The organism is Anaerobacillus alkalidiazotrophicus (assembly GCF_001866055.1).
In genome coordinates, this window is the sequence record NZ_MLQS01000030.1 from 576,714 (window position 1) to 634,384 (window position 57,671).

Consider the following 57,671-nt stretch of genomic DNA (forward strand, 5'->3'; position numbering starts at 1 on the left):
TTCTCATGTATGGATTCAAAATGCAGCATTTGTATGGGTTATTCCAATTATATTAACTGTTATTGCAGCATTTTTCGGTATGGATAACTTACCTGGAACAAAAGCCTCTATTAAAGAGCAAGCAGTTATTTTCAAAAATAAACATACGTGGATTATGACGTGGCTGTACACTATGTGTTTCGGTTCATTTATAGGGTATGCAGCAGCGTTTCCACTACTAATTAGAACAGAATTTCCAGAAGTAAATGCTCTGCAATTTGCTTTCTTAGGACCTTTAGTTGGTGCGTTGATAAGACCATTAGGGGGATGGATTTCAGATAAGTTCGGTGGTGCAATCGTAACATTTTGGGATATTATTGTTATGATTGCCGCAACAGGTGGAGTCATTTATTATTACAACCAAGGAAACTTTACAGGGTTTTTAATTATGTTCCTCGTTTTATTCGTAACTACTGGTATTGCTAACGGGTCTACGTTTAGAATGATACCATATATTTTCAACAATCAAAAAGAAGCGGCAGCTGTGATTGGTTTTACCTCAGCTATTGGAGCATACGGTGCATTTTTAATTCCAAAAATCTTCGGTTGGTCGATTGATACAACAGGAATGGCAAATACTGCCCTATATATTTTCATTGCTTATTATGTTATAAGTTTAGTTATTACTTGGTTTTATTACTCTCGTAAAAATGCAGAAGTGAAGTGTTAGATAAATAGAAAGTAGCTCTTCCGATAATTTTTCGGAAGAGTTACATAATAAAATTTATATCCTTTTGATGGGGGATGATGTTCATGAATAGTAAAGAATTATTTCAACTTAAAAATCCACGTACAAAAACGTTACATTTAACGTGGATTGCGTTTTTTATCTCATTTTTTGCCTGGTTTAATATGGCACCTTTGGCTGGGACGATGGTTGAGTCAGTAGGGTGGTTAACAACTGACCACATGGCAGCTCTTGCAATCTTAAACGTTGCATTAACTATTCCAGCTCGAATTGTTATTGGAATGTTACTAGATAAATACGGCCCTAGAAGAGTTTTTTCAATATTACTTATTGTGATGGCAATACCTACTTTTATGTTTGCCTTTGGTAACAATTGGATGCAATTGTTTATATCCCGGTTATTATTAAGTTCTATTGGAGCAAGTTTCGTAGTTGGGATTCGTATGGTTTCAGAATGGTTTCCACCGAAAAGTGTAGGGTTTGCCGAAGGTTTTTATGCTGGTTGGGGTAACTTTGGTTCAGCAGCTGCAGCAATTATTCTTCCATGGGTAGCAATAACCATGTTTGGTGGCGATGATGGTTGGCGTTATGCGATTGCCTTTAGTGGTATAGCGTGTCTTGTATACGGAGTTATTTATTGGTTTGTAGTTAGTGATACACCAGAAGGAAAAGTATATCAAAAGCCGAGAAAAACAGCAGCAATGGAAGTAAGCTCATACGGAGATATGATTCAATTAATGATTTGGACAATTCCATTAGTTGGAGCATTAGGGTTACTTTCATGGCGGTTGAAAAATTTAGAGTTTATTTCAGAGCAAGCATTAACAATTATTTATGTTATTTTGATTATCGTATGTATATATCAAATCGTTCAAATCTTAATAGTGAATTTACCAATCTTAAAGGCTGGTGTGCCTGAAGATGATAAATATAAATTTAAAAATGTCGCAGCGCTAAATACAACATATTTCGCAAATTTTGGAGCGGAGCTTGCGATTGTCTCAATGCTTCCGTTATTCTTTTTAACGACATTTGGTTTAACAGCTACAGCTGCAGGGTTAATTGCATCTTCGTTTGCTTTTGTAAACTTATTTGCTAGACCTTTCGGTGGTTGGTTATCAGATAAGATGACAAGTAGAAAAACAGTTATGTTAATATATATGTTTGGAATTGGACTTGGCTTAGTTGGAATGGGGATGATTAACTCTGAATGGCCTTTGGTATTAGCTGTCGCTATAACAGTATTAACGTCAATGTTCATTCAAGGAGCTGAAGGGGCAACATTTGCTGTTATCCCATTAATTAAAAAGCGTATTACAGGACAGATTTCTGGTATGGCTGGTGCATATGGGAATGTTGGAGCTGTTGTTTACTTAACAATTTTTACTTTAGTAACTCCTCAAACCTTCTTTTTTATCTTAGCTGGTGGAGCCTTTGTTAGTTTCTTATTTTGTCTTATTTTCTTAGATGAGCCTAAAGGGGCACACGGAGAAGAATACCAATTATCGAGTGTGGACTTAGAACAACAATCAAGTTTAAAACAGTCAAAAGGAGCCTAACTAGGTTCCTTTTAATCTATCCAAAAAGTTATTTAATATGGAATAGTAGTCACATAAAATCTGTATTACGAAATTCATCTCAGTACATAAAGAAATCTTTCTAAAAAAACAAGTTTTAATCATTAGAGTAACGTTGAGCAATTATATTACTATAAAAAAATACTGTTTATTAGAGGAGCAATTTCATATTTTTACATTTTAAATTAGGTCAAATCGGTTTTACATATCACTTACTTCATGTTACAATTTTTTAGTATTATGTTTGTACACAAAATAGTCACAATACAATGACACTATACATATGCGATTTATACTTTTAATAATATGAATATAGTGTTAAGATAATAAAAAATGTCCTGAAGTCTTCAGGATATTTATTATTAACTACAATGTTTATTAATCCTATATGAAAAGAGGTTTTCTTAATGAAAAAGAAAGAGCTGGCAATGAAGCGTTTCTTTAATGAGCTGTCAAAAGAAAACCAAGAATTGTTATTATCAATAGGCTTGGAGATCAGTGCAAGCAGTGGAACGTTTTTATTCTATGAAGGGGATTTTCCTGAGAATGTTTATTTAATTCGATCAGGGAAAGTCCGTTTAAGTAAAATGACTGCAGATGGAAAAGAGTTTAGCGTTCATTTAAAGCAAAAGGATGAATTAGTTGGAGAAGTAGGACTATTTAATGATATGTCGATTAGTGTTACTGCTGAAGTAATTGAAGACTCTGTTCTAGTAAAATTTGAAAGATCCTCTTTAGAAGAGATATTTCGGAAAAATGGAGAAATTGCCGTTGCTTTTATGAAATGGTTTGCAAGACACACTCAATCGACACAGGCAAAATTCCGCGATTTAATTCTGTGTGGGAAAACAGGTGCGTTTTATTCGACATTAATTCGATTTAGTAATTCATACGGCGTTAAAACAGAAGAAGGAATTCTTATTAACGTCCAATTAACAAATCAGGATATTGCTAATTATATTGGCACGACAAGAGAGAGTATTAATCGAATGATTAATGATCTGAAAAAGGATAACGTTATCAATGTAGATAAAGGTTATATCTTAGTTAAAGACATCGAATTCCTAAAAAATTACTTACATTGTGGTGACTGCCCTGTAGAAATATGTACGATTTAGAAACGACATGGAACTTTTTTCATGTCGTTTCATTCTTTGTATATACATAAATAAATTTCATCATTCACTATCCTAATATCCTTTATTTAGTTAAGTTGAGTTGCTCATAATTACATATAGATTTAAGGCTCGTATTAGTACCTTTTTAATTCACTTAAATAATTTAAAATTCGCCTGTAGCAATGATCTTCAATTGATCACCAGTATATGTTTGTTCACCGTTTCGCGTTATTAGTTTACATTGAGTTATATAGAAATCATCATTTGTATTCTCAGCTTTTGTTGACTCTACTAAGATGCCTTCCCCAAGAAGCAATTGATTATCATACACTTGAACCTTTTGCCCTTCCATAGAAACATGCTTAGCCCCCTCTAAAAACTGTACCCATGCGCTCCAACCGTGATATATATATGCTTCATTTCCATTATCCAAATAGCCCATCAATGCTTGATGGTCGTCGACTTTTGCTTGAATCTTTTCTACAAGTATTTTTATTATTTTGTGAAGGTGTTTATATTGTTCAAATGATAATTCTTTTGAAAATTGAAGTTTTAGTTGGTTAATAGAAGTATCATTAATAATAGTAGCCGTATAATTAGTCGTTTGTTCGTCTAAAACATATACTCCTTCATTGTATTTGAATTGAAGTCCTCGTAATGTTTCAAAAATTGGTTGAAACCCTTTATATGTTAATATTACTTCGAGCATTTTGCCAACCCCTATTAAATAATAATTTACCTAGATCATAGCAAGAAAGTTCTATATGTACAGTGTAAAATATCACAAATGCTATTCCCTTATATAATCATGAACTTCATTCATTCATTATTCTTGTTACGAAGATATTATATATAGTTTGTTGAATCTTCCTTGACTAGATATAAATTTATCCCACTCTTAAGGGGCAAGTAAGACCCCCACCTCAAAACTTAAGAAAATCGAGAAGTTTAGGTGGGGTATAAACTGCCCCTAAAGGTCCGGTAAGTTGAACTAACAATCCAGTGGGGGATGAAGGAAAACCACCACTGATTGGAGTTCAGCTTTATGGGCTCTTTTTTGGTAATTATCGAATTAATAATCATTAGTGATAATAATCACTTTGCCTAAATTATTTTTTAAGTAAAATAAATGTATTAAATGAGAAATGAGGGATCAATATGAATTGGTTTATACCAAGGGAGCATGGAGCTTGGGCGATGTTAATTGTTCCTTTTTTATTAGGGATGCTAGCAAGTAACCCGTTGTGGCTTCATCTGCCCTTTTTTATAGGAGTAGTAGCTTTTTATTTTGCATCAAGTCCATTTTTAACAATGATTAGAAAGCCAAATTTAAAGAAAGAAATTATTCCTTCACTTATTATTTATTTAAGTATAGGATCATTATTTACGTTTCCCATTCTATTTATTATCCCTGAAATAATTATTATAGGGTTCCTTATTATTCCGTTCTTTCTAATCAATGTTATCTTTGCAAAACTGAAAAAGGAACGTTTATTTGTTAATGATTTTTGTGCTATTATAGCCCTGTCATTTTTAGTAGTTATTTCTTATTACATTGGCAACCGTACCATTGATCTTAGAGCGCTTATCTTAATGGTTATAAATGTTCTCTTCTTTACAGCAAGTGTATTCCATGTAAAAACATTAATTCGGGAAAAAGGTAATCAAATATTTTTATGGAAGTCTAATATGTTTCATGGTTTTACTGTTGTTTGTTTTTTAGTTTTAGCAATGCCTGTGATTTCAGTCGTCTTTTTTGTTAGTTCATTAAAGGCCTGGTTTATGCCAAAGAATAAACGTTATAAGCCGGTTCAAATTGGTTTAATTGAAATTACGAATAGTGTCATTTTTTTGGTTATAGTAGGGATATTTTTCTAATGAAACAAGTAGTTTCCTTAATAATTCACTTATTTAAATCCATATTAATAAAAGAAAGTGATTATTATTAGGGGTGATTTATATATGGGACAAAGTCGTCAATTTACTCATGGTCAAAAAGCACCGAATAATGGTATATATGTGGAAATTGGTGAAACTGGGGATATGGTACAAAACCCCCAAAAAGTAAAGTTAAAAGCAGGAGATCATTTTCCTGAAACAAGTAATCAAAATCGCAAATGGACATATAAAAGTAAATTTAAGTAACAGCTACGGCTGTTACTTATTTAAATTTAAAAAATTTTATCAAAACTAAATAATGTACATATACACTAGCATAAACTAATAAAAACGGTTCGCGGAGGGATCTTAATGGACGAAAAAAAGCAAGAACTAGAAGCTTTGTTGGCACAGTCAGAAACAAACTTAACTAATTATGGAAAAGTGAGGATTGAAGAATTGAAAAAGGAGTTATTTGAAATTGAGGATTATGAGTAAAATAGGCATTGTCCTATTCAAACTAAAGTATCCTTTGCATACATTATAAAAGGAATGAAATTTGCGAGGGATTTATAATGACTATAAAAGAGAGATTTTTTCTAATTGGCGAAGAGTGGAATGTTATTCATTTTCCGAAAAAACCAAATGGATTTGCAATTTTCATCATCGGTGATATAAACCATTTTGTAAATTCTAAAACTAGTTCATGGCATCAAAGACCTGCCCATTTTCAGTTTATTGAAAACTTAAAAAATGCTGGATATACAGTCATTTACTCTAATTTGTATGGGAGACATTGGGGGAGTGCTGAAGCCTGTCATTTTTTACACCGCATTTATGATGAAGTAACGAAAAAAGAAATTTTAAATAAAAAAGTCCACATTATTGCTGAAGGGATGGGGGCATTGGTAGCTGCTCAGTTAATCCCAACAAAAGAATCATCATTTCGCTCTATAGTCATGATTAACCCATGTCTTAACTTATCGCACTACTTTCAAACAGAAAAACGGAATAAATTCTTTTATAAACGTTTTCTAAAGGAGTTAAAGAAGGCTTATTCTATAGAGACTACGGAGTTGGAAAAGAAAATTTCTTCCATGGATATTAATATGTATAAGGCTATGCCAGTCCCGTTAAAAATTCTCCATTGTATGAATTCTACTCCTTATATGTTAGAAAACCATGTAAGACCATATGAGAAATTGTGTAATAACGGAAATGAAAGTGTAGAAGTTGCAATTTTTCTTAAAAATAAGCCACTTGAACAGTTAGCAAAGCCAACTATTGAATTTTTTAAGAAAAATGAATGTAATCTATAATTATAAAGTGTCAGCATACCAAACTAACTAGAATAATTACTTCTATATTCTAAGAAGATTCCTTTCATGGTTTAGCTGGCACTTTTGTTATGGAATAATACTTTTTTATTTTCAAATTAAGGGTAATTTAATGAATTTCATCATTTATTATACGTGCCATTAGATATAAATTTTGTGAAGCTAGGTTTTAATAAAGTGGAAATTCACTCATTGACATAATAATTACTGTTTTTTCATATATATAGTAAATAAATAAAACGGGGGAATTATTATATGAAAAAAATAGTAGTGACTGGCGCTCTTGGTTTTATAGGCTTTTCATTATGCCTCCGATTGTTAGACAGAGGGTTTAAAGTAGTCGGTATTGACGGAATGATTAATAGCCAATTAAAAGAGTTTTATGAAGAAAAACTTCTTTGGATTGGTAGGAATTCTCAGTTTCATTTTATAAATAAAAGGATTGAAGATGCTGATATAAAAGCGGTTCTTAAAGGTGTAGATACAGTTTATCACATGGCCGCGGCTACAAGTAAAGAGAGAAGTTGGGATGAACTTCCAAAAACTATTCAAGATAATGTTGGTGTTACAGAAAAAATAATTTCTGCTTGTGAGCAAAATACGAAAGTAATTTACACGTCTTCTACGCAAGTTTACGGTGAGAGAACAGGAACGATTACCGAAAATACCCCCTTGAACCCCATTACTCCATATAGTTTAACAAAGATGGCAGCGGAAGCTTTAATTAAAAGCAAATGCAACCAATTCGGTGTACCTTATGTTATTTTTCGACTTCCAACAGTTTATGGTCCTTGGCAAAGAGATGATATGGCCTATTGTAAATTAATAGTAAAGAAACTTATGTCAGATAAAAATACTTCTGCCAATTCAGATCGAGTAACCGAAGATGTTTTGTATATTGAGGATATTCTTGATACACTAATTGAAGCTGGAATAAAAGCCGAATGTAAAAATGAAGTGTTTAATTTATCAACTGGAAAAGTAAACGAATGGTTTCGAGGTTTAGCCTTAATTAGTAATAAAACAATTTCAGAACCTAGTGATAAACGATTATTAGTTAGTATAAGTAATGAAAAAGTTGTATCGCAACTGGGGTTTAAGGTTGTAACAAATCTTGAAACGGGATTAAAAGCACAAAAAGAACACATAAAAAAATACAAGCACTTATATTTAAGACAGTAGGAGAGAGGCAATGGGTCCAAAACAAATCATTATTGGATTACTAGTGTTTATTATTATTACAGTTGTAACTTTTTTTCTATTAAATCTGATTCTTCAATTACCTGAAGGTGTTAGCGTTATAATTGCTATTGTTGTCGGATTATTGGCTGAAGTGTTATATCGAAAGAAAGCTAGGTCTAGAACCTAGCTTTCTTTAATAAATGAATTCTCATAAAACTTTATGTTAGGGTATTTATCTTGAGCAGTTCTCATTTGATAGTCGTTTTCAAATAGTACGACTAGCCGATCATCACGATCTTTCGCAAGATTTCGTTGTGTGCGAATAAATGCATCTAAATCCTTTTTATCTCCTGAAACCCAGCGAGCGTAAGAGAAAGGTAATCGTTCGAGGCGAATATCTACTTTATACTCTGCTTTTAAACGATGTTCTAATACTTCAAATTGAAGGACACCAACAACACCTACAATTTGTTGTTCAACAACCTTTTGGTAAGTTTGAAAAAGTTGGATTGCTCCTTCTTCAGTTAATTGACGCAGTCCTTTTTCATAAGACTTATGCTTAAGCGCATCTTTTACAGAGATAACACAAAAGTGCTCTGGTGAGAAGTGTGGCATTTCTTCAAATTCAAAAGAACCATTTTCAACTAAAGTATCCCCAATTCGAAATGTTCCTGGATCAAATAATCCAATGATATCTCCTGCATATGCTTCTTCAACTGCGTTACGGCTTTGGGCTAAAAATTGGGTCGGTTGTGCTAGTCGTAAAGGTTTGCCAATTCTTACGTGATTAACATTCATACCTTTCTTATAGATCCCTGAAGTAATCCGTAAAAAAGCAATTCGATCACGATGGGCCGGATTCATATTTGCTTGAATCTTAAAAATGAAACCGGAAAAATTTTGATCTAATGGATTAACGATTCCTTCTGTACTTTTCCTAGCTGTAGGTGAAGGGGCCATTTTTAGAAAATGGTCGAGGAACGTTTGAACTCCAAAATTAGAGATAGCACTACCAAAAAAGATAGGAGTGAGTTTTCCGGTATTAATAAGTTCTATCTCAAATTGATCTCCAGCAACGTCTAATAGTTCCATTTCCTCCCGAAACTGATTTACTAAACTTTCATCGTTAATCACTTCATCAATAAGAGGGTCATCACAACCAGTAACCTCAATGATAGTAATTTTGCTAGGTTCATTATGATTGTATAGCTCTAATCGTTTTTGATGTCGATCATAAACGGCTCTAAAATCTTGCCCCATTCCAATTGGCCAATTCATTGGATAAGATCGTATGCCTAATACGTCTTCTAATTCTTCCATTAATTCAAATGGGTCTTTTCCTTGACGGTCTAGTTTGTTAATAAATGTAAAAATAGGTATTCCTCGCATACTACAAACTTTAAATAATTTAATTGTTTGTGCTTCGACACCTTTGGCAACATCGATCAACATTGTAGCAGAGTCAGCCGCAGTTAATGTTCGATATGTGTCTTCACTAAAATCTTCGTGTCCTGGAGTATCAAGTATATTTACATGAAAATCTTTATACTGAAATTCCATCACTGAACTAGTAACAGAAATACCTCTTTGTTTTTCGATTTCCATCCAATCACTCATGGCATGTTTAGAGTTTTTTCTTCCTTTAACTGTACCTGCTTCACGAATTGCACCACCAAAATAAAGTAACTTTTCTGTAAGTGTAGTTTTTCCAGCGTCAGGATGCGAGATAATAGCAAAGGTTTTTCTTGATTGTACCTCTTGTTCATAGGAAAGTTTCATAAATTTGAGCCTCTTTCTTTATTACATGTAATATTGGTGAATTTCATCATGCCATTAATCTAACCAAATTACTATATTTAGTTGAGAACGCATTAATACAACTAAATACGGTATCTTGGTGGCGTTAAATTTGTTTTATGAAATTCATTAAAGTCAACTAACTATTAAATAAAATGTTCAATTTTATATTACTTTTACATTTCAAATTCTAGTTTACCATTGATTGATTTTACCATATTTAATATAGTGAAAAAAGGGAGTATTATTTTCGAATGTATTATTAGGTAAAATAATTCTAGAAAGCGATTTATTAAAACCTCTATAAGGAGAGTGCTTAATACTTATGTCTTTTTTTCGAATTAGTCTGATCGTAACATTACTATTAATTTCAATAGGGTGTTCTACTTCTATTGAAACTAATATGTCAACCAAGGTGGGGCTACTGCTACCAAGTAATATTGACGATCAGGGCTGGAATAGTAAAGGTTATAAAGGCTTATTAAATATTCATTCCAAAATGAATGTTGATGTATTTTACAAGGAAGAAATTAATTCAATGGAAAAAGTTAACGATGCAATTTTAGAATATGAAAAACTAGGAGTAAACCTAGTCTTTGGTCATGGAAAGATGTATGCTATGAAGTTTTTAGAATTGAAAGATCAGTATCCACATATGCATTTTATTGCTTTTAATGGCGATGTGTCAGGAGAAAATATTACTAGTCTTCATTTTGAAGGTTATGCAATGGGCTTTTTTGCGGGGATACTTGCAAGTGAAATGTCTGAGACAAATGTAATTGGGGTAATTGCCGCTTACCCTTGGCAGCCAGAAGTAGAAGGATTTGTAGAAGGTTCTCAATATCAAAATCCAGATGTAGATGTCATAGTAAACTACGTTTCTAGTTGGGGAAATATTGATAAGGCAATTGAGCTATACAATGAAATGAAATTAGAAGGTGTTGATGTATTTTACCCAGCAGGTGACGGTTATCATATACCAGTTATTGAAGAAGTTAGAAAACACGGTTTATATGTTATTGGGTACGTTGGAGACCAATCCGATTTAGGACAGTCTACTGTACTAACAAGTACAATCCAACATGTTGATCAGCTTTATGAATTAGTTGCAGAAGAATTTTTTAATGGGAAACTAAGTACAGGGAATCGTTATTTTGATTTTGCTGAAGGAGTCATTTCTTTAGGAGCGTTCAGTCCGGAAGTGCCAGAAGATATTCAAGTGATGATTAGTGACGAGGTTCAACGATATATCGATACTGGAAAACTTCCAAATGAAAAATAGTACGACGAATAAATTTTAAGTATCAAATTTTAAACATGTAAGGTTATCTAGCTCCAAAGCCAATGGTTCATACCCACGGCACTGAAGCTTTCTTATCAGAAAAAGGGCGTTTCTCCTCCTAATATCGCCCTTTGGACATGCTCGTTATGGGATACGTGCACATAGGATAGTAAAGACCTAGATGAAAGACCGGGGTCTTAATTATTACAAGTAAAGGAGGTTCAATTATGTATCCCGGTATGCATTATGCCCATTATCCTGGACAATATATGATGACGAGAGATTACGGGCATGGAAAACATCATCATCCACATCCCCCACGCCCACCACATCCCCCACAACCCGGATATTCACCAGTTTTACCATTTTTAGCTGGTTTGGCGGGTGGTGGGTTATTATTTAGTGCTTTTTCTGGACCAGGAAAGGCATATGGCCCACAACCATACGGTCCACCGCCGCCATACAGCCCGTACCCATCTGGCCCACAACCGTACGGTCCACCACCGCCATACAGCCCGTACCCATCTGGCCCACAACCGTACGGTCCACCACCGCCATACAGCCCGTACCCATCTGGCCCACAACCGTACGGTCCACCACCGCCATACAGCCCGTACCCATCTGGTCCACAACCATACGGTCCTCCGCAATATGAACAACAGCCATATCGCTAAAGCAATCATTGGGTAAGAGTTTGTTCGCATTTTTCGTCATAATTAGGATGACTATTTATAGTCATCCTAATATTATTACAAGGAAAGTATAAAATTTCTAACTTAGAAACTGTCTAGCTTCAGCGCCCTATCGACTAGAAAGCTTCCTTCGTCTCGTCTACGATAAGTCAAGAACGAAAGTCTAACGACTTTCGACTCTCCTATATCTCACTCGACTCAGTCCAGCTTATTACGTCGATGAGCTGCGGCGCTTGCGCTTTTCTTACATGCATCAAAAAATTTTGAAAGTTAATGAATTTTATAATACAGTTTTCACGTGACTGAAATACTATATCTAGTTGGATTTGCGTACTCATCTAGATATAGTTTTATGCCACTAGATTATGCTCAATTTGGAAGAAAAAAGAGCAGTAGTTTACCTTTTAACTTATTATTTTATTTTTTGGGACTACCAAAGCTTTTGAATAGATCGACTAATGGTCCCATTTTTTTTAGGGAAGGTCCTAGTTTATTAACCAATCCCATAAATTGATCAAATTGCTCTACCATTTGGACAAAATCTATTTCTTGTGTTGGAGAATTTTCACTATTGTGTTTATTGCTTTTATTACCCTCCGTTTGGGTAGGCATACTTTCTTTACTTGCTTCAGTACGTGTCGTTTGTGTATTTGCTTCTTCATCTATTGGAGGGTGTGCTGTTGGTCCAAACATTAGTTCATCAAAAAAATTTCTTGCTTGTGGAGTTTCTTGTTGTTTGTTATCTTCCAATTTTCAATCCCCCTTTAAAAAGAATTATACAATATAAACGTATGTCAACTTACATAAGAGAGTGTGGGAAGAGAGCGCCCGATTGTATAATGATTGCTAGACAAAGTCAATAAGATGAATTAAAATTATGATCAGGTCATAATATTAACTAGTATAGGATATAAAATGACACAATTATGAAAAAAAGTAAATGTGACTTATAATATAGAAATATATAAAAGGAGGACAAAGGAATGCTCAATGTTGGAATTCTAGGTATGGGATCGTACGTACCAGAAAATGTAATAACCAATGTAGATATGGAAAAGAAAATAGACACTTCAGATGAATGGATTAAAACTAGAACTGGTATTGAAGAACGCCGATTTGCTTCAGAGCATCATGATACTTCACATATGTCATATTTGGCTGCCAAAGATGCTTTAGAAATGGCGAATATCTTACCTGAAGAACTTGATCTAATTGTTGTAGCAACAGTTACTCCGGACCGACCATTTCCTTCAGTATCAGCTGTTATTCAAGATCAACTAGGTGCGAAAAAAGCTGCAGCTATGGATATAAGTGCGGCATGTTCCGGTTTTATGTACGGTATGATTACAGCAAAGCAATTTATTCAGTCTGGTGATTATAAGTATGTATTAGTTGTTGGCGCAGAAAAATTATCTAAGCTGATCAATTGGGATGACAGAAATACTGCGGTACTATTTGGTGATGGAGCTGGAGCGGCTGTTTTAGGCCCGGTTTCTAAAGATAAAGGAATATTAGCTTTTGAATTAGGAGCTGATGGTGGTGGGTGCGAGCACATTACTCAAGAAGGCCCACACTTGACTATGAATGGACGTGAAGTGTTTAAGTTTGCGGTACGTCAGATGGGTGAATCCGCATTAAGTGTAATTGAAAAAGCTGGTCTGACAAAGGAAGATGTTGACTATCTAGTTCCCCATCAGGCGAATATCCGAATTATGGAAGCGTCGCGACAAAGACTCGATTTACCTGAAGAGAAAATGGCAAAATCAGTCCATAAATATGGGAATACTTCAGCGGCTTCTATCCCTATGACCTTAGTTGATGAGCTGAAAAATGGAAAGATTAAAGATGGTGACATTGTAGTATTAGTAGGATTTGGTGCTGGATTAACCTGGGGCTCTGTAGTACTACGTTGGGGTCGTTAACCTAGATGAAGTCACAAATTTTTTAGAATGTCATTATATAAAAGGAGAGAAAAGATAATGAAGCAAAATCGTGTTGTAGTTACAGGAGTAGGGGCGGTTACTCCTTTAGGTAATAACGTTGAATCTACGTGGGAGAATTTAACAGCTGGAAAATCAGGGGTAGGATTGCTTACGAGAGTAGATGCATCTCAGTTTCCTACAGTTGTTGCTGCTGAATTAAAGGATTTCGATCCAGGTAATTTCATGGATAAAAAAGAGGCAAGAAGAATGGATCGCTTCACTCAATATGCAGTAGCAAGTAGTTTGATGGCTGTTGAAGATGCAAAGCTTGAAATTACTTCTGAAAATGCTGATCGAATTGGTGTATGGATTGGTTCTGGTATCGGTGGAATGGAGACATATGAACAACAGTTTAAAATTTTCTTAGAAAAAGGACATCGCCGTGTAAGTCCGTTCTTTGTACCAATGCTGATTCCTGATATGGCTTCAGGACAAGTTTCCATAACGCTTGGGGCAAAAGGGATTAATTCTTGTACAGTAACTGCTTGTGCTTCCGGTGCTAACTCCATAGGTGATGCATTTAAGGTTATTGAGCGCGGAGATGCTGATGTTATGATTACTGGTGGATGTGAAGCGCCAATTACGAGTATGTCAATGGCAGGTTTTAGTGCAGCAAAAGCACTATCTACTAATCCTGATCCAAAAACTGCTAGTCGTCCATTTGATTTAAATCGTGATGGATTTGTTATGGGTGAAGGTGCAGGAATTCTAGTCCTTGAATCGTTGGAACATGCACAAAAACGTGGTGCAAAAATTTATGCAGAAATCGTAGGTTACGGTGCAACTGGCGATGCATACCATATCACAGCACCTGCTCCTGAAGGTGAGGGAGGAGTTCGTGCTATGCGTATGGCATTAAAAGATGCAGGGCTCAATCCAGAAGAAATTGATTATATGAATGCTCATGGGACAAGTACTCATTATAATGATAAGTATGAAACGTTAGCAATTAAGCAAGTTTTCGGAGATTATTCCAAACAATTAGCTGTCAGTTCGACAAAATCAATGACAGGACACCTATTAGGTGCAGCTGGAGCTGTAGAAGCTATTTTCTCAATAAAGGCGATTGTTGATGGAGTAATCCCACCAACAATTAATTACGAAACACCAGATCCTGAGTGTGACTTGGATTATGTACCAAATGAAGCAAGAAAACATGAAGTGAACGTAGTTCTTAGTAACTCATTAGGATTCGGTGGACATAATGCAACGTTAATATTTAAGAAATTCAACGTTTAGATAACGAAAACTATTTAACTATAGAGTGTGAAAAGGATATTTTGCGAGAAGTTAGAAAAGGAACTACAGCCAACATGGCCGAGTTCCTTTTTTATCCCACACTTAAGGGGCAAGTAAGACCCCCACCTCAAAACTTAAGAAAATCGAGAAGTTTAGGTGGGGGATAAACTGCCCCTAAAGGTCCGATATAGAATAACTTTCATCAGTGAAGCTGATGATTAGTTATTCTTATGCCCGTGGTATAAGTTGAACTAACAATCAGTGGGGGATGAAGGAAAACCCCCACTATTGAAGTTCAGCTTTATATAATCCAGAATTTATAAATTTCTAACTTGGAAACTGTCTAGCTCCAGTGTTTGTCGCCGATAGGCGGGCACCTTGCGCTTTTTTAATCGTAAGCAAATTCCTGATCAAGCTCTAAAAATTCTTTAATAACTTGTTTATTTTTTTCGATATCTACTTCTAGTACCGCGCCAGCATGGTTATATCTAGCATCAACAAATGATCCTTTAACTGGAATTGTTATTGTTTCCACCTTTTCAATTGGCTTTAAGAAAAAATTTGTACCATAATCTAAAATTTGTTTGTTTTGGATATTAGTTTGAATATAAGGTTCAATGGAACCTAGTAATTTCGGAAGTCTAGTTATTCCCGAGAATGTTAGGAGTTCATCCTTTAATATAGTTAGGACTTCTTGTTGCCGTCGAACACGTCCAAAATCATTTTCGTGATCACTACGAAAACGTACATAGTTTAAAGCTTGTTGCCCATCTAAACGCTGTAGCCCTGGTTGAAAATCGATATGGTCTCGCCCTTTAGAATAATACATTCTTCTTTTGATGTCTATTTCAATCCCATCAGGTGAGATAATATCTACTACTCTTTGGAAACCATCGAAATCAATCATAGCGTAGTAATGGATGTCAATATCAAAATTGTCTTTTATTGTTTTACGTAGTAACTCCGGCCCACCTAAAAAGAAAGCGGTATTAATTTTATTGTTTCGATATCCTGGAATGGTGACATACGTATCCCGCATTATTGAAATTAACTTTATTTTCCCTTGTCTCGGTTGGTATTGAGCTACCATAATTGTGTCTGATCTTGCAGCGCCATCTTCTTCCTTATCCACTCCTAATAAAAGGACACGTATTAATTCTTTAAACTCATCTTTGCTGGCATTAAATTCGATTGCTTCAAATTCATGTTGATTATTATTACCTTCTATTAATTTAAGAGATTGTTTTCGTGCATGTTCAAATTGGTAAGTCGAATAGACTACAGTAGAGATTGCTAATATAATCAGTATAGAAAGTGTTATGTAAATAGGTTTCTTTTTGCTTTTTTTAGGCTTGTTTCTTGTTGGGCTTCCTTTTCTGGTCAACCTTAATCAACTCCTTTAAGCATACCAATTAGTATAGCAAAAAAGCACTGTTTTTAGTACTAAATCCCCAAATTTATTGGATTTATTCTAATTAATGAACGACATACATATATAATTTACCCCACTAAGATTTTATAACTAGTTACATTCATTCGATCGTAACTAGATATAGAATTATGCATCTCGGATTAGGTAATTATGAAATTTACTCAGCTAATAAAAAAATCCATTAACTAGAGTTAACAGATTTGCTTAAAGTAAGTTAAATTGTACAAATTTCAACTGGACATCTTTCGCAACGTAGATATTTCTTTAAATAGTCGATATTTTTGATTAGGATGTTATCATCTAAAATTGAGATGATATTTTCTTTTTTTAAATCTTGTAACATTCTGTTAGCAGTTTCTCTAGATGTACCTATGAAATTTGCAATTTCTTGGTTTGTGAGCTTTAGCGGTATTAAAATATCATTATGGTATTTTACACCATATGAATTGCTAAAACGAATAAGGATAGAATAAAGCGCTCCTAATTTACCGTAAAGAAGTAAATCGGAAAATTTTGCTTGTGTTGATTGCGTATTTCTAGCAAAAAGCTTAATGAAAGCTACGGCAATGTCACCATTTTGTAGAAATAACGCTTCCAAATTTTCTCTTGTAAATTTATAGAGGGTAGAGTCTTCAATGATTTCTGCTGTCATACTAACTAACATATCATTAAATAAACTAAATTCACCAATAATGTCGTTATCTTGCTTCAAGTGAAGGAAAAACTTTTTATGATCGATCGTCATTTTACTTAGCCGCACTTTCCCGGAACGGATTAAGTAAATATTAGTAGCTTCTTCTCCTTCGTAAAACAATGTAGTACCTTCTCTAGCGTGAATTTTTACTCCATGCTGTAACAAAATATCTTGGTTTTCTTTTGATAGTTGACTAAAGAAAGGTGTAATTTTTACGACTTTGTTCATTCCTATCACTCCATATATACTCTCGTTATATTTTGTCACAAATAAAGAATATCATAAAAACAGTGGAATTTGAATGGATTTTGATAGAATACATTCATCATTAAACCAAAAGAATTGATTCATATTTTGCCACATTCGATAAAAACTCGTAAAATAGGTATGGACTTATGATAATGAGGAGATTAGCAATGAAATTACTTATAGCTGAAAAGCCTGATCAAGCAAAAGCATTAGTATCACAATTTAAAACGAAAAAACAAGATGGTTATTTAATTATCGAGCCAAATAAATGGTTTCCTAACGGTGGATATTGCACTTGGGCCGTTGGTCACTTATTACAGCTTTCGGCTCCAGAAAATTATTTTCCAAGTTGGAAAAAATGGACATTATTAAATTTACCTATGATTCCTGATAAATTTCAGTATGAGGTCGTAAGGTCAAAAAATAAGCAATATCAAATCATTAAAAAATTGTTACAAAAAAAAGAGGTAACAGAAATTATTCATGGTGGAGATGCGGGGCGAGAAGGAGAATTAATTATTCGTAGTATTATACAAATGATCGGGATTCATAAACCAATGAAACGTTTATGGATTTCTTCGTTAACTCAAAAAGCAGTTCTAGAAGGTTTTGATAGTTTATTAACAGAAGAAAAAACAAGAAATTTGTATTATGAAGCATATACTCGTGCATGTGCCGATTGGCTAGTAGGAATGAATGCCTCAAGAGTATTTTCTATCTTATTAAAGGAAAAAGGTATTAGTGATGTTTTTTCAGCAGGAAGAGTTCAAACGCCTACGTTAGCTTTAATTGTAAAAAGAGAGAAGGAAATTGAAGGTTTTGAATCTAAGCCATTTTGGGAAGTAATTGCTACTTTTACAATGGATGGAAAGCATTATGAAGGAAAATGGTATAAAGAGAATCAATCAAGAATTGAAGAAGAAGAAATGGCCCAAAAAATAGCGCTGTTCTGTGAAGGAAAAACGGCAGAAATAGTCCATGCTGAAAAAGAACGAAAAAAGTTTGAGCCTCCTTTATTATTTAATTTATCAGCACTTCAGGCTACCGCTAATAACATATATAAATTTCCCCCAAAAAAGACATTAGATGTATTACAAAAGCTTTATCAAAAAGGAATTGTATCTTATCCAAGATCAGATTCAAATTATGTTACAAAAGGGGAAGCGGAAACGTTTCCATATATATTAGAAAAGCTAAGTGATTTTAAAGAATATTCATCGCTCTTCCCGGTTCCGAAAAAGTCGATTGCTAATAATAAACGCTTCGTAAACGAAAAAAAGGTAACAGATCACTATGCGATTATTCCTACTGAACAAGTAAAAGATCCTACTAAATTACCAACAGACGAAGCAAAAATTTATGATTTAGTCATACGTCGTCTTATTGCAGCCCATTACGATTCGTCACAATTTGACTATACAACAATTATTACCTTGGTAGACAAACGGGCACAGTTTATTTCAAAAGGAAAGCAGCAAATAAATGAAGGTTGGAGAAAAGTTTTATATAAGCAACAAGATGATACGGATGTCATTTTACCTATTTTAGAGGAGGGAGAGACTGGTTTTGTTAAGAGTGTTCATGTAAAGGCTGGAAAAACACAACCACCTAAGCGGTATACCGAAGGACAGTTAATTACGTTGATGAAAACAGCAGGGAAATTTATAGATAATGAAGAATTAGAAAAAGTTTTAAACAAAACAGAGGGGTTAGGTACAGAAGCAACTCGGGCTGGTATCATTACTATGTTAAAAGACAGGCAATATATAGAGGTAGTCAAAAATCAAGTGTTTGCAACAAAAAAAGCACGAATTCTTATTGATGCAATTGGTGGTGCTATTTTAGCTTCTCCTGAAATGACCGCAAAATGGGAGCAGCGTTTAGGGGAAATAGGTCAAGGAGCGGCTTCTCCAGTTACTTTTATGGAACAAACGAAAAAGTTAACAGCCAAAATTGTTGAAGACGCTACACAAAATTCAGTGAAATGGAATTTTCAAGGACTTGAATATGAAGTGAAAAAAAACTCTAAATCAAAGTTTACTCTCGGAAAAGTAATCGGGAAGTGTAAGCTTTGTGATGGAGATTTAGTTGATAAGGGAAATTTTTATGGTTGCGGAAATTATAAACAAACTTCTTGTAAATTTATTTTATCCAAAACAATTTTAGGAAAGAAACTATCTGAAACAACTGTCAAAAATTTATTAACAAAAGGTGAAACAGGAGTATTAAAAGGTTTTAAAAAAGGAGACAAAACATTTAATGCTACTCTCATTTGGGATGATAAGGAAAACAAAATTAGCTTTAAATTTTAGTTCAAGTGGTGACTAAAAATGATACGTGTGCAACTCCTATTAAAAAGTAGCACCTTTCAAAATCAAACATAACTATAAGTAGTAGGATATGTAGGAGGTGTCTAGACTTTGAGTGTTGTGCAAACTAATGAACTATTAAAGGAATTTGTAAGAAAGAGAAAAGAAACACCAACAAAGCTATATTTTCAATTGCAACGAGAACTTTTGTGTGATCCTGTAGCTGATCATTTCGAAGAGTACCATTCTATTCAGTTGCATAAATACTTTTTAGACAATGGAATGTTCTTTCCTGATGCTAAAATATTAGAAGAAATTAATGGGTTTGAAAAAAAGAAAATATGGAAGTTACTTCAAATTCATTATGAACGCTTAAAAAGTGATTGGCAGGGAGAAGAAGCTACAATTTATCTTTTTCCGGTTGAAAAGAGAAATGAAATAATAATGAAAGACTTGAATGGGAAAACAGGAATTAGTTTCCACAATGTTATAGTTTTATTTTTATCCAAAAATCTTTCAGTAGAACAAATAGATGCGCTTCTTACTCATGAATATAACCATGTATGCCGCCTTTCGTCGTTAAACAAAGACTTTGATCAGTTAACATTACTCGATTCGATGGTTATTGAAGGTATGGCGGAAGTAGCGGTAGAAAAGACAGTGGGAAAAAGTGCATTAGCACCTTGGGTATCTTTATATAATAAAAAAGAACTATATCCATATTGGCAAAGAGTAAAAAACTTATTAAACGTAAAAGGTAAACAAAATCATGACCCTATTTTATTAGGCGGTCAAACATCACGTAAATACCCTAAATGGTTTGGTTATTGTATTGGCTATGAAATTGTAAAAGCTTATTTGGCGAGAAACAAAGGAATACGAATGAGTGAATTATTAAAAAAGGATTCTAAAGAGATTTTATCTACATCAGAATTTGATCATACATTTCAGTAAGAGGAGTCTAGAATTCTTTTTAGACTTCTTTTTTAATACAAGTTTTTATGGAAATACCTTATTTTTAACAGGATTTTTCTAACTTTAGAAGAAGTACTAATATAGTAGTAAAAATATTAGTCAGAAGGGAGGATTCCCGTGGGAAAGTTTCAACAAAAGTTTCTATGGTGGGACAAGTTATGATTATTCGTTTCTTCATATTACTTGTTGGCTTTGGACTTGCTGTAATAGGTGGTATAAGCATGATTGCGTATTTAAACTTATTAACAGCTGGGTATTCCTTCGTATATTATCTGAAGTTCATTGGGATGAGAGTAGAACTACATCTCTTTATCATTGGTTTAGTCATGATTATCATTAGTATTTATGGGCCTTCTTCTAGGCGTAATTAAAGAAAATAGTGAAAAATTTCCTTGCATTTCCCTTCACCATGGAATAAATTTCCTAATGAATGCCTATACTGTTGGTACGAACATTCAAAGAGTAAGGGGGCTTTCTGATGGTCCACATTCGGGATGTATGGATCAATTGGTTTGAAGGAGAAGAAAATGGTTACAATATCTGCGAGTTTTTTGAGTGGAGGAAAGAAGATAAGATTGAGCTATTAGATTCTGTTATTGTAATAAAAGTAACAAGCAACATTTTCGACTACATAGAAAACAACTTGGCAGAATTACCTGAACAGTTATTAGATGATGTTTATCAACAGAGTTATCAAAGGAAAAACAATCAACGATTACAACTAGATTATTGTTTCATTGTAACAGATGGAAGAAAAGTCTTGGCAGTCGATACGTTAGGTTATAAAACTCCGATAAGAAAAAGTAGGTTAATGCCTAGACAAGAAGAAACCGTACTCGAATTAGCCATGAATGAACATGTAAATGATTACTACGTTGAGTATATTGATTTACCAAAGGAGCATCATATTTTATCACCTGATCCTAGGTTGATGAGTGGGTTGATCCGGAAAGAACGTCAATTAAAACAGCTGTTATTTATGGCGCTAGATCAGCTATATTCAACTTGTAATGTTTCGGAAGTCCGTTATTGGCTCACAGAGTGGTCACCAAATAACTATGAAAGTATTCAACAAATGTGTTTTGAAGAAGCGTGGGAGAAACTCTTTAATGAGGTGAAGATGGGCTGGACAAGCCAGCATTATCACCTATGTGAAAGAATGATAAAAGGACACTCCTTTTTTGAAAAATTATGGGAGCTTCAACATGCTGAAAGTGTAAAATAACAGGAGCAAAGAGCTCCTGTTATTTTTTGCTTTATAAAGGCTAGTATAGAGGAAAATTATTACCTTTTTCTACCTAAACCCATGGCTCTTTTTGCTTTCGCCAATGTTTTAGAGGCGACTTTATTAGCTTTTTCAGCTCCCAAATCTAAATAATGATCAAGTTCTTCGGAATTAATGATTTCATGGTAACGGTCATGGATAGGCTTTAATGTCTCAATAACAGCTTCACCTAACGCTTGTTTAAATTCACCGTAGCCTTTCCCTTTAAACTCATTTTCTAATTCTTCAATGGACTTGCCTGAACAAAGAGAAAAGATACTGAGTAGATTTGAAATAGCTGGTTTATTTTCTTTGTCGTAGTTAACAATTCCATCAGAATCGGTTACAGCACTTTTGATTTTTTTCATGATCGTTTTTTCATCATCTAACATTGAAATATAACTTTTCGGATTTGGATTTGACTTACTCATTTTCTTAGTTGGATCAGTTAATGACATAATTCTTGCGCCTACCTTTGGAATGCGTACTTCTGGAATTGTAAAGATGTCATTGTACTTTTTATTAAAGCGTTCTGCTAGATCGCGTGTTAATTCTAAATGTTGCTTTTGATCCTCTCCCACTGGCACGATGTCTGTATTATAAAGTAAAATGTCAGCTGCCATTAATGGTGGATACGTTAAAAGTGCACTAGATACAGCTTCTTTTCCATCAGATTTATCTTTAAACTGTGTCATTCGCTCTAATTCACCAATGTAGGAGACACACTGCATAATCCAACCTAATTGGGTGTGGGCACTTACTTCTGATTGGATAAATAAAGTTGATTTGGTTGGGTCAATTCCAGCTGCAATATAGAGAGCTGCCAAGCTTCTGATATTTTTGCGAAGTTGAAGTGGATCTTGTGGAACTGTGATGGCATGCTCATCAACTATACAAAAATAACAGTGATTATCATTTTGAAGTTCTACAAAATGTTTCATTGCTCCTAAATAATTTCCAAGTGTTAAAGTTCCACTTGGCTGAATGCCTGAAAAAATCGTTTTCATCGTCTTACTTCCCTTCTTTAAATAAAAATGACAATAAAAAAAGCCCATTCATCCCGAAAAGATAGGGACGAATGGACCGCGGTACCACCCTAATTATTCTAACTTAGTTAGAATCACTTAAAACCGTACAGCTGTTGAAGCGATACGAAGTCCTTGATAACGTTAAGGACAAAACGCCGAGGCCTACTTACAAACATTATTGGTTCGGTTCGGTTGCTCAAAAGCCCATTCTATATTGCGTTACTATCTGTTTCCCACCATCACAGACTCTCTAAGAGTTTAACAATATATACTATTCTTCATCATCGCAAAGTATATAAATTCCAAATAATCACAATCGCGTTAGGGAATTTAAGTATTTTTATAATTCCCATGTTTTTGAAAAACTTACTCCTTGTAATTAGAAAAGCCAAGTTTTTCTAATTATATAAAACAAAATATAAAAAAGCAATCTTGTGTTATGACTGAAAGAATGATTACGTAATGGTTCAGTGATATGTGCATATATATGTACTATGTCGATGGCCTGGTCAACTAAAATTATTAAGGTGGTGTAAAAGATGATTTTTAAAAAGAATTTAATATATTTAGCAATTTTTTCTTTTATTTTTCTTTTTTTAGCTTTTAGCTATGAACGTTCGGATTCAGTATTAAAAAGGTTGGATCTAGAAACGATCACCTCTAAACAACAAGGTGTTTACAAAGGAAATATTGCCGAGGATTTTCAGCTTTTAAATAGTGTCGGTGAAAAGGTATCTCTATCAGACTTTCGAGGGAAAAAAGTGATTATTAATTTTTTTGCGACTTGGTGTTCTCCTTGTCAAGAAGAAATGCCAACGCTTGTACAATTAGATAAGAAAATTGACGATGAAAAGTTAGTTCTTTTGGGAATAAATGTTACGAAAGAAGAAAGGAATGTAGACGACGTTCGAAGGTTCCTTAATCATTTTGAAGTAAAATATGAAGTTTTGTTTGATGGAGACGGTAAAGTTATGAAGGATTACCAGTTAATCGGAATACCCACTACGATATTTATAGATGAAAATGGAAAAATTGTAGAGCGATTAAATGGGATTGTGACAATGGAGATGTTATTAGATCACCCGTTTTTACAGGGGTTATTAAACAAGAATAATCAATGATTTAGTGATATGAAGAACGAGGCTACTCTAGCAGCCTCGTTTTCTATTAGTTTATGAAAATTAGAAAACTTGATACGAAATAGAAAAATATAAGTACAGCCGAAGGTAACCAATAAACAGTTTGATTCTTTTGCACTTTTGAACGAAGTAATGAATATAATATTATGACACTTAATAAAAACGTAGCTATTGCAGTAATACTGTGTACGGATGATGCTGCTGATAAAATTGAAGCTGGACGATAGAAAACATCAGATCCTATTAAAATTAAAATGTTAAATAAGTTACTACCTAAAATGGAGCCAATCGCTAGATTATAGTTCCGTAATTGGATGGCAATTAACACTGCTACTGCTTCTGGTAATGAAGTTGAAGCTGCAATTAAGAAACTACCAACAAAACTTGAACCTAGTCCTGTAACAATGGCAATTCTATCGCCGGTTATTGATAAAAGTGAACCTGAAATTAAGATAACAAACGCTGCAATAATAAACCCTATGATTGCTTTTTTTAATGAAATTGCTGACGTTTGAGAAACGCCATCCTTGTCTTCGTCTTCATCTTCAAAGTTGGTTACTTTTTTAGAAATGAGATACATTCCACTGGCATAAATGATGATAAGAATAATCGTATCGAAACCAATGCCTAAAATTGAGTAAGGTAGTTTTAAAGTTAAAGCAAGAAAGATAAGACAAGATAGAAGCATGCCAACACTGATGGTATAAACATGGCTATGTGAAGCACTTTTGAAAATTTGGTTTTTACGATAGTACAGATCGAAAGCCGCAATAATTAAAAGGTTAAACATGTTGCTACCTAAAACACTACCGACAGCGAGGTCAGTGTTTTTTAAACCTACAATTGCGGTCAAGGTCGTTGTCACTTCAGGCAAAGAAGTAGCTCCTGCTAAAAAGATTGTTCCGACTAACATTCCTCCTAATGAAGTTCTTTCACTTAAAACGTCTGCATAAGTGGAAAGTTTGATTGCTGATAATACTGTAAATATTGCTGCAATGAAAAAGAGTAAAAATACCATGAGTTGTCGCCTCCTGAAATTTCGAAAAAGAAAAAGACCCTTTTATGAAAATGCTTTAGGAATCTAAAGCATTTTCATAAAAAGGTCTTGCGTACTTTGTCGAAAACACAAAGCTTAATGAACCGAGTGATATAATCACTGAAATGACGATTCATTAACCAGTTGGTCGCTACTCCCCTTTTTGGGCTTATTCTTTTGTTGGAATAAATGTACCACGGAAAATGAAAATCGTCAATCGCTATATATCATTATCATTTATACAAAATAATAAAGGAGAAGAACTTTCTATACGTAAGTTTTTCTCCTTTTTCAATGTTATACAATTGTTAGCTGTTAGGTCAAAAGTGTTTTGTGATCCTGGGACACAAAGTGCATTTAGAATAAATCGCACTTGATCAGGGAATTGGGCTTTCAAACCTATAGGTAATGAACAATATCAATTGTTCATTACAAAGATGCAATTTGATTATCTTGTTGATATAGTTCATTGTCAATTTGTTCATCTAATTTTATAATTAACAATCGCGCCTTTTCATCATCAACTTTTCGATAATGGTGGTTCCCATTTGGTTCCTCATCCATTTCATCAGCTAAAGCAACAACTTTTTGAAGAGGATCTAAACTAAGCTGTCCATCTGGTAAGTAAGAGTCAGTGTGTAATAAAATAGCTAAAGCGATTTTTTTTGCCTTTGCTGGATGTTCACCTAACCTAATTAATAACTTATGAGCACGTTCTGCACCTTTTATAGCATGAATGTCATTTTTCTTGTATAACTCATAATCCCATTTACCATCTCGGTACCATGTATAGTGTCCTATGTCATGCAGAAAAGCTGCTTTAGTCGCTAAATCAGAATTTACATTATATTGTTTTGAGAGGGTAAATGCATGATAAGCAGCCGCAATGGCGTGTGCCATACCAGATCTTTTAATATACTTCTGTGTAATACGATGGTCAAAAATAGTCAGCAATGTAATGTCTCTCATCATGATCTCCTCCTTAAATTTTCTTACACCAAAAATATAAATTTTTACTATTATACATATGTTGGATGATGAATGCAAGTGACAAAATAAGAGGTATTTTGAAATTGGAAAGAAGTTAAGGGGGCACTTTGATAATAAACGGGAAAAATGATAATGAAAGTGGTTGTAGCTTGTCATTAAATGTCACTATTTTACGATGAACTTGTTGGTATTCATTACGAACAATTGTATAATCCTAATATATAAGGAACTTTAAAGCTGAGAAAATGGGGAGGGATTAGGTTGTATGTTACAGTAAAAGAACTGGCTGATTATTTGCACTTATCACCAGACTACGTTTTTCAGCAAATAAAAGTTGGAAATATTAGGGCAGTGCATGATGGGGAGCAATATCTAGTGAATAAAGAGCATTTTAAGAAAACTCTAGAAAATATTGAAAAACAAATCAGATTATGGAAAGAAGAACAATTACAAGAATTACCTACTGACATTGATGTAAAAGACGAAGATTAATAGAAAAGGAATTGAGGTATGTAAATATGGGGAAGAATTTACTGAAGATATTTACAATATTATTTTTCGTATCGTTGTTAGGAACTGGAAGTTTTACTTATGCAACTGTAGAAAAAACAGTCGTAGAGCATGCAAATAAATTAACTGAATTACGTCAAAAGGAAATTCCAGAACCGATGTCAAGGTTTCTTTTCCAATCAGGATATCACTTTGAATATCCAGATGCTGTCCGTGGTATTTATGTTACTGGCCATTCAGCTGGTGGTGCAAGGTTTGAAACATTAATTGACTTAATTGATAATACAGACCTTAATGCAATGGTTATAGACATTAAGGATGATCATGGTTATTTAACGTATACTCCCGATTCAAATTCACCGTATTTAAACATCAGTCAACGCTATATTAAAGATACAGAGAAACTAATGAAGCGTCTCGAAGAACACGAAATTTACCCTATTGCCCGCATAGTTGTTTTTAAAGACACAGTCTTAGCAGAGAAGCGCCCTGATCTATCATTTGTACAAAATGGAAAGGTGTGGAAAAACGGAAGAGGTGAAGCATTCGTCAATCCATTTCTAAAAGAGGTTTGGGATTATAATGTTGCTATTGCTGAGAAAGCAGCTCAACTTGGATTTAAAGAGATTCAATTTGATTACGTAAGGTTTCCAGAAGGCTTTGAACGAAGAGATGAAATGTTAACGTATGATGTAGGAGAATATAATGATGGTGATCGAGATAATGTCCAAAAGCGGGTTGATGCTGTAACTGATTTTGTCGCTTATGCACGAGAGAAACTGCAGCCATATGGTGTAGATGTTTCGGTTGACATTTTTGGATATTCAGCAACAATTACTGAGGCACCAGGAATTGGTCAAAATTTTTCAAGGATCTCACAAAATGTTGATGTTATTTCATCAATGATTTATCCTAGTCACTGGACTTCGTATTTTGGCATCTCAAAACCTGATTTGCATCCGTATGAACTAGTTACAGAATATGCCAAAGTAGAAAATCATGTTCTTGGGAAGTTGGAAAATCCCCCTGTTTCAAGGCCGTGGATCCAAGACTTTACAGCTTCCTACTTAGGTGCTGGTAACTACCGGGTTTACGGAAAAGAGGAAGTAGAAGCACAAATCCGGGCTCTATATGAAAATGGGATCAATGAGTTTTTGTTATGGAATGCTGGTAATCGCTACACACCAAATGTAAATTATAAAATGGATTAAAAGGTAAACGAAATTAAAGGGTGGTAGTTGGCTATAAAAGCAATTACGATCCTTTTTTATCCCACACTTAAGGGGCAAGTAAGACCCCCACCTCAAAACGTAAGAAAATCGAGAAGTTTAGGTGGGGGATAAACTGCCCCTAAAGGTCCGATATAGAATAACTTTCATCAGTGAAGCTGATGATTAGTTATTCTTATGCCCGTGGTATAAGTTGAACTAACAATCAGTGGGGGATGAAGGAAAACCCCCACTGATTGAAGTTCAGCTTTATATCTCTTGAGTAACATTTAACATATTAAAACAAAATTAGTCATTTTTTACTAAGTACAAATCAATAAACTTAGTTTAACAATTATTAAAAAAAGCATATACTAATAAGTGAAGACATGTTATTAAAAAGTATAAGCTACTTGGAGGTAACCATGAATTGGTATGAAAAGCTGAATCAATATTTCCCTATTGAAGAGATGAAATCAAAAGAGCATATAGAGCTGTTATTAAAAGAAAAGGGAGATATTTATCACAAAGATGAAGGTCCTAATCATGTTATGATGTATGTAGAAATGGATGACTTTATCTTTATTGATTATTTGTTTGTATCAAAAAATGCTAGAGGCCAAGGATTAGGAAAAAAATTATTAGATAATTTAAAAGCAAAACAAAAACCAATAATACTTGAAGTAGAACCTGTTACCTATGAAGACACAGACACAAAGAAGCGTTTTAATTTCTATGAAAGAGAAGGCTTTCATCATGCTAAATCCATTGGTTATCGTCGTAGATCCTTAGCAACGAAAGAAATAACGGATTTGGAGATCCTTTATTGGTCGCCAGAAAATGACGACGAAGAAACCATTTATGAGAAGATGAAAGAAACGTACGAAACTATTCACACGTACAAAGATAAACAATTGTACGGTGAAGCTTATCAAAAAGTTGATGAAGTTCTTTCCTTCGATGAGGAACATTCTTAATTTAATTTGTCTTTGCTCTCTATGATTAATATTAAAATAAGGGAAGGTGCTTATTATGAAAGGGAGAGAGAAGAAACGAAAAAAGAAAAGAGAAATTTGGAAAGATTTATTAAAAAAGAAATTTCCCGGTTGGCAACCGCTTCCAGGGAGAAAACCACTTTCTCAATCTAAGACAACAGCATAAGAAAAAGATGGTGTCCTATGATTTGTATAGGGGCACCTTTTTCTTGAAAAAAATCTAAAGGCGAAAAGTATTTAGATTAGCGGTCTACATGCTACATTACATGAGTAATTCATATTTGAAATTAATGACAGATTTTAGAGTGATAGGTTAACACTATGTACAAGTTGTATAAATTTTGTTTATTTTTTTTGTTAGAAGGGTATTCAAATTAGAATAATTATTGTATAATTTGATTATCAACTAACAGTGTGTTTTTACTTTTAATTGAGAATTAGAAGAAAAGATATAGATAAATAGAAGGGAGAATTGAATAATGGTTACACTATTTACATCCCCAAGTTGTACATCTTGTAGAAAAGCGAAGGCTTGGTTAGAGGAGCATAATATTGAATTTGTTGAGAGGAATATCTTTGCTGAACCTTTAACGATTGATGAGGTAAAAGAAGTAGTTCGCATGACTGAAGACGGTACAGATGAAATTATTTCAACTCGTTCAAAGGTGTTTCAAGAATTAAATGTTGAAGTAGAGTCATTATCATTACAACAACTTTTTAAGATTGTAAGTGAAAATCCAGGTTTATTGCGTCGTCCGATACTAATCGATGAAAAACGATTACAAGTAGGATATAATGAAGCAGAAATAAGAAGGTTTTTACCACGTAAAGTTCGTACATTCTTCTTACAAGAAGCTCAAAGAGCAGTTAACGAGTAGAATATATATAAAAGCAAAATGGCAGACGATTAGTCTGCCATTTTCGTTTAAACCGACGTATTGAACATTGTATTAAATTGTTTCTAATTTTAAATTACTTTTTTATCCATTCAATATTGCTTTTCATTCGTTTTGATAGCCAACCGATACACATGATTAAAATTATGATTAATGTTTGCATAAGGGATGCGAAGGTGGGGTGGCTATTAAACAATGGAGCTAACATTGGCTCATGAGCGATCATCTTTGTAGCGGTAAATGCTAGGATGCCAGCTCCGAAATAAATAATAATTGGAAAACGTTGCATCGCAAATAAAATAATCCGACTACCCCAAATGATAATTGGTACTGATACTAATAAACCAATGATTACTAATGCTTTATTCCCGTGAGCAGCCCCTGCTACAGCTATTACATTGTCAAACCCCATAACAATATCAGCTACAATAATTGTTTTGATAGCAGCGAATACCGTTGATTTGCCTTGGATATCACGATCATCATTTGTATCAATTAATAAATGATAAGAAATATAAAGTAATAAAGCTCCTCCAATTGCCATAAGCATTGGTATTTTTAACAGGTAAACGGCAACTAGAGTAAGTGTTATTCTCGCAATGATTGCAAACATAATTCCTAGTACAATAGCTTTATGTCTAATTTTTTCGGGTAAATTACGGCAGGCAAGAGCAACAACGATAGCGTTGTCTCCACCTAAAACAATATCAATACCAATAATCGTTAATAATGGAATAATAAAATCCATTTGTAGGCTCATGGACACACCTCTAATCTCTTAAATGAATAAAGAACAAGTATAACACTTATAAATTGAGTAAATAAATGTTAAAATAAAAGGACAACTTATTAACTAAACATATCACTTTATACTTGATTTCATTCCTTTTTTTTAAGGAAGCAAAAAAAAAGTTTGAAAATAGCTGTTAAGATTCAGTGTCTACACTTTAGGTTGCTTGGATCATTATGGCGCGAAGACTTTTCTTATTCTAAAGAAATAATGTAATTTTTGCATCGCATATAATTTCCATTCTGAATTGATTTATCATAGAATAGAAGTATAATATATGAAAAGGAATTGCTTCATTTGTACTAATATAAAATGTGTTGAAAATAAGATGAGAATAGAGCCGGAAGGTTGTATAAGTATACTTGTTTTTGGAACATCCTTTTAAAAGGAAAGTAATTGGGATAGGGTTAAGCTGTGCGCTCTCTAGGGGAAAAGCATGTCCCTTCCGTCATTTAAATTTGCAAGAAGGGAGAGTAGAATTATGGAGATAGAAAGACTGAATGAGTCAACAATCAAGTTTTTTATCACGTATAAGGACATAGAAAATCGCGGCTTTGATCGAGAGGAAATTTGGTATAATCGTGAACGAGGCGAGGAACTATTTTTCGAAATGATTAATGAAGCTAATGACCAGGGAAATTTTGAGTTAGAAGGTCCTTTGTGGATCCAAGTTCAAGCTCTTGATAGGGGTTTAGAAATTATCGTTACTAGAGGCCAAATAACTGACGGTAACGTGAGATTAGAAATACCTGTTTCTAATGACCAAACTAACTTACCTGTAGATGAAAATATTGAAGATATGCTTGATGAGAATTTTGTAAACAATAAAGATCTTCAAGAAGATGAGGAGCCAGAATTATTAGATCTTGTTATTGGCTTTGATGATTTTGAAGACATAATTTCATTAAGTCATCATATAGAAGTAAGAGGGTTTAATAATGCTCTTTATCACTTTGAAAATAAATATTATTTGTTTGTTATGTTTACTGATGAATTTCCAGAAGATGAGCAAGACGATATACTAAGTCAAATTTTAGAGTTTGGCTATGAGTCAGAAATTACGATTCACCGTATCCAAGAGTATGGCAAGGAAATCATAGCAGACGAATCATTACAAGAGTTACGTAAAAAGTTTGATAAAAAATAGAACTGACTTTTAAAGAAAGGGTCAGGCACTTCCTCTAAAGAAAATGTGAACACAATGATAATGAAATTTCATTATTTTCACTAAAATTTAGGAAGCGTCCCCTTTTTTTCTTTTTTATTAAAAATAAGGGACTACGTTTTCTAATGAGTGAATTGAGAATACGGCCAGCTCCAATGCTTGCTAGTTTGGCCACGGTATCTTTTTAGAAGACTAAAGTGAGTTTAGGAAAGTATTCTATTGATTCTCGCTCATGACAAATCCGCTTGTGCTTTTTTTGTTACCTTCATAGTAATAAATGTATTTTTAATATTTATAAGGAAGGTAAAGATTATGAAAAAGAAACTTCAAATACTATTGTTTTTATTAATTATTGGGATCGTTCTATACTTAACGAAAGATTACTGGGAAGGTTGGATAGTTGGGGGAGTAAGTATACTTTTTTCACTATCTGCATTCTTTATTGCAATTGTAATCTTTTTAGAAAATCGTCATCCATCAAGAACTGTAACATGGTTAATGGTTCTTGCTGTTTTTCCAGTTTTAGGTTTCTTCTTTTATTTAATGTTTGGTCAAAATCATCGTAAAATGAAGACATTTACGGAAAAAGCGATTTTGGATGAACAAGCTCTACACTTAATTGAAGGAAATAAACCATTAAATGAGAATGAATTAGGTAAAATGGGTGAAGATCAACAGCTCCTATTTCGACTTGCCCATCGGTTAGCCAACAATCCTATATCTTTTTCAACGGAAACAAAAGTTTTAACAGATGGGAAAGAAACGTTTACCCACATATTAAAGGCGATAAACGATGCTACAAATCATATTCATATGGAATATTACATCGTTAGAAGTGATGAGATTGGAAATGAGATAAAAAATATATTAATTAAGAAGGCGAAAGAAGGAGTTAATGTTCGTTTTCTTTATGATGCAGTCGGCTGCTTTCAATTACCCAAAACCTACATTGATCAGTTAAAAGAGGCAGGAGTAAAAATGGTACCATTTGCTCCTGTTAAAATGCCATTACTAAACCATAAAATAAATTACCGAAATCACCGTAAAATTATAGTGGTAGATGCCCAAATTGCTTTTGTTGGGGGCCTGAATATCGGAGATGAATATTTAGGTAAAAACCAATACTTCGGTCATTGGCGCGACACTCATTTATTTGTAAAAGGTGAAGCTGTTCGTTCACTGCAGCTTATTTTTTTGCGTGACTGGTATTATATGACAAAAGAAACCTTGTTGAAGCAGAGTTATCTGTCTCCAGATCTGCCGAATGTAGAACGTTTAGGTGGAGTACAAATGATTGCTAGTGGACCAGATACGCGCTGGGAAGTAATCAAAAAGTTATTTTTCTCTATGATTACTTCTGCAAAAAAATCAATTTGGGTCGCATCACCCTATTTTATTCCAGATGACGATATCCTTTCTGCTTTGAAAATAGCAGCGTTAAGTGGTGTAGACGTGCGTATTCTAGTTCCTAATCGACCTGATAAAAAAATTGTTTTTTATGCATCTCGTTCTTATTTTCCTGAACTACTAGAGGCGGGGGTCAAAGTCTATGAATACAATCGGGGATTTATGCATAGTAAAATTCTAATTGTTGATAGTGAAATTGCTTCGATTGGAACAGCGAATATGGATATGAGGAGTTTTCATTTAAACTTTGAAGTAAACGCCTTTTTATATAAAACTAAAAGTGTCCATACCCTTGTTAGTGATTATATCTACGATATGGAACATTCTACGATCATAAGTTATGAACAGTTCCAAAAACGTTCCATATTTAACCGAATTGTAGAGTCTACATCAAGGTTATTATCACCTATGCTCTAGTTTTTTGAGAAGAAACTAGAGCTATATTTTACATAATCAGAATTAATAAATTTCTAACTTGGAAACTGTCTAGCTTCAGCGCCCTATCGACTAGAAAGCTTCCTTCGTCTCGTCTACGATAAGTCGAGAACGAAAGTCTAACGACTTTCGACTCTCCTATATCTCACTCGACTCAGTCCAGCTTATTACGTCTAGAGCTGCGGCGCTTGCGCTTTTCTTTCTATGCTAGTTTTTAATGGACTTTTTTGAAATAAATCGGTATGAGATATTCATTTTCTGTAATAAAGTCCAAACTTAGGGTAGATTGCTATTTCAATAGTTGATAAACTAGTAGAAACTATACTATGTAAAATGGAGTGATGTTTTTTGCTAGTAGCGTTAACAAAACAGGGATCGCTTTTTTCCTTAGCAAATAAATCTTTTAGTAAACAAGAATTAATTAAATTAAGAGAAAAAACAATCTTCTTATGCCCTGTATGCAAACAAGAAGTCGTTTTAAAATTAGGAGAAAAGCTTGCTTGGCACTTTGCTCATAAGAAAAATGATCGTTGTCATGATGAAATGGAGGGTGAAACAGAATATCATTTAAACGGGAAAAAGCTACTATATGAATGGCTTAAAAATCAAGGTTTTGATGTTCATCTTGAAGCATACATAAAAGAGGCGAAACAACGACCAGATTTATTAGTTCATTTCAAAAAAAAATCCTATGTGATTGAATTTCAATGTGCAAAAATTTCTCCAGAAATTTTTTTAAAAAGAACAAATACTTACCGAAAATATAATTATATACCTATATGGATTTTAGGAGGAAATCAATTAATTAGGATTAAAAATAATTTCTTTAAGCTTAATTCGTTTCATTTTCTTTTTGTGTATCGCTCACTAACAAAGAATAACGCTGTCCAACTGCTAAGTTTTTGTCCTCAAAATAAACAATTTGCTAAATTAACGAATATTTCTCCTCTATCAGTTAATCGATCTTTTTCCTTTCCTACATTTTATCCACTTAGAAATTTTCATTTTTATGATATTTTTCAAGATTATCATCAATTCGTTCCAAAAGAGATATGGCTAAACTCAAAAAGCTATTGGCGACAGCATCGATTAAGATTGACTCATTCAGAACAATACGTAAAAGACTTATATTATCGTAAAGGACATCCCCTAATTTTATTTCCCTCTGAAGCAGGTATACCAACTCCATTCTACTATTTTATTGAATCTCCAACCTATATATGGCAAAGTTGGATATTAGAAACTTTTGTTACCAACAGAAAAGTCGGTGAAAAAATACATTATACATTAATATTGCGTGCATTTAACACAGCATTACAGAAAGGTGTATTTCGAATTCGAGTGATGCCTTTGATTGAAAATGGAAGTTACAATTGTGCTCTTCAATGCTATTTACACTTTTTATGTAAATTGAATGTTTTGATAACGAAAGACGGACAAATATTTATTAAAAAGAGAGATATAGCATACCCTAAAAATTTAGAACAAGCATTAAAAAAAGACGAAGAACTTGGAGTAATTTGAATTAGCGATAAAATCGTATTTTAAGTATAAAATCTACATGTTCAGTGGATTTAAAAGTCGTTTTGAACAAGGATACAGAAATGAACGTTGGTGTCAACAGGAGAGATGAAGAGTAAAAAGGTAATGATTATATTCGTGCCCGATGAGAGAAGAAATGAGTGATAGCAGTCACGTGAGAAAGCGAAACGTGCCCGGAGTTATACTGAATATAAGAAGTCGGTAACACGCACCAATCGCTCCCCATTTGTTATCTATTAATGAAGCGGCAACCTACGTTCGATTCATAACTTGTTTTACCGAATTGTATTAATAATAGTAAAGAATAGTCCAAATAATTACTTCGGTAATGGTAATATTTTTCTGAGAAAAAAGGATTAATTCTATAAAGTAACGAAGAATATATATATTAAATCAGTATGTTTTTTGTACTATATGGAGGTGCGACTATATGTCAGATCAAACAAAAACGAAACAGCTTCCAAAGCGTGAGGAGATCCCGGTAGAAAGAACTTGGGATGTGGAAGCGATCTTTTCAACTGATGAAGCTTGGGAAAAAGAATTTAATGAATTAAAGTCTGAAATGCCTAAAATACAAGAATTTAAAGGGAAATTAGAAATAAGTAGTGATCAGTTATATCAATGTTTAAAATATCAAAATGAGTTAAGCATGCGCTTAGGGAAGTTGTATGTTTATGCTCATTTAAAAAGTGACTCAGATACAACAAATTCGTTTTATCAAGGTTTAAACGACAGGGCTTCAAATCTAGCCACACAATTTAGTAATTATTCATCGTTCATTATTCCAGAATTATTAAGTATACCAGAAGAAAAAATTGCTCAATTCGTCGCTGAGAATGATGACTTGAAAATCTACAAGCACGCATTAGATGAAACGAATCGTCAGAGACCACATGTGTTATCTGAAAGTGAGGAAGCAATATTAGCTCAGGTAAGTGAAGTGACAGCAAGTTCTTCTAATACATTTGGAATGTTAAACAATGCTGATCTAAAGTTCCCTACAATTAAAGACGAAAACGGAGAAGAGATAGAAGTTACTCATGGACGTTTTATACGCTTCATGGAAAGCAGTGATCGTCGAGTAAGAGAAGATGCGTTTAAAGCGATTTACGAAACGTATGAGAAATATAAAAATACGTTAGCTAGTACATTAAGTGGAAATGTAAAGAAAAATTTATTTAATGCTAATGTGAGAAATTATCAATCGGCACGTCAAGCAGCCCTAGATAATAATAATATACCTGAAGTTGTTTATGACCAATTAGTTGATACAGTTAATGATCATTTACACTTATTACATCGTTACGTTGCCCTACGAAAAAAGGCTTTAGATCTAGATGAAATCCATATGTATGATTTGTACACGCCAATTATTAAGGACGTAAAAATGGAAGTGACTTATGAAGAAGCCAAGGACCTTGTAATAAAAGGTGTTGAGCCACTTGGAGAAGAATACGTTAATATCATTAAAGAAGGCTTTGAAAAACGTTGGGTTGATATAGAAGAAAATGTTGGGAAAAGAAGTGGAGCTTATTCTTCTGGAACATATGGAACAATGCCTTACATTTTAATGAATTGGCAAAATAACATAAATAATCTATTTACGTTAACACATGAATTCGGTCATTCTGTTCATAGTTATTACTCAAGAAAAACTCAGCCATATCATTATTCTGGATATTCAATTTTTGTAGCAGAAGTTGCTTCAACTTGCAATGAAGCGTTACTTAATGATTATTTATTAAAAGTAACAGAAGATAAGAAAAAGAAACTATACTTATTAAATCATTTCCTTGAGGGATTTAGAGGGACGGTATTCCGCCAAACGATGTTTGCAGAGTTTGAGAAATTAATTCATGAGAAGGCTGGAAATGGAGAACCGCTAACTCCTGAATTACTTTCGAAGACATATTATGAATTAAATAAAAAATATTTTGGTGACAACATTATTCTTGATGATGAGATTGCAATGGAATGGGCAAGGATTCCCCATTTTTATTACAATTTCTACGTTTATCAATATGCAACTGGATATAGTGCTGCGACAGCACTATCAAAACAAATTCTAGAGGAAGGAAACTCAGCTGTCACTCGTTATATAGATTTCTTAAAGGCTGGTAGCTCAGATTATCCAATTGAAATATTAAAGCGTGCTGGTGTAGATATGACTAGTTCAAATCCTATTAAGGAAGCCTTAACAGTGTTTGAAAAAACGCTAAATGAAATGGAACAATTATTGTTTGATAAGTAACCTTGGGCTTCTATTAATTTGGTATGATAATTAAGTTTTGATTATAGAAAAAAGACTGTTAGTTAAGAGCTTGATCGTCATTTGCACGAAACCAAAAGCTTATACCGACAGTCTTTTTTCAACTAATTTTTCAATCTTCTCATGAAAATCCACGAAAACGTCTTCGTTCATTATAACAGTGTACTGTGAATAATATTGAAAGTAATAATAGTGGTGCAGCTATCCAAATTGGTATAAAATACAATAAACTTAAAATGAAAATTCCAAAAGTTATGAAGGTGAATAGAAGACCAATAAAAAACATGACCTGATACACTAATGTCTCACCATCCCTAAATATTGTTTATCTCAATCGTAAAGGGCAGTAACCCCCTATTACTAAAGTAAAACTTACTAAATTCCTATGATAGGGAGGGACGAGTTATTCATAAAAGTTAATCGTGAATATTTTGTGAAATACTTCACGAAATGGTTGAATTTCTTACAAAAAAGAGGTAAATTATAATTGTGAACAAGATCACATAACTCCCCCTAAGTTTATGTGAATGAAATCACAAACCCCTTTTAAAAGTTTTAATCCCTTTTATTACTGTGTACGGAAAACCTTGACAATTAATGAATGCAATGAAGGCTAGGTCTCCCCAACCTAGCCTTTTTGCGTGTATTCGTATAAGGTTTTTTTGTCTTAGTATCACCTTGTCATTACAACTCACCAACATAACGCCAGAACGTTCCATACTTAACAGGGACACGCTCTACGATTTGACGCAATACAAGTTTCTTCATTTCCTTTTCAACTTCTTCAATTGTTAAATCATAAACGACTGCTATTTCCTTTGAGGCAACAAAATTATGGTACTTTAAAAAATCTTCAAGAAAAACAGATGGAGAAGGAATGAGTTCTTCATGATACATCTCTTCAAGGACTTTCACATAAACGTCAAAATTATATAACCCTTTTACCATGAGACCTTCATCTTCCACGTTATTATTGAACACTACAAGTGTTGGAAAACACTCTACACCCATTTCTTTTGTTGTTTTTAAATCGCATTGAAGTGCTTTAATTGCTCCTCTTGAATGAAGGTCCTTTTTAAATTCAACTAGATCTAAGCCTTCGATACTTTCAGCGCACTCTAATAGGACTTCTTCTTTAGCGATATTTTGTTTGGCTAAAAACATAAGTTCACGTAGTTTCCGTAAGTATTTCATACCAATCTGCTTACCTTGAAGTTCTGATGCTTTAATAGCTATAGAAGCTGCAAAGGGGGTCGAAATTGGGTTTTCTAGCCAAATGTCACCATCACAAGACATTCCTGTTCTACTTGCTGTTTTTTCCCATGCATTTGCTTTTTCTTTATTGGACGTTTTGTTTTGACAGCACTGTAACTTTGCACCAATTACATAGCGTATTTTAAAATAATGATAATAGTAAGTTTGTAACTTTTTAAGAATTGGCTCAAGTGCCCAACATTCTGGACAGAGGGGGTCTATAAAAGTATAAATTTCTAATGGTTTGTTTTTAGGTTTAATAGGTTGTAAATGCACTTCATCAGATCCGCATAACCCAAATTCGTCATTGCAATTGGAGTCAGAGTCATTGAAAGACAATGTAGATCCCTCCTTTTCGTTCATTCTTTAAGTGCTAGTATTAATCATGTGATGTGCAGTTTGTGTTAAGCGCTCAAAGACATAGTCCCGAACTGGACCTTCAAGACCTATATCAGTCATTGCTTCATTCATACATTGAAGCCAAGCGTGGGCCCGTTGTGGCGTGATCGGAAAAGGCATGTGTCTCGCTCTAAGCATAGGATGTCCATGTTCATCACTATATAAAGTAGGTCCCCCGAGAAACTGTGTTAAAAACTGCTTTTGTACTCTAGCTGTTTCGGTTAAATCATCAGGGAAGATAGGTGTTAGGAGTGGGTGCTTCTGTACTTTGCTGTAAAAGCTTTCGACAAGTTGATCTATTACATCTTTACCACCTATTGCTTCAAATGGGTTGTTAGACTGTGCACTCATAAGTTGTCTCCTTTAAGTAGTGTGTAGCCTTATTTTAGCAAGGGGGGGACTTCATCGCAAATAATTAGCTTTTACCTTTAAGTAAATACCGTTGGTAAGGAGAATAATATCAAACAAAAAAACTCTCTTTGTTAAAAAGAGAGTTGGATTTTCATCAGATACTCAAGTAAGTACTGAGCACTTTTGGTACATAGCGTCTTGTTTCATTAAAAGGTGGTATTCCACCATGTTTATCGACATTACCTGGACCAGCATTATAAGCGGCTAGAGCAAGTGACACATCGCCATTATAGCGATCTAACATTTGTCTTAAATATTTTGTTCCACCTTCAATATTTTCTTTAGGATCGAAAACATTATTAACATTTAAACCACGAGCTGTTGCAGGCATTAGTTGCATTAAACCGAGAGCTCCTGCGTGACTTCTTGCATTAGGATCAAAGTTTGATTCATGTTTTATAACAGAATAAATTAACTTAGGGTCTACATTAAATTTTTTCGCTGCTTCTTCAATATAATGGTTGTATTTTCCCTCACCTGTAGTAGTGAGAGTTTGTAGTGGTTCTTTTGTAGCCATTGGTAGTAGGCTTACTTTGTTTGTTCCATGTAAGTTTGATAAAGAAAGTGAAGGATCTAGCTTCTTTGAAACGTTAAGGTTTTGAAGCGTTTGTTTGATATGGTTATCTAATTTTTCTTCTAGAAAGGTTGAAAACAAGGATTCAAAAGATGTTGAAGTAAGCTGGTTACTTTTCTGCATATTTCGAATTGCTTGTAGCTCAAACATATGTTGAAAATTAGTCGAGACTTTCAAAGATTCCACCACCTAAAGTTATTTGCATTCAGCTTTTCTTAAAAAGAATCGTTTGATTTTGTTTTCTGTTTTTTTGATAGGAATTTGGAGATTGGTAAAGAGTCCCGAGAAAATTTCTTTTCCTTTTTCTTCGTCGGTTACTTCATACTCAATTTCGAAATCTTCTACCCCTAAATAAATGCTATGATCAAACACCAGTGTTCCGCCAAGGTAGGAAATTTCAGCTCGATTAGTTATTAAAGATCCTAAATACCTACATTTGCTTAAGTCAATTTGAAAAGATGTATAAAGTTGAGTAGCGACAGCCCCTTTAGGTAATGCTTCTCCATTAAAGGAACGATTGGCATCTTCATCTGTTATGTCTTGGTGAGTTTCTAATAGTCCGACTTTGTGTGGCTGCTTTAATGTTAATGTGTACTTATTTTGTTTTTCTCTAATACGAAGAGCACTTCCGTGAGCTTTTATCTTAAAATCATTGGTATCAAAATAGTAATTTTTTTGTTTTTTTAAGTCTGATTCTTTTACAGAAAAATGAGAAAGTAGTTTAAAAAAATCTTCTTTTGTGACAATATTTTTAAATTCAATTTCGATTTCTTGTTTCATTATTTAAAACCTCTTTGCTATGCTAATAAGTCGAAGTGATTATTAGCTTTTTTTTAGTTGAAAGCTGACTACCTTTAGCGTGTACAATCTTGGTCCTCACTACATCACTTTTCGGTTACTACGAAGCGGCTTTGCTCTTGAGCAAACGGAGTGTCACAGGAGCAGCTGCTCGTGACCAAGGCGCTTGCGCTTTTCTTACATAATCAGAATTTATAAATTTCTAACTTGGAAACTGTCTAGCTTCAGCGCCTACGAGCTCGGTCACTTCAGTCCTTTTCAGAAGCCAAAGAGCGGCTTCAGTCAAAGGCCTTCCAGTGCCTATCGCTCGTGACCAAGGCGCTTGCGCTTTTCTTAATCATACTACGATTTGTCGAATATTGATAGTTTTCTAATTATCGAAAAAATGTATTTTATGATACACTAAGGGCGTAAATAGTTAATTGGAGGATTTAGGAATGGCGAAAAAAATTGAAGTTACAAAAATACAACTTGATGATCGTGAAGGAAAGGTATATGTTGATCAATCCGATTTTTTAGTAGATAAAAAAATTCAACCTGAAGGTCGGATGTTAACTGATTCAGAACATTTGTCATTTATCTATATTTTAGATGTAGAGGATGACTTTATTTATGTGAGCTTTGCCGAAAAGTTTTGGAATGAACTAAATACCGCTACCAAAAAAGAGTTACCTTTATTTTTACAAATTAATGAAACAAACCGTATACCATTTATTCAATTCCAAGAAGAATTTACATATTTACTTTCTAACATTCAAGAAAACAGCAATTATGGTGAAAGAATGGTACAAGCTGTTAATCAGACGTTCTTTAGTTAATAATCTTAATAAGGTGAGGAAAAACTGGACAAAGTTTCACATACATAGATATATAAGAGGTGATATGATAAATGAATTGGGATGTTTTTTTTGCTCCTTATCAACAAGCTGTCGAAGAATTAAAGATTAAGTTAAGGGGAATTCGTAAGGAGTACAACATGTATTCTACAAAACATACTCCAATTGAATTTGTTACGGGGAGAATTAAACCGGTTTCAAGTATTATTGACAAATCTAAAAGGAAAAATATCCCTTTAGATGAGTTAGAAACACGAATGCAGGACTTAGCCGGGGTAAGAGTAATGTGTCAATTTGTTGAAGATATCGATAGTGTCGTAGAATTAATTCGTGCAAGAAAAGATTTTGAAATCATTGAAGAAAGAGATTATATTACTGAGAAAAAGCGAAGTGGATATCGAGCATATCATCTAGTTATTAGATATCCAGTGCATACGATAGAAGGGGAAAAAAAGATCCTCGTGGAAATACAAATAAAGACTTTGGCTATGAATTTTTGGGCGACGATTGAGCATTCATTATTATATAAGTATAGTGGCGAAATTCCAGAAAATATTATTGAGCGTTTACAAAGTGCGGCTGAAGCGGCGTTTAAATTAGATGAAGAAATGTCTCAAATTCGTGGCGAAGTACTTGAGGCACAAGTTAGCTTTAGAAGAAAAGAAGAAGAGCAAAGAAACCATTAAATTTTTATAGAACGGAAAAAAGAAAATTTATAGCTATGAAGTACTTTGTTCCTATTAAAGCTTTCAAAATTTGCATTTACATATGAACGAATAGGAGTTGTTCTAGTGAAATGAAATTTGCAGTTACTTCCCGAGGGGATGAAAAGTCCGACGGTTTGATGCAAAAAATAAAAAATTATCTACTTGAATTTAATCTCGTTTACGATATTGACAACCCTGACATGGTGATTACTGTTGGCGGAGATGGAACGTTACTCTACGCTTTTCATCATTACGCTCATCGCCTGAGTGATACTGCATTTGTGGGAGTTCATACTGGACATCTTGGGTTTTATGCCGATTGGAAGCCTGAAGAGGTTGAGCGATTGGTGATCCATATTGCAAAGACTCCTTTTAAAATTGTGGAATATCCTTTAGTTGAAGTCATTGTAAGACATAATGATACAACAAAATCTGAACGTTACTTGGCACTAAATGAATGTTCTGTAAAAAGCGTGGTCGGAGCTTTAGTTATGGATGTTGAAATCAAAGGTGAAATGTTTGAAACATTTCGTGGGGATGGACTTTGTATTTCAACACCATCAGGAAGCACAGCATATAATAAGGCTTTAGGAGGAGCAATATTACACCCTTCGATATCTTCAATTCAAATGGCTGAAATGGCATCGATTAACAATCGTATCTATCGAACGGTGGGTTCACCTCTAGTTTTACCACAGCATCACACATGTTTATTAAAACCACAAAGTGAAGGAGATTATCACATCACAATTGATCATCTTTCAATCATTGAAAAAGATGTAAAATCTATTCAGTGTCGAGTAGCTGAAGAAAAAATAAAATTTGCGCGCTTTCGACCGTTTCCATTTTGGAATAGAGTGAGAGACTCATTTATTAAGTAAAGGTTAGAAGGTAGTTTAAATGCATGGAATCATTTTGCGATGGAAAGTAGAAAATAAAGATCATCATTGTCTTTTAAGGGATTATTTAAGAAATGTAAAAGAAATTTCTAGACAAGCGTTAACAGCGGTTAAACAGCATGGTGAGTTACGTGTTAATGATGAAGAGGTTACTGTAAGAGCTTTATTGCATGAAGGTGATGAGGTTACCGTCGTTTTCCCCCCTGAAGAACGTAGCGACGGTATGGAAGGAAGGCAAATTCCTTTATCGATTGTTTATGAAGATGAGCACATATTAGTTATTAACAAACAACCCAATCTACCAACAATACCGTCTATTTATCATCCTAATCGATCATTAGCGAATGGAGTTCTATATTATTATGACGTCAACAACATTCCAAGTACTTTTCATGCTGTAAATCGGCTTGACCGGGACACGTCTGGGTTACTTATCATAGCGAAGCATCGATATGCCCATGATTTATTTTCTCGACAACAAAAACTAGGAAAAGTAAAACGTACGTATTTGGCCGTTGTTCATAACATAATGGAAAGAATAGACGGCACAATTAACGCTCCAATAGGTCGCAAAGAGGACAGTATTATTGAACGTGAGGTTAGAAAAGATGGTCAAGAGGCCGTTACTAATTTTAAAGTCATTAGGTACCTTAAGAAGGAAACGGTCGTACGTTTAATTCTTGAGACAGGAAGGACTCATCAAATTCGTGTTCATATGGCATCTATTGGCCATCCTCTCCTTGGGGACGATCTATATGGAGGTTCAATAGAAAAAATAAGTCGGCAAGCATTACATAGTTGGAAACTACAGTTTTTTCATCCGTTTTTACAACGCGAATTAAATTTTAGCGTAGAACCACCTGAGGATATGAATAAACTTATAAATGAATTGTAGCCGTTAGAAAAACATGAAGCGCATTCCTTATTCAAAAGGCGCTTCATGTTTTTTGACATTTGGAATAAGAAATTGGATCATTTCCATTCCGTTTTCATCGCTTATCACCACTTCAACCATATTAATAAGTTCATCATCATCTAGTTGCGCATCGTATAAAAATGATTCAGAAATAAAGTACTCCTCATTACCATCAATATAAAAAGGCTGTTTCTGTGCATTTCCCAATGTAAAGTCAATAACTTCTGCTCCAATTGCCTCTTGTAATGTTTCATCATGAATAATAAATTTTGCATAGAGAGGGCCCACTTTATTACGGTTCTCATTTTTCATTACAGCATATAAAGATACAGTGGAAAGTTCATCATCAATGATGATCCTACTCTCATCTGTGTTTGGAGTTATGTTTGGTTCATTACCACATGCAGTTAATAAAGAAATGGACAGTATTAATATTACTATTTTTAATGAATTACTCATTAATTTCTCCTTTCTAGATTAGTTAATCATCAAACGTGCGAAACTTTTCTGGTACAAATGGTTGTTTAGAAGCAACAGAAACCGTTTCTTTTTCGGGGTAACGGAATGCTGTTAATGTCCCACCGAAAACGCAGCCTGTATCGATATTAATCGTTTCATTAATAAGACGAGGCTTTTTGACAGGGGTGTGCCCGTAGACAATGAAAGATTGATTGTTTGAATGCTTCTTTGCCCAATCCCTCCGAACGGGAGTACCGTCTGGATTTTTTTCCCCAGTAATATCACCATATAACACAAACGTTTTAACTTTTTTGTCAGTTCTACCAATGTAGTCAGAGCGAATTCCAGCGTGTGCAATGACAAGCTTTTGTTGATCTAAAAGTAGATAAAGAGGAGCATTTTCATATAATTCCATGAATGATGAGCGGATCGATGCATATTGATCTTTATTAAGTGCTTTTATTTCAGCTACAGTTGTTTCTAAACCGTGGGTTTCTTGAACTTTACGCCCTAGAAAATATCGGTATAATTTATCGCAATGATTACCAGGAGTATAATACGCTCGATCTTTTTTTACTAATTTTGAGACAATTTCGATTACCTTTAAGGAGTGAGGACCTCGGTCGGTTAAGTCTCCAACAAAAGCTAATTTTCTGTTTTCTGGATGAACTGGGTAGCTTTCATGCCAACTATATCCTAGTTTTTTTGTTAATTGTTCAAACTCATCATAACAGCCATGAATATCACCAATAACGTCAAACATGTAATCCCATCTTTCTAAAAAATAGTATGTAGTTCTCTATAGTTATAGCATATCAGTCTTATAAATAACCTATACTTTACGGAATAATAAGTTTAAAGTGAAAATTATATTACTACTTCTAAAGATAATAGCTTTTTTATTGACAAGGCCATACCATTCTTTTATGATTGTAGAAGTTTTTGCCATAAACATAGGGTTTAGTAATAAAGAAAAGGTTGTGATACGTTGTTTACTTTAGAATTACCTGTTACTGATCCTGTTCTTATTTTTGCCTTGGCTATGGTTATTTTTTTATTAGCGCCAATTATTATGAACCGATTAAGAATTCCAGGTATCATTGGACTTATTTTTGCTGGGATCTTCGTTGGTCCTAATGGTTTAGGTATTTTAGATCGAGATCCTACAATTGTATTATTAGGAACTGTCGGACTTTTATATATCATTTTCATTGCAGGCTTAGAAATAGATTTAGATGGATTTCAAAAATATCGAAATAGAAGCTTAGTATTTGGTTTATTGTCTTTTTCGATACCTTTTGCCTTAGGAATTGCGCTAGGGATCATGATGGAATATTCTATTCCCGCAGCGATCTTACTCGGTTCAATACTTGGTTCTCATACGTTACTCGCATATCCCATTGCTAGTCGTCTTGGAGTCGCGAAGAACAAGGCTGTTACGACCGCAGTTGGTGGGTTAATTATGACCGATACACTAGCCTTGTTAGTGTTAGCCATTATTGCTGGGATGAAACAAGGCGACATAAATATTATTTTTTGGGTACAACTAATTGTTTCTTTAACTCTTTTTTCACTTGTTGTGTTATTTGGAGTACCTGTCATTGCAAAGTTCTTTTTCCGTAATATGAGTAGTCATGGTTCGATGGAATATATCTTTGTCATGTCAGTATTGTTTGTATGTGCCTATCTGGCTATTGTTGCTGGTGTTCAACCGATTATTGGTGCTTTCTTAGCGGGGCTAGCGTTGAATAGATTAATTTTCGAACAAGGTCCATTAATGAACCGGATAAAATTTATCGGAAATGCGATATTTATTCCTTTTTTTCTTCTTTCCGTTGGAATGTTAATGGATTTTCGAGTGCTTCTTGAAGAGCCGAAAGCGTTAATTTTTGCTTTCTCGATTGTTGTCTTAGTTAACATTGGAAAAATGTCTGCAGCATGGATATCTGGGGAAATTTATCGATATTCAAAGGATGAAGTTAAATTAATGTACGGGTTAACAATTCCACAAGCAGCAGCTACTTTAGCAGCGACACTTGTTGGATACGAATTAGGTTTGTTTAGCTTAGCTCTTGTCAATGGGATTATCATTATGATTTTAGTAACTTGTATGATTGGACCCTATCTAGTTGAAAAATATAGTCGCAAAATTGCTGAGGCGGAAGAAGAACAGCCGTATGAACGAAGTCAGGCACCGGAACGAATATTAATACCTTTAGCAAATCCAAAAACAATAGAAGGGCTGTTTGATTTGGCATTCATTATTAAAACTCCGACATCAAATGAGCCGTTGTATCCGATCTCAGTTGTCAGAGAAAATGGGGGAGACGAAGCAGCAAAAGTGGCAGAGGCGGAAAAGATGCTTGGTCATGCAGTGATGTACGCAGCAGGTGCTGACATACCAATTCGTCTTTTAACAAGAGTTGATTATAATGCAGCCTCAGGAATTATTCGAGCTATGACAGATACGAGAATTTCTACCGTAATTGTAGGTTGGAATGGGAAACTTTCAACACCTCAAAAAATATTAGGTGGGATTTTAGATCAAATTTTAGAGCAGACAAACCAGATGATGTTAGTGGCAAAGCTTATTCATCCTTTAAATACAACAAAGCGAATTGTTTTGATTTTACCCCATTTAAGTTCTAAGAAGCCTGGATTTAAGGAAAGTATTCGTATTGTAAAGTTAATGGCAAATCGTTTGGGAGCTACTTTGCTTTGTTTAGTTGTAAAAGGAGATCAAAACTATTATGGAAAGCTCGTTAATGAACAAAAGCCAGACGTAGATGTGACATTAGAAACAGTAGATAAGTGGATGCACTTGGAAGAAAACTATTTACACCGTTTTAAAAAAGACGAGTTAATAATTGTCATTAGTGCTCGTCGTGGGACGGTTGCTTGGCATCCGTATTTAGAGAAATTACCAAGGAAAATATCAAAATCAACGTCTGAGAATTTTATTGTTATATTTCCTGAAGAAGTAGAAACGGTTGATCTTAGAGGTTCAAGGGGAACTACTTTACCAACAACATTTCTTCCAGATAGAGAATATGATCATTAATATAGGCAAAAATATTCTAGAGGTGAATGGTACATGGAGGAAATCGTAATTATTTGTCCTAGCTGTCAAAAACGAGATGCTCTAGAGAATGTTTTAACTGCTCAATCAAATCAAAATGTCATTTATGAATGTTCTTATTGCCATTTTAGCAAACGTAATATTGAAACGAGTAAAGGGTAAGTCACTTTAAGTGTTCTTACCTTTTTCAGTATTTAGATAAAGTAAGGGAGTGTTAGTTTCTCATTTAAGAAGTGTGAAAACACTGTAATGTAATCTTGAAAAAACACTTCTTGCTTATTTATAGGTACATGCTATAATTATTAGGACCAAGTGCTAATATCAACTTATTGTATTAAAATAAAAGGAGGACTTTCGATGTACTTATCGTTAGAAAATCGTACATTTGTCGTAATGGGAGTTGCGAATAAACGTAGTATTGCCTGGGGAATAGCTCAATCGTTATCAAAAGCAGGAGCTAGACTTATTTTTACATATGCAGGAGAAAGACTTGAAAAAAATGTGAAGGATTTAGTTGCAACATTAGAGCGAGAAGATCATCTAGTTTTATCATGTGATATCTCAAGCGATGAAGAAATAGATGCAACATTTAACACAATTAAAGAAGAAGTAGGCGTTATTCATGGTATTGCCCACTGTATCGCATTTGCTAATAAAGACGAGTTAGGTGGAGAATATTTAGCTACTACACGAGAAGGCTTTTTACTTGCTCAAAATATTAGTGCTTACTCTTTAACAGCTGTAACTAAGGCTGCTCGTGAGCTTATGACAGAAGGCGGAAGCATCATTACACTTACATATTTAGGTGGAGAGCGCGTAGTTAAGCATTACAATGTAATGGGTGTTGCTAAAGCGTCATTAGATGCTAGTGTGAAATATTTAGCTAATGATCTTGGCCAAGAAGGGATTCGTGTAAATGCAATTTCTGCTGGTCCAATTCGTACGCTAGCAGCAAAAGGGATTTCTGACTTCAATAAAGTTGTGGAAGAGTTTGAAGAAAATGCTCCGTTAAGAAGAACGGTGACACAAGAAGAAGTAGGAGACGCTGCTCTATTCTTAATGAGTGATTTATCTAGAGGAATAACTGGAGAGATCCTTCACGTTGATGGTGGATATAATGTTATTGGCTTAATGAAAAATGAGTAAAATTTTGAATTAATAAAAGTCTGTGATTTACGATTGTTCGTAAGTTGCAGACTTTTTTTGTTTATTCAATTTTGTGAATTTCTACTATATAAAATATTGTAATGTGTAATATTTGTAAATGAAGTTCATCTAAAAATTAGGGATTTCTCGAAGCTATAAATAAAGGAAATCAATTATTGTTGCGCAAGCTAAACTGTCTAACTAAAATTAGGATCAACTTGTGCTCACCATTCTAAGATCATAAAAATATTATAAAAAAAGAGTATGTTAATGAATTTCATAATTGTTTATTTTCGTTACTCTGATACTAAATGTTGTTGGATGAAGACCGTTTCCAACAACATTTAGACTTATGCAGCTCCATTTAGGTTATTATGAAATTCACTCATGTATCAAATTTTACCAATATTTAAGAATAATAGGTAAAGGAGAGTCGAGGGGATGGCGAACATTCAAGATATTCGTAATCAAACACCAAAAGGCTCTAACCGTCGTGATATATCAAGGATAACGAAGATTGCCAGACACCATACTGCAACTACTGGTGGAGATTTCTGGAGTTTTTGGAATAATCGTTGGAGAGGTCTAGGTTGGTCTACTGGTGGTTATCATGAAATCATTCTTCAAGATGGAACAGTGCAACTTTGTTATGATCCAACTGTCATTACCAATGGTGTAGGTGGACATAACAGTACAACGTATCATATCGCAATGGTAGGTAATGGCTCATTTACTGAACTTCAAGAAAAAGTATGGCAAGAACGAGCAAATATTGCAATAAATCGCTTTAATCTTACTGTGAATGACGTATTAGGTCATCGTGAATTTGCAAATCAAAGTACACAATGTCCGGGAATTGATATGAATAAAATTAGAAATGAATTGAGAAACAGTTCAGCAAAAGGGTCCACTCCATCAACAAGTACTGGTGGACATATACTCCGCCTAGGTAGCAAAGGAGAAGAAGTAAGAAAGCTGCAAAATGACTTACTAAAAGCAGGAGAAGAGTTACCAAGGTTTGGAGCAGATGGAGACTTTGGATCAGAAACAGAGGCAGCCGTAAGGTCTTTCCAGCAAAAGCATGGATTAAAAGTAGATGGTATCGCTGGTCCTAAGACGTTAGGAAAGTTAGCGGAAGTGTTGAGAAGTAGCTCAAATAAAGGCCCCGTATCCTCCCCTAATCCTGGAGGACTAATCCTACGCCAGGGAGACAAAGGAGAAGAAGTAAGAAAGTTGCAAAATGACTTACTAAAAGCAGGAGAAGAGTTACCAAGGTTTGGAGCAGACGGAGACTTTGGATCAGAAACAGAGGCGGCAGTCAGGTCGTTCCAACAAAAGCTAGGGTTAACGGTCGATGGAATAGCAGGTCCGAAGACGTTAGGTAAGTTAGCGGAATTGTTGAGTAACAGCACAGATAAAGGGGCTGTATCCTCCCCAAATATAGGAGGTTTAATCCTTCGTAACGGAGACAAAGGAGAAGAAGTAAGAAAGCTGCAAAATGACTTACTAAAAGCCGGAGAAGAGTTACCAAGGTTTGGAGCAGACGGAGATTTTGGAGCAGAAACAGAAGCAGCAGTCAGGTCATTCCAACAAAAGCATGGATTAACAGTAGATGGTATCGCTGGCCCTAAAACGCTAGGGAAGTTAGCGGAAGTGTTGAAAAAGAAAAGTTCTGATAATAGTCTGTTTAAAGATGTACCTAGTAATCATTCAGCCTATGAAGCGATAAAGTTCGTTCATGACAAAGGAATTATGAAAGGGTTTGAAGAAGGTACATTCCGTCCTAATCAACATGTGACAAGAGGAGAGTTAGCTCAGATTATTCAAAATCTAGTAAATAAATGAGAAGTTGCCCACCAACTATTGGTAGGGTATTTTTTTGCTGTCTGAAAGTAAATTGTTTACCTGTCAGGACTTTAATAACCAAATTTATTACCTCTTTAAATCATAAAAGTCTTGAGGTTTAATGTAGGACATTCCAAGTATTTCCATTTTGTGGAAAGTCAATGGGAGATAAAAATAGTGCCCAAATCTTTTAGTTTTAATAAAAAAATAAGGTCAAGTACAAACAAAATTAGTCTTTTTACATACATATAGTAGTAGGAGGCCGGCCTCTACACTAGGTTGGAGGTGAGAATCATGCATAAAACTTCAGGATATGCGCTTGTTTTAGTGCTGTTTATCCTACTAGTTATTATTGGAACTGCTTACGTTTGGTAATGAAATAGATAAATGTCTTATAAGGTTGTTGAGTGAATTTTTCTCAACAACCTTTCTTTGCATAATCAGAATTTATAAATTTCTAACTTGGAAACTGTCTAGCTCCAGGCGCCATCGGCTCGATCACTTCAGACAAGCAACGGACTTCAATTACTGCTTGAGATCCTTCGTCGATTAGCCTCATGCAGTTTTGCTTCGAGGAAGCTTGCTACGAAGCTATGCTAGAAGACGCAGAAGCACATAGATTTCGGTCAAAAACCCGACCGTTACGAGCTGGTCTTCCAGTGTTTGTCGCCGATACGCGGGCGCCTTGCGCTTTTCTTGTAGTATCAGAATTTATAAATTTCTAACTTGGAAACTGTCTAGCTTCAGCGCCTACGAGCTCGGTCACTTCAGTCAAGCAACGGATTTCGATTACTGCTTGAGATCCTTCGTAGATTAGCTTCATGCAGCTTTGCTTCGAGGAAGCTTGCTACGAAGCTATACTAGAAGACGCAGAAGCACGTAAACGTAAGAAGCCAAAGAGCGGCTTCTGTCAAAGGCCGCCCCAGTGAAGCTACTGCTTGGATTACTTCGAAGCTGCTTTGCGACGAGCAAACGGAGTGGCACAGGAGCAGCTGCTCGTGACCAAGGCGCTTGCGCTTTTCTTAAGTACATTTTATAAAGAATAAAAATTTAGCTTGTACGAAGTTGGTAGTACTGTTTATTAAGAGAAGGATAATACAGCGACTTAATCGAAAAAGGACATGGTTTATGTTTTAGTTTTTATAAAATGATGTTTCATTCTTAAATTTCTTTCATATGCTAAAAAAGAGTATTCATTTAAGTAAAGAGATGGACTTGTTAAAAGATTAAAGCCTTACGTAAAAAAAGTTTTCTGAAAGAGAAGGTGATAAATATGAGTGTAAGTTGGCTTGAATTATTATTAATAATCTTAGCAAGCTTTCGCCTTACTAGATTAATTGTCTTTGATACGATCACACAATTTCTTCGTAGTCCATTTCTTGAAGTTGTTGAAGAAACATTACCAGATGGAACTGTCGCATCATATATTCAACCAAAAGGCACAGGGATTAAAAAGTTTTTTGGAGAGCTATTAAGTTGCTATTGGTGTACAGGATTTTGGTGCTCGTTAGTCATCGTTTTAGGATATCTTTGGTACCCATTTATCATGTATCCATTCATTCTTATTTTTGCGGTTGCAGGAGCAGCTTCTTTTCTCGAAACAATTCTTGGAAAGTTAGTAGAAGATTAAAAGAAAACTAGGTGGGTGAAAAAATGAAAGGAGTTATTCTTGCAGGAGGAACAGGTTCTCGTTTAAGTCCGATAACGAAAATTATGAATAAACATCTTCTTCCAGTGGGACCTAACCCGATGATTTTTTGGTCGATATTTAAATTAAAAGAAGCAGGGATCAAAGACATTTTAATTTTAACTAATCGGGAGCATTTAAGCTCGTTCATTCAGTTATTGGGGTTAGGGGAAGATCTAGAGGTAAATCTAAATTATAAGGTACAAGAAGGTGCAAAAGGAATAGCTGATGCTGTTTCATATGCAAAACCGTTTGTAAAAGATGAAAAGTTTCTTGTGATTTTAGGAGATAACATTTTTGAAGATTCCCTTAGTCCCTACATTCAATCATTTAAAAACCAGGAAAGAGGTGCACGCGTTTTATTAAAAGAAGTTGGTGATACGACTCGGTTTGGTGCAGCTTTATTAAATGAAAAAAATAACGTGATTTCATCCATCGTTGAAAAGCCAAAATCAGTCATTTCTCCTTATTGTGTCACTGGTATATACATGTACGATGATAGTGTTTTTGAATTAATTGACTGGATCCAAGTATCAGAACGTGGTGAGCTAGAAATTTCAGATGTTAACAATCTGTATGCTAGTGAAGAACAATTGCAATTCGATATTTTGAAAGGCTGGTGGATAGATGCAGGAACGTGGCAATCTTATTATCAGGCCAATTCTTTTATTTATGATTGGTTAAATACTGAAAAAGGAAGGGAGTTGCAGTATTGAGGCAAGAGCTATTAATTACAGGTGGGGCTGGTTTTATTGGATTAAATTTTATCGAACATCTTTTAAGAAATCTAAAAACAACATCACCAATTCTTTTTTCATTTTTTAAGTGAAAAACTATTTAACAAAAAAGCTTATTAGATTGGCATTAATGATCGATTAATGATTTTCTTTGAATAATTCAGGTTTATAATACATTAGATATAGAGAAGATTAATTTTAGTGATTTTAAAAAGAAGCTCCAAACAGACCAAGGATAGAAAAGACTTTTTAATGACCAATATTTGGTGCAGATATGGAAAAATATTTTTGAAGAGGTGAGGTGAATGAAAACTCTAATTGTTACGGATAACGAGTTTTTGTATAAAAATTTTTTGCGGATTATTCGAAAAGTTAACTTGGAGTTTGAAAGTTTTGATTTTAGATATTCGAATAACAACTCTGCCCTTAAAATTAAGTATGAACGAAGCGATGATTTTAAACCTGTTAATGTGAAAGAAGAGCTTGAGTGTATAATAAACACTTATGAACTTGTTATATCATTACATTGTAAGCAGTTATTTCCAAAAAAACTTGTTGAAAATATAAGATGTATCAATATTCATCCGGGGTATAACCCTTATAATAGAGGGTGGTTTCCTCAAGTTTTTAGTATATTAAATGATTTACCTGCAGGAGTAACAATTCATGAAATGGATGAGCATTTAGATCATGGTCAAATTATTGTGCAAAAAAAGATTGATATTTCCTCTTGGGATACTTCTGAATCCGTGTATAAAAGAATCTTAGAAGTGGAGTTAGAACTTATAGAAAAACACTTATCTAATATTTTAGAGAAGAAATATAAAGCATTTACTCCTAAATTCGAAGGAAACGTTAATTATAAATCAGATTTTAATGACTTGTGTCATTTGGACTTGAATAAAAGTACAACTTTAAAAGAGGCTATTAATTTATTACGTGCTTTATCCCATGGTATATATAAGAATGCCTATTTCATCGATGAAGAAGGTAATAAAATTTGGGTGAAAGTAGAGTTAGAAAAGGATTAACATCTAGTAGGAGGGATACTATGTCAAATAATGGACACATAAAATAGAGATTTTCTTCAAACTAGCGCGATTTGCTTGCTGGCCATTCTATCAAATTAAGGGACGTAACCCTTAACTTGATAGAGTGGACAATATCTACGCAACTGGCTTTACTTTTAAGCTTTTAAAATACTTTTTTAATAGGCAATCGGTGACAGATGACTATTTGCAGAATGAATTCTTTTGTAGTTATAAAAGCTGACAATGTATTCAAAAATACTTCGTTTTGCTTGCTCACGAGTTTTATAGTTTTCATGGAAAATCAGTTCTCTCTTAATGACGGGATTTATCATGTCAGTAATTTGGGCGCTTGTAGCTGGTTTGAGTTTGCGAGATTTATATTTTTAGAATCTGGGTACGATCCTTCCCTTGTTAAACCAGTAAGTACAAAAGAATACGGTGCAATCAGTGAAAGACCGAAGTTTTCTATCATGAGTAACGAAGCACTAATAAATGAAGGAATTAAACCTTTACGACCTTAGCAAAGCGCAGTACAAGAATTTATAAGAAGGTAAGAGTTATCTTCATGATTGAAGGGGTTAAGGGAAGCGTATCACGAAGCACTGTGATAATCGTGGTTTTTTGGCGGGAATTATTCGTGATAGTGAAGGAATGTTAGAAACCTTTGCTCAAGCATCAATTCAATGAGTTATCCAGGGGTTATTAAAGCCTTTCATTATCAGGCCATCAAGATGATCTTTGGTACTTTCCTGTTGGTAATGCTCAAGTTGTTTTACATGATTTGAGAAAACATTCGCCTCCAGATGAGAAACGAATTCCATATAATGATCACAGTATTGGTTTTGATTGGAGGAAAAATCATAGATAAGAATTAAATCTTAACTAACGACTGTAGTTAACTGTTTATGAATAAAAAGTATATATAAAATGTATGCATGAATATGAATAGAAAACTTTGTCTGTCAACATTCGAAATGGTTTAAAGTTAACAAGGGGAGAGTAGGTCAATGCCGCCAAAAGTATCGGTTATACTAACTAGCTACAATCGACCAAACTTAATTGGAAAAACGATTGAAAGTGTGATTAATCAAACATTGAAAGACTGGGAATTGTTTATTATGGATGATGCCTCTAATAAAGAAACGATAGCTGTAATAAGTTCCTATTTAAACGACCGACGTATTCATTATGTAAACAGTGGTGTAAAGAATGAGGAACGTTATAAAACAACGAGATACGCCACACTAATTAACGAAGCGATTCCAATGACTAAGGGAAAGTACTTAACCTATTTAACGGATGATACTGTTTATTTTCCAAGGCGTTTACAGTTGATGTCGGAATTTTTAGATAAACGACCTTCCATTGATATCGTCTATTCAAGTCAAAAGGTACAAATTTTAAATGAACAATTAAAAATGGTTGCAGAGCGTAAGAGAAATGCTTCAAGAATTTTAAGGAAAGCTGCTAATATTGTTGATCATTGCTCTGTGATGCATACGAGAAGAATTGCTGAACAAGTGTTTAAAAAATATAATAGCTACTGGGATGATCAGCCAGAGTGTTGGCATAACGGGGATGCAGTATTTTGGATGCGCTTAAATGAGTTTCAACCATTTTATCCTATATCTGATATGTTAGATCAAACGATTAAATCACCGCAATGTTTTCAATTTTTGAATAGACATTTACCAAATGTACTACCAAATGGAACAATTGTTCAAGCGGTATCGTCGGAAATTTTTATCATTGATCAGAAAAAAAGGCGTAAAATTACACCGCAAATGTTTACCGCATTAAAGTATGATAAGGGTAAAATTGTCGAGATTACTGATCCATTACTGTTTAAATATACGTTAGGACAAGAGGTTGATCAATCAGTGTTTTCAAATTCGCAGTTGTTTCCTAACAATAGACTTGTAAAAGGAACAAATAATTCTCAAATTTACTATATAGAAAATAATCAAAAACGATTGGTACAGCAGCAAGCGTTTAAAAGATTTGGGTTTAAAACTAGTGAAATTATTCCTGTTACTAACGGTTTGCTTTCAGAAATTACAACCGGGAACCCATTAGAGGCAATCATCAGACCTCATTCGGTTATTCCAGATAATTTTGTTTTCCTGATCGGTTCAGCATATTATTTAAGTATGGAAAATCAATTGCACTTAATTGAAATAAATATTTTAAAGAGACTAAAATTACTAACCTCCAAAATAATCCAATTGAATAAGGCAGAAGCTACTATGTTAAAACAAGGTGCACCGTTAAATTGGGGATTTCGAAAATAAAGTATAGAACGAAAAAGTTCATTTAACTTCTTTCTATCTTTCTATATATTTTACAAAAAGGAGTTATTATGGAACAGATTAGAACATTAAGGAACTTGAAATTAGTTGATTATCGTAATATATGCGAAGTGAAAAATTTTAAAGATTTAGAAAATCAGTTTACCAAAAAAAATCACTTTTATCTAATCGAACAACCAGAAAAAATAACTGTCATACCTCCGTCTAATGCACCGGTCGCAAAGGATTTTATTCCCACTAGTTGTACAACAAATGAATTTTATCTTGCAAGAATAAATGATGGAATATGTATTAAAAACCAAATTATAACGTATGGAGATAAATACATTTTACCGGACACTTTTCGAAATTATGATCTAGATCCACCGCACCGATCATTACAATATAATAGAATTACTAATAGCTTTCTAATAAAAAATAAGCTAACTAAGCAAATCTTCGTGCCTGGCGATAGTATTTTTTTGAGTGGAGAAAACTCAAACGGTTTCGGTCATTTTTTGTTAGAGGTTATATCGAGGCTTTGGATTACACAATATTTAGATATTAGTCAGTATAAAATTTTGATGAATCCACATGATCGAAAGCGGTGGCAACTTGATCTTTTAAGAGCACTGGGAATAAGGTCAAAACAAATTGTTTATTTACATCACCCGACTAAATGTGAACGACTTCATATTCCGGTTCAATCATTTGTTTTGAGAAAATATGCATCTACATTCGCTTCTTCTATTTGGCAAAAAATAGCTGATTACTACGATGATGGTCTCGGTCCTAAAAAAATTTATGTTTCAAGGTCAAAATTAAATAAGAAAAGAAGAATATTACGCAATGAACTTGCAGTTGAACAGCTGTTTGCTTCACACGGTTTTATGATTATTCACCCTCAAGAATTAACTATTAAGCAACAAATTAACTTTTTTAGAAATGCAGAGATGATTGCTGGACCTTCAGGCTCTGCAATGTATAATTGTGTCTTCCAAAACAACCCTACAATAAAACTGATTCTTACTCCTAGTAATTTTTTTAAATTAAGTGACGTATTAATTAATACATTGAACAAAGGAAAATTGCATTATTTTACTGGAGAAACTGTTGATGTAACACTCCCAGAAAACGTTGCAGATTGGACGATTGATACTGGAATACTTCAGAAATATCTACATAATTTGTTAAATGAAATGTCTTAAATTATCTATTTTTAAATGAGCTTATTTCTTCTACTTATTATACAAGAAACTATTCAGAATTATTTTCAAAAGAGAATTGAATTATTGAATTATAAAATAAAAAATAGAGACTTGAAAATTAATCAAATAAATCTGGGTCTATTGGGGGAGGAAAGCAGGTCTCTAGAGGATAAATTGGAATTTTCAAAGTCATTTTTAAAAAAGGGCATATCAAATAAATCACAAATAATGGATTTTTAAAATATGTACTTTA

General features: G+C 34.1%; 57 protein-coding genes, 2 pseudogenes and 1 other annotated feature (1 of these 60 only partly in view). Of the genes and pseudogenes, 43 read left to right on the forward strand and 16 right to left on the reverse strand.

Going from position 1 to position 57,671, the window contains the following annotated elements; translation table 11 throughout:
* From BKP45_RS18660 to BKP45_RS18670, 3 genes are all read left to right on the forward strand, one after another.
* Positions 1–709, forward strand: the 3' portion of a protein-coding gene (locus BKP45_RS18660; RefSeq protein WP_071390076.1) for a NarK family nitrate/nitrite MFS transporter. The gene continues 587 nt to the left of window position 1, outside the view; 709 of the gene's 1,296 nt are visible here — the last part of the coding sequence; its start codon lies off the left edge, out of view; it ends in the stop codon at positions 707–709.
* A gap of 83 nt (positions 710–792) precedes the next feature.
* Positions 793–2,286: a NarK family nitrate/nitrite MFS transporter gene (locus tag BKP45_RS18665; protein WP_071390077.1), complete on the forward strand. Its 1,494-nt coding sequence runs from the start codon at positions 793–795 to the stop codon at positions 2,284–2,286.
* A 425-nt stretch (positions 2,287–2,711) separates the two neighbouring features.
* Positions 2,712–3,422, forward strand: a complete 711-nt coding sequence (locus tag BKP45_RS18670; protein WP_084787904.1) for a Crp/Fnr family transcriptional regulator — start codon at positions 2,712–2,714, stop codon at positions 3,420–3,422.
* Between the two features lie 163 nt (positions 3,423–3,585).
* Here the strand turns inward: BKP45_RS18670 and BKP45_RS18675 are convergent, their stop codons facing one another.
* On the reverse strand, positions 3,586–4,131 hold the full coding sequence (locus tag BKP45_RS18675) for a hypothetical protein (RefSeq protein ID WP_071390078.1): 546 nt from the start codon (positions 4,129–4,131) through the stop codon (positions 3,586–3,588).
* A gap of 449 nt (positions 4,132–4,580) precedes the next feature.
* Between BKP45_RS18675 and BKP45_RS18680 the strand changes: the two genes are divergently transcribed.
* The 6 genes from BKP45_RS18680 to BKP45_RS22720 all read left to right on the forward strand — a co-directional run bounded on the left by BKP45_RS18680 (position 4,581) and on the right by BKP45_RS22720 (position 8,006).
* On the forward strand, positions 4,581–5,300 hold the full coding sequence (locus BKP45_RS18680; protein ID WP_071390079.1) for a YwiC-like family protein: 720 nt from the start codon (positions 4,581–4,583) through the stop codon (positions 5,298–5,300).
* A gap of 84 nt (positions 5,301–5,384) precedes the next feature.
* Entirely contained in the window at positions 5,385–5,567 is a 183-nt protein-coding gene (locus BKP45_RS18685; RefSeq protein ID WP_071390080.1) for a YjzC family protein, read from the forward strand.
* A 105-nt stretch (positions 5,568–5,672) separates the two neighbouring features.
* Positions 5,673–5,798, forward strand: a complete 126-nt coding sequence (locus tag BKP45_RS23400; RefSeq protein ID WP_281243165.1) for a hypothetical protein — start codon at positions 5,673–5,675, stop codon at positions 5,796–5,798.
* Positions 5,799–5,875: 77 nt separating this feature from the next.
* Positions 5,876–6,619: a hypothetical protein gene (locus BKP45_RS18690; protein ID WP_071390081.1), complete on the forward strand. Its 744-nt coding sequence runs from the start codon at positions 5,876–5,878 to the stop codon at positions 6,617–6,619.
* Between the two features lie 273 nt (positions 6,620–6,892).
* The gene (locus tag BKP45_RS18695; RefSeq protein ID WP_071390082.1) at positions 6,893–7,819 is read left to right on the forward strand and encodes an NAD-dependent epimerase/dehydratase family protein; all 927 of its coding nucleotides are present in this window, start codon (positions 6,893–6,895) and stop codon (positions 7,817–7,819) included.
* Positions 7,820–7,829: 10 nt separating this feature from the next.
* On the forward strand, positions 7,830–8,006 hold the full coding sequence (locus BKP45_RS22720; protein WP_169824108.1) for a hypothetical protein: 177 nt from the start codon (positions 7,830–7,832) through the stop codon (positions 8,004–8,006).
* Here the strand turns inward: BKP45_RS22720 and BKP45_RS18700 are convergent.
* On the reverse strand, positions 8,003–9,598 hold the full coding sequence (locus BKP45_RS18700) for a peptide chain release factor 3 (protein ID WP_071390083.1): 1,596 nt from the start codon (positions 9,596–9,598) through the stop codon (positions 8,003–8,005). The genes BKP45_RS22720 and BKP45_RS18700 overlap by 4 nt on opposite strands.
* Positions 9,599–9,941: 343 nt before the next feature.
* Between BKP45_RS18700 and BKP45_RS18705 the strand changes: the two genes are divergently transcribed.
* Positions 9,942–10,898 carry a BMP family ABC transporter substrate-binding protein gene (locus BKP45_RS18705; protein ID WP_071390084.1) on the forward strand — a complete coding sequence of 319 codons (957 nt, stop codon included), beginning with the start codon at positions 9,942–9,944 and terminating at the stop codon, positions 10,896–10,898.
* Positions 10,899–11,125: 227 nt separating this feature from the next.
* On the forward strand, positions 11,126–11,572 hold the full coding sequence (locus tag BKP45_RS18710; RefSeq protein WP_071390743.1) for a hypothetical protein: 447 nt from the start codon (positions 11,126–11,128) through the stop codon (positions 11,570–11,572).
* Positions 11,573–12,007: 435 nt separating this feature from the next.
* On the opposite strand, the gene BKP45_RS18715 is transcribed toward BKP45_RS18710, so the two are convergent.
* Complete coding sequence (locus BKP45_RS18715; protein ID WP_071390086.1) at positions 12,008–12,340, reverse strand: hypothetical protein; 333 nt, start codon at positions 12,338–12,340, stop codon at positions 12,008–12,010.
* A gap of 233 nt (positions 12,341–12,573) precedes the next feature.
* Here BKP45_RS18715 and BKP45_RS18720 point away from each other — a divergent pair, with 233 nt between their 5' ends.
* Both BKP45_RS18720 and fabF read left to right on the forward strand, forming a co-directional pair.
* Positions 12,574–13,512 carry a beta-ketoacyl-ACP synthase III gene (locus BKP45_RS18720; RefSeq protein ID WP_071390087.1) on the forward strand — a complete coding sequence of 313 codons (939 nt, stop codon included), beginning with the start codon at positions 12,574–12,576 and terminating at the stop codon, positions 13,510–13,512.
* Between the two features lie 57 nt (positions 13,513–13,569).
* Complete coding sequence (fabF, locus tag BKP45_RS18725; protein WP_071390088.1) at positions 13,570–14,811, forward strand: beta-ketoacyl-ACP synthase II; 1,242 nt, start codon at positions 13,570–13,572, stop codon at positions 14,809–14,811.
* Between the two features lie 388 nt (positions 14,812–15,199).
* On the opposite strand, the gene BKP45_RS18730 is transcribed toward fabF, so the two are convergent.
* Complete coding sequence (locus tag BKP45_RS18730) at positions 15,200–16,195, reverse strand: LCP family protein (RefSeq protein ID WP_071390089.1); 996 nt, start codon at positions 16,193–16,195, stop codon at positions 15,200–15,202.
* A gap of 262 nt (positions 16,196–16,457) precedes the next feature.
* Complete coding sequence (locus BKP45_RS18735) at positions 16,458–17,165, reverse strand: Crp/Fnr family transcriptional regulator (RefSeq protein ID WP_071390090.1); 708 nt, start codon at positions 17,163–17,165, stop codon at positions 16,458–16,460.
* Between the two features lie 188 nt (positions 17,166–17,353).
* Between BKP45_RS18735 and BKP45_RS18740 the strand changes: the two genes are divergently transcribed.
* The 4 genes from BKP45_RS18740 (at position 17,354) to BKP45_RS18755 (ending at position 21,695) form a co-directional block, all read left to right on the forward strand.
* Positions 17,354–19,498, forward strand: coding sequence for a DNA topoisomerase III (locus BKP45_RS18740; RefSeq protein WP_071390091.1), 2,145 nt, complete (start codon positions 17,354–17,356; stop codon positions 19,496–19,498).
* A gap of 117 nt (positions 19,499–19,615) precedes the next feature.
* A complete protein-coding gene (locus BKP45_RS18745) occupies positions 19,616–20,449 on the forward strand; it encodes a DUF2268 domain-containing protein (RefSeq protein WP_245747482.1) in 834 nt (277 codons plus the stop codon).
* 179 nt (positions 20,450–20,628) lie between these two features.
* Positions 20,629–20,841, forward strand: coding sequence for a hypothetical protein (locus BKP45_RS18750; protein WP_084787927.1), 213 nt, complete (start codon positions 20,629–20,631; stop codon positions 20,839–20,841).
* Between the two features lie 107 nt (positions 20,842–20,948).
* A complete protein-coding gene (locus BKP45_RS18755; protein WP_071390093.1) occupies positions 20,949–21,695 on the forward strand; it encodes a YjbA family protein in 747 nt (248 codons plus the stop codon).
* 59 nt (positions 21,696–21,754) lie between these two features.
* Here BKP45_RS18755 and trpS read toward each other — a convergent pair whose 3' ends face one another.
* Positions 21,755–22,741, reverse strand: a complete 987-nt coding sequence (gene trpS / locus BKP45_RS18760) for a tryptophan--tRNA ligase (protein ID WP_071390094.1) — start codon at positions 22,739–22,741, stop codon at positions 21,755–21,757.
* 60 nt (positions 22,742–22,801) lie between these two features.
* Positions 22,802–23,056, reverse strand: a binding site (T-box leader).
* Between the two features lie 245 nt (positions 23,057–23,301).
* On the opposite strand from trpS, the gene BKP45_RS18765 reads away from it, so the two are divergent.
* Positions 23,302–23,883: a TlpA disulfide reductase family protein gene (locus BKP45_RS18765; protein WP_071390095.1), complete on the forward strand. Its 582-nt coding sequence runs from the start codon at positions 23,302–23,304 to the stop codon at positions 23,881–23,883.
* A 46-nt stretch (positions 23,884–23,929) separates the two neighbouring features.
* On the opposite strand, the gene BKP45_RS18770 is transcribed toward BKP45_RS18765, so the two are convergent.
* Positions 23,930–24,919: a sodium:calcium antiporter gene (locus tag BKP45_RS18770; RefSeq protein WP_071390096.1), complete on the reverse strand. Its 990-nt coding sequence runs from the start codon at positions 24,917–24,919 to the stop codon at positions 23,930–23,932.
* A 447-nt stretch (positions 24,920–25,366) separates the two neighbouring features.
* Positions 25,367–25,906 (reverse strand): HD domain-containing protein, encoded by a 540-nt coding sequence (locus BKP45_RS18775; RefSeq protein WP_071390097.1) that lies wholly within the window; start codon positions 25,904–25,906, stop codon positions 25,367–25,369.
* 282 nt (positions 25,907–26,188) lie between these two features.
* Between BKP45_RS18775 and BKP45_RS18780 the strand changes: the two genes are divergently transcribed.
* The 5 genes from BKP45_RS18780 (at position 26,189) to spxA (ending at position 29,518) form a co-directional block, all read left to right on the forward strand.
* Positions 26,189–26,419, forward strand: a complete 231-nt coding sequence (locus BKP45_RS18780; RefSeq protein WP_071390098.1) for an excisionase family DNA-binding protein — start codon at positions 26,189–26,191, stop codon at positions 26,417–26,419.
* Positions 26,420–26,445: 26 nt separating this feature from the next.
* Positions 26,446–27,648: a putative glycoside hydrolase gene (locus BKP45_RS18785; RefSeq protein WP_071390099.1), complete on the forward strand. Its 1,203-nt coding sequence runs from the start codon at positions 26,446–26,448 to the stop codon at positions 27,646–27,648.
* A 422-nt stretch (positions 27,649–28,070) separates the two neighbouring features.
* Entirely contained in the window at positions 28,071–28,622 is a 552-nt protein-coding gene (locus BKP45_RS18790; protein ID WP_071390100.1) for a GNAT family N-acetyltransferase, read from the forward strand.
* Between the two features lie 55 nt (positions 28,623–28,677).
* Positions 28,678–28,806, forward strand: coding sequence for a hypothetical protein (locus BKP45_RS23405; protein ID WP_281243166.1), 129 nt, complete (start codon positions 28,678–28,680; stop codon positions 28,804–28,806).
* Positions 28,807–29,119: 313 nt separating this feature from the next.
* Positions 29,120–29,518 (forward strand): transcriptional regulator SpxA, encoded by a 399-nt coding sequence (gene spxA, locus BKP45_RS18795; protein WP_071390101.1) that lies wholly within the window; start codon positions 29,120–29,122, stop codon positions 29,516–29,518.
* A gap of 94 nt (positions 29,519–29,612) precedes the next feature.
* Here spxA and BKP45_RS18800 read toward each other — a convergent pair whose 3' ends face one another.
* Entirely contained in the window at positions 29,613–30,296 is a 684-nt protein-coding gene (locus BKP45_RS18800) for a TerC family protein (protein ID WP_071390102.1), read from the reverse strand.
* A 511-nt stretch (positions 30,297–30,807) separates the two neighbouring features.
* Between BKP45_RS18800 and mecA the strand changes: the two genes are divergently transcribed.
* The 4 genes from mecA to pepF all read left to right on the forward strand — a co-directional run bounded on the left by mecA (position 30,808) and on the right by pepF (position 37,126).
* A complete protein-coding gene (gene mecA / locus BKP45_RS18805) occupies positions 30,808–31,473 on the forward strand; it encodes an adaptor protein MecA (protein WP_071390103.1) in 666 nt (221 codons plus the stop codon).
* A 330-nt stretch (positions 31,474–31,803) separates the two neighbouring features.
* Positions 31,804–33,315: a cardiolipin synthase gene (gene cls / locus BKP45_RS18810; RefSeq protein ID WP_071390104.1), complete on the forward strand. Its 1,512-nt coding sequence runs from the start codon at positions 31,804–31,806 to the stop codon at positions 33,313–33,315.
* 366 nt (positions 33,316–33,681) lie between these two features.
* On the forward strand, positions 33,682–34,857 hold the full coding sequence (locus BKP45_RS18815; RefSeq protein WP_071390105.1) for a competence protein CoiA: 1,176 nt from the start codon (positions 33,682–33,684) through the stop codon (positions 34,855–34,857).
* A gap of 448 nt (positions 34,858–35,305) precedes the next feature.
* Positions 35,306–37,126, forward strand: a complete 1,821-nt coding sequence (gene pepF, locus BKP45_RS18820) for an oligoendopeptidase F (protein ID WP_071390106.1) — start codon at positions 35,306–35,308, stop codon at positions 37,124–37,126.
* Positions 37,127–37,828: 702 nt separating this feature from the next.
* Here the strand turns inward: pepF and BKP45_RS18825 are convergent.
* The 4 genes from BKP45_RS18825 to BKP45_RS18840 form a co-directional block, all read right to left on the reverse strand.
* Positions 37,829–38,737, reverse strand: coding sequence for a ClpXP adapter SpxH family protein (locus BKP45_RS18825; protein ID WP_071390107.1), 909 nt, complete (start codon positions 38,735–38,737; stop codon positions 37,829–37,831).
* 27 nt (positions 38,738–38,764) lie between these two features.
* Positions 38,765–39,148, reverse strand: a complete 384-nt coding sequence (locus tag BKP45_RS18830) for a globin domain-containing protein (RefSeq protein ID WP_071390108.1) — start codon at positions 39,146–39,148, stop codon at positions 38,765–38,767.
* 154 nt (positions 39,149–39,302) lie between these two features.
* Positions 39,303–39,959: a lytic transglycosylase domain-containing protein gene (locus BKP45_RS18835; RefSeq protein ID WP_245747462.1), complete on the reverse strand. Its 657-nt coding sequence runs from the start codon at positions 39,957–39,959 to the stop codon at positions 39,303–39,305.
* A gap of 18 nt (positions 39,960–39,977) precedes the next feature.
* Positions 39,978–40,562, reverse strand: coding sequence for a CYTH domain-containing protein (locus tag BKP45_RS18840; RefSeq protein ID WP_071390109.1), 585 nt, complete (start codon positions 40,560–40,562; stop codon positions 39,978–39,980).
* Positions 40,563–41,017: 455 nt separating this feature from the next.
* Between BKP45_RS18840 and BKP45_RS18845 the strand changes: the two genes are divergently transcribed.
* The 4 genes from BKP45_RS18845 to BKP45_RS18860 all read left to right on the forward strand — a co-directional run bounded on the left by BKP45_RS18845 (position 41,018) and on the right by BKP45_RS18860 (position 43,917).
* A complete protein-coding gene (locus BKP45_RS18845) occupies positions 41,018–41,398 on the forward strand; it encodes a UPF0738 family protein (RefSeq protein WP_071390110.1) in 381 nt (126 codons plus the stop codon).
* A 71-nt stretch (positions 41,399–41,469) separates the two neighbouring features.
* Positions 41,470–42,102: a GTP pyrophosphokinase gene (locus tag BKP45_RS18850; protein WP_071390111.1), complete on the forward strand. Its 633-nt coding sequence runs from the start codon at positions 41,470–41,472 to the stop codon at positions 42,100–42,102.
* A 110-nt stretch (positions 42,103–42,212) separates the two neighbouring features.
* Complete coding sequence (locus BKP45_RS18855) at positions 42,213–43,004, forward strand: NAD kinase (protein WP_071311000.1); 792 nt, start codon at positions 42,213–42,215, stop codon at positions 43,002–43,004.
* A 19-nt stretch (positions 43,005–43,023) separates the two neighbouring features.
* On the forward strand, positions 43,024–43,917 hold the full coding sequence (locus tag BKP45_RS18860) for an RluA family pseudouridine synthase (protein ID WP_071390112.1): 894 nt from the start codon (positions 43,024–43,026) through the stop codon (positions 43,915–43,917).
* Between the two features lie 27 nt (positions 43,918–43,944).
* On the opposite strand, the gene BKP45_RS18865 is transcribed toward BKP45_RS18860, so the two are convergent.
* Positions 43,945–44,397, reverse strand: a complete 453-nt coding sequence (locus tag BKP45_RS18865) for a hypothetical protein (protein WP_071390113.1) — start codon at positions 44,395–44,397, stop codon at positions 43,945–43,947.
* Between the two features lie 22 nt (positions 44,398–44,419).
* Positions 44,420–45,160 (reverse strand): bis(5'-nucleosyl)-tetraphosphatase PrpE, encoded by a 741-nt coding sequence (gene prpE, locus BKP45_RS18870; RefSeq protein WP_071390114.1) that lies wholly within the window; start codon positions 45,158–45,160, stop codon positions 44,420–44,422.
* A gap of 225 nt (positions 45,161–45,385) precedes the next feature.
* Between prpE and BKP45_RS18875 the strand changes: the two genes are divergently transcribed.
* From BKP45_RS18875 to BKP45_RS18900, 8 genes are all read left to right on the forward strand, one after another.
* Positions 45,386–47,458 carry a cation:proton antiporter gene (locus BKP45_RS18875; protein ID WP_322788163.1) on the forward strand — a complete coding sequence of 691 codons (2,073 nt, stop codon included), beginning with the start codon at positions 45,386–45,388 and terminating at the stop codon, positions 47,456–47,458.
* A 33-nt stretch (positions 47,459–47,491) separates the two neighbouring features.
* Complete coding sequence (locus BKP45_RS22725) at positions 47,492–47,638, forward strand: hypothetical protein (protein WP_169823186.1); 147 nt, start codon at positions 47,492–47,494, stop codon at positions 47,636–47,638.
* 195 nt (positions 47,639–47,833) lie between these two features.
* Positions 47,834–48,622: an enoyl-ACP reductase FabI gene (fabI, locus tag BKP45_RS18880; RefSeq protein WP_071390115.1), complete on the forward strand. Its 789-nt coding sequence runs from the start codon at positions 47,834–47,836 to the stop codon at positions 48,620–48,622.
* A 441-nt stretch (positions 48,623–49,063) separates the two neighbouring features.
* Positions 49,064–50,467 carry a peptidoglycan-binding protein gene (locus BKP45_RS18885; RefSeq protein ID WP_071390116.1) on the forward strand — a complete coding sequence of 468 codons (1,404 nt, stop codon included), beginning with the start codon at positions 49,064–49,066 and terminating at the stop codon, positions 50,465–50,467.
* Between the two features lie 294 nt (positions 50,468–50,761).
* Positions 50,762–50,842: a YjcZ family sporulation protein gene (locus BKP45_RS21830; RefSeq protein WP_084034865.1), complete on the forward strand. Its 81-nt coding sequence runs from the start codon at positions 50,762–50,764 to the stop codon at positions 50,840–50,842.
* Positions 50,843–51,740: 898 nt separating this feature from the next.
* Positions 51,741–52,097 (forward strand): DUF1360 domain-containing protein, encoded by a 357-nt coding sequence (locus BKP45_RS18890; protein ID WP_071390117.1) that lies wholly within the window; start codon positions 51,741–51,743, stop codon positions 52,095–52,097.
* Positions 52,098–52,120: 23 nt separating this feature from the next.
* Positions 52,121–52,870: a sugar phosphate nucleotidyltransferase gene (locus tag BKP45_RS18895; RefSeq protein ID WP_071390118.1), complete on the forward strand. Its 750-nt coding sequence runs from the start codon at positions 52,121–52,123 to the stop codon at positions 52,868–52,870.
* Positions 52,871–53,196: 326 nt separating this feature from the next.
* Positions 53,197–53,922 carry a dTDP-4-amino-4,6-dideoxyglucose formyltransferase gene (locus BKP45_RS18900; RefSeq protein WP_071390119.1) on the forward strand — a complete coding sequence of 242 codons (726 nt, stop codon included), beginning with the start codon at positions 53,197–53,199 and terminating at the stop codon, positions 53,920–53,922.
* Between the two features lie 135 nt (positions 53,923–54,057).
* Here the strand turns inward: BKP45_RS18900 and BKP45_RS23645 are convergent.
* Positions 54,058–54,245, reverse strand: a pseudogene (locus tag BKP45_RS23645) (IS3 family transposase); the annotation flags it as partial.
* Between BKP45_RS23645 and BKP45_RS22735 the strand changes: the two are divergent.
* The 4 genes and pseudogenes from BKP45_RS22735 to BKP45_RS18915 all read left to right on the forward strand — a co-directional run bounded on the left by BKP45_RS22735 (position 54,216) and on the right by BKP45_RS18915 (position 57,418).
* Entirely contained in the window at positions 54,216–54,443 is a 228-nt protein-coding gene (locus BKP45_RS22735) for a sugar nucleotide-binding protein (RefSeq protein ID WP_084787910.1), read from the forward strand. The pseudogene BKP45_RS23645 and the gene BKP45_RS22735 sit on opposite strands and share 30 nt — an antisense overlap.
* Positions 54,444–54,487: 44 nt before the next feature.
* Positions 54,488–54,790: pseudogene (locus BKP45_RS23145) on the forward strand (dTDP-4-dehydrorhamnose 3,5-epimerase family protein).
* A gap of 139 nt (positions 54,791–54,929) precedes the next feature.
* Positions 54,930–56,213, forward strand: a complete 1,284-nt coding sequence (locus BKP45_RS18910) for a glycosyltransferase family 2 protein (RefSeq protein WP_071390121.1) — start codon at positions 54,930–54,932, stop codon at positions 56,211–56,213.
* A gap of 68 nt (positions 56,214–56,281) precedes the next feature.
* The gene (locus tag BKP45_RS18915; protein ID WP_071390122.1) at positions 56,282–57,418 is read left to right on the forward strand and encodes a glycosyltransferase family 61 protein; all 1,137 of its coding nucleotides are present in this window, start codon (positions 56,282–56,284) and stop codon (positions 57,416–57,418) included.
* Positions 57,419–57,671 lie beyond the last annotated feature (253 nt).

Coding starts and splice junctions, on each gene's coding strand:
- BKP45_RS18740 (WP_071390091.1), top strand. CDS start 17,354: ATGAAATTACTTATAGCTGAAAAGCCTGATCAAGCAAAAGCATTAGTA.
- cls (WP_071390104.1), top strand. CDS start 31,804: ATGAAAAAGAAACTTCAAATACTATTGTTTTTATTAATTATTGGGATC.
- BKP45_RS18910 (WP_071390121.1), top strand. CDS start 54,930: ATGCCGCCAAAAGTATCGGTTATACTAACTAGCTACAATCGACCAAAC.
- BKP45_RS18735 (WP_071390090.1), bottom strand. CDS start 17,165: ATGAACAAAGTCGTAAAAATTACACCTTTCTTTAGTCAACTATCAAAA.
- BKP45_RS18915 (WP_071390122.1), top strand. CDS start 56,282: ATGGAACAGATTAGAACATTAAGGAACTTGAAATTAGTTGATTATCGT.
- BKP45_RS18865 (WP_071390113.1), bottom strand. CDS start 44,397: ATGAGTAATTCATTAAAAATAGTAATATTAATACTGTCCATTTCTTTA.
- BKP45_RS22720 (WP_169824108.1), top strand. CDS start 7,830: ATGGGTCCAAAACAAATCATTATTGGATTACTAGTGTTTATTATTATT.
- BKP45_RS18850 (WP_071390111.1), top strand. CDS start 41,470: ATGAATTGGGATGTTTTTTTTGCTCCTTATCAACAAGCTGTCGAAGAA.
- pepF (WP_071390106.1), top strand. CDS start 35,306: ATGTCAGATCAAACAAAAACGAAACAGCTTCCAAAGCGTGAGGAGATC.
- BKP45_RS18900 (WP_071390119.1), top strand. CDS start 53,197: ATGAAAACTCTAATTGTTACGGATAACGAGTTTTTGTATAAAAATTTT.
- BKP45_RS18705 (WP_071390084.1), top strand. CDS start 9,942: ATGTCTTTTTTTCGAATTAGTCTGATCGTAACATTACTATTAATTTCA.
- BKP45_RS18770 (WP_071390096.1), bottom strand. CDS start 24,919: ATGGTATTTTTACTCTTTTTCATTGCAGCAATATTTACAGTATTATCA.
- BKP45_RS18700 (WP_071390083.1), bottom strand. CDS start 9,598: ATGAAACTTTCCTATGAACAAGAGGTACAATCAAGAAAAACCTTTGCT.
- fabF (WP_071390088.1), top strand. CDS start 13,570: ATGAAGCAAAATCGTGTTGTAGTTACAGGAGTAGGGGCGGTTACTCCT.
- BKP45_RS18885 (WP_071390116.1), top strand. CDS start 49,064: ATGGCGAACATTCAAGATATTCGTAATCAAACACCAAAAGGCTCTAAC.
- BKP45_RS18695 (WP_071390082.1), top strand. CDS start 6,893: ATGAAAAAAATAGTAGTGACTGGCGCTCTTGGTTTTATAGGCTTTTCA.
- BKP45_RS18890 (WP_071390117.1), top strand. CDS start 51,741: ATGAGTGTAAGTTGGCTTGAATTATTATTAATAATCTTAGCAAGCTTT.
- BKP45_RS18750 (WP_084787927.1), top strand. CDS start 20,629: ATGATTATTCGTTTCTTCATATTACTTGTTGGCTTTGGACTTGCTGTA.
- fabI (WP_071390115.1), top strand. CDS start 47,834: ATGTACTTATCGTTAGAAAATCGTACATTTGTCGTAATGGGAGTTGCG.
- BKP45_RS18830 (WP_071390108.1), bottom strand. CDS start 39,148: ATGAGTGCACAGTCTAACAACCCATTTGAAGCAATAGGTGGTAAAGAT.
- BKP45_RS18845 (WP_071390110.1), top strand. CDS start 41,018: ATGGCGAAAAAAATTGAAGTTACAAAAATACAACTTGATGATCGTGAA.
- BKP45_RS18710 (WP_071390743.1), top strand. CDS start 11,126: ATGTATCCCGGTATGCATTATGCCCATTATCCTGGACAATATATGATG.
- BKP45_RS18790 (WP_071390100.1), top strand. CDS start 28,071: ATGAATTGGTATGAAAAGCTGAATCAATATTTCCCTATTGAAGAGATG.
- BKP45_RS18680 (WP_071390079.1), top strand. CDS start 4,581: ATGAATTGGTTTATACCAAGGGAGCATGGAGCTTGGGCGATGTTAATT.
- BKP45_RS18720 (WP_071390087.1), top strand. CDS start 12,574: ATGCTCAATGTTGGAATTCTAGGTATGGGATCGTACGTACCAGAAAAT.
- spxA (WP_071390101.1), top strand. CDS start 29,120: ATGGTTACACTATTTACATCCCCAAGTTGTACATCTTGTAGAAAAGCG.
- BKP45_RS18840 (WP_071390109.1), bottom strand. CDS start 40,562: ATGAAACAAGAAATCGAAATTGAATTTAAAAATATTGTCACAAAAGAA.
- BKP45_RS18690 (WP_071390081.1), top strand. CDS start 5,876: ATGACTATAAAAGAGAGATTTTTTCTAATTGGCGAAGAGTGGAATGTT.
- BKP45_RS23400 (WP_281243165.1), top strand. CDS start 5,673: ATGGACGAAAAAAAGCAAGAACTAGAAGCTTTGTTGGCACAGTCAGAA.
- BKP45_RS18765 (WP_071390095.1), top strand. CDS start 23,302: ATGATTTTTAAAAAGAATTTAATATATTTAGCAATTTTTTCTTTTATT.
- BKP45_RS18675 (WP_071390078.1), bottom strand. CDS start 4,131: ATGCTCGAAGTAATATTAACATATAAAGGGTTTCAACCAATTTTTGAA.
- BKP45_RS18755 (WP_071390093.1), top strand. CDS start 20,949: ATGGTCCACATTCGGGATGTATGGATCAATTGGTTTGAAGGAGAAGAA.
- BKP45_RS22735 (WP_084787910.1), top strand. CDS start 54,216: ATGGAAAATCAGTTCTCTCTTAATGACGGGATTTATCATGTCAGTAAT.
- BKP45_RS18895 (WP_071390118.1), top strand. CDS start 52,121: ATGAAAGGAGTTATTCTTGCAGGAGGAACAGGTTCTCGTTTAAGTCCG.
- BKP45_RS21830 (WP_084034865.1), top strand. CDS start 50,762: ATGCATAAAACTTCAGGATATGCGCTTGTTTTAGTGCTGTTTATCCTA.
- BKP45_RS18785 (WP_071390099.1), top strand. CDS start 26,446: ATGGGGAAGAATTTACTGAAGATATTTACAATATTATTTTTCGTATCG.
- BKP45_RS18860 (WP_071390112.1), top strand. CDS start 43,024: ATGCATGGAATCATTTTGCGATGGAAAGTAGAAAATAAAGATCATCAT.
- BKP45_RS18670 (WP_084787904.1), top strand. CDS start 2,712: ATGAAAAAGAAAGAGCTGGCAATGAAGCGTTTCTTTAATGAGCTGTCA.
- mecA (WP_071390103.1), top strand. CDS start 30,808: ATGGAGATAGAAAGACTGAATGAGTCAACAATCAAGTTTTTTATCACG.
- BKP45_RS18685 (WP_071390080.1), top strand. CDS start 5,385: ATGGGACAAAGTCGTCAATTTACTCATGGTCAAAAAGCACCGAATAAT.
- BKP45_RS18775 (WP_071390097.1), bottom strand. CDS start 25,906: ATGAGAGACATTACATTGCTGACTATTTTTGACCATCGTATTACACAG.
- BKP45_RS18665 (WP_071390077.1), top strand. CDS start 793: ATGAATAGTAAAGAATTATTTCAACTTAAAAATCCACGTACAAAAACG.
- BKP45_RS22725 (WP_169823186.1), top strand. CDS start 47,492: ATGGAGGAAATCGTAATTATTTGTCCTAGCTGTCAAAAACGAGATGCT.
- BKP45_RS23405 (WP_281243166.1), top strand. CDS start 28,678: ATGAAAGGGAGAGAGAAGAAACGAAAAAAGAAAAGAGAAATTTGGAAA.
- trpS (WP_071390094.1), bottom strand. CDS start 22,741: ATGAAAACGATTTTTTCAGGCATTCAGCCAAGTGGAACTTTAACACTT.
- prpE (WP_071390114.1), bottom strand. CDS start 45,160: ATGTTTGACGTTATTGGTGATATTCATGGCTGTTATGATGAGTTTGAA.
- BKP45_RS18800 (WP_071390102.1), bottom strand. CDS start 30,296: ATGAGCCTACAAATGGATTTTATTATTCCATTATTAACGATTATTGGT.
- BKP45_RS18855 (WP_071311000.1), top strand. CDS start 42,213: ATGAAATTTGCAGTTACTTCCCGAGGGGATGAAAAGTCCGACGGTTTG.